Here is a 56639-nt window from a genome sequence, read left to right as displayed (position 1 = left end):
CACCATCACGAGCACCATGATCGCCATCATCAGCAGGATCTTGTTGTCCATGAAGGGCTGCAGCAGGCCCACCACCTTCGAGGGCAGGTCCGCCACCGTGATCAGCCAGGCGCTCACCATCGCCGCGGCGATCAGGAACATCACGATCGCACTGGTCTTCGCCGCGCTCACGAAGATGCCGTACAGGTCCTTCCAGGTGAGCTCGCGGTAGATCACGGTCGAGACGAACAGCGCATACACCGCCGCCACCACTGCCGCCTCGGTCGGCGTGAAGACGCCCATGCGCAGGCCCACCAGGATGATCAGCGGCAGCAGCAGTGCCCACAGCGCCTTGCGGAACGCGGTGAAGATCTCAGCGCCCGACTTGCGCGGCGGCGGCACGATCTTCTCCTTGCGCACCAGCCAGGCCCAGGTCAGCCACAGCGCAGCGCCGATCAGGATGCCCGGCACGATCGCCGCCAGGAACAGCTTGGAGATCGACACGTTGGCCGCAACGCCGAAGATCACCAGCCCGATGCTGGGCGGGATCACCGGGCCGATCACGCCCGTGGCCGCGATCAGGCCGCCCGCGCGTGCCTTGTCGTGGCCGGCCTTGACCATCATCGGCAGCAGGAGCGCGGTGAGCGCCGCCGCATCGGCCACCGCCGAGCCCGACAGCGCCGACAGCAGGCAGCCCGCCAGGATGGTCACGTAGCCCAGGCCGCCCTTCACGTGGCCGACCAGCGCGAGCGCGAAGTCGACGATGCGCTTGGACAGCCCGCCGACGTTCATGATCTCGCCGGCCAGCATGAAGAAGGGCACGGCCAGCAGCGGGAAGCTGTCGGCGCCGCCGATCACGTTCTGCGCCAGGATCTGGGCGTCGAACAGATCGAGGTGCCACATCAGGGCCACGCCGCTCGCCAGCAGCGAGAAGGCAATGGGAATGCCCATCGCCATGGCGAGCAGCAGGGAACCCACGAAGACAAGGATCGTCATGGCCTGGCTCCTCGTGCGCCGGCATTGGCGGCAACGGGATCGGTGTCGTTGGCGGTGCCCAGGATCTGCTGCAGCGCCACGGCTTCCTCGGACTCCTGGACCATCACCAGTTCAGCGTCGCTGAGCTGGCCGCTCAGCAGCCGCCAGAGGTCGAGCGCCAGGATGAAGAAGGCCATCACCGAGAACACGATGCCCGAGGCATACACCACCGCCATCGAGGCGCCGGTGACCGGCGCGGTCACGTCCCAGTTGATCTTGGCCTGCGCCACGCTGCCCTGGAACAGCAGCCACACGATGTAGATCATGACCACGTGGCCGAGCGCCAGGCAGATTTTCTTGCCGGCGGGCGGCAGCTTCTGCACCACCATGTCCACGCCCAGGTGGCCGTGCTCCTTGAGCGCCACGACGGCCCCCAGGAAGGTCACCCAGATGAAGAGCCACCGCGACACCTCCTCCGACACCGTGATGCCGGAGTTGAAGCCGTAGCGCAGCACCACGTTGCCGAATACCAGCACCACCATCACCGCCAGCGCCCCGGCAATGAGCATCTCGATGCCCTTGCAGCATCTGTCGAGCCATCGATTCATGTTGTTTGTCTCTTTGTCCGAAGGCCGGAAGATACGTCCATTTCGTGTCGCCGTGGGGCGAAATCAGGCCGCCGCGGCGGCTTCGCGCTGCAGTTCGACCAGCGCGCGCAGCGCCGCCAGGTACGACTGCGGGCCCAGGCCCTGGATCGTGCCGCGGACGGCGGGCGAGATGATCGAATGCGCGCGCCATGCCTCGCGCGCCGCAATGTTGGACATGTGGACTTCCAGCGTCGGGAAGGGCATGGCCTTGATCGCGTCGTGCAGCGGCACCCCATGCTGCGTGAGCCCGGCCGGATTCACGAGCGCGCCCTGCGCCTCGTCGATGTTCGCGTGCAGGAAGTCGATCAGCGCGCCTTCGTGGTTCGACTGCATCACGGCGAGCGTCACGCCGAGCTCGGCGGCGAGCGCCTCGAGCCTGGCGTTGATCTCGGCCAGCGTGGTCCTGCCGTAGATGTGGGGCTCGCGGCGGCCGAACAGGTTCAGGTTCGGTCCGTGCAGGACGAGGATCTTCATGTGGCTTCTCCCTGGTTCACCGTCATCACTTGCGGATGCGTGCGAGCTCGTCGTTGTAGAGCTTGACGATCGCGGGGTCGTAGCTGGCCGAGAACTTGTCGACGACCGGCTTGGCGATCTGGCGCATGCGGGCCTGTTCGGCCGGCGACACCTCGTTGAACTGCATTCCCTTGGCCTGCAGGTCGCCGACCGACTTCTGGGCCGCGGCGCGGCTCACCTGGCGCTGGTAGCCGCGGGCCTCGTTGGCGGCCTCGTTCATCCACTTCTGCTCGGTGGGGGTCAGCGAGTCCCAGAACTTCTTGCTCACCAGCACGATGTTGGCGGCATAGACGTGGTTGGTCGCGCTCAGATACTTCTGCACTTCGAAGAACTTGTTCGACAGGATCACCGAGAACGGGTTCTCCTGGCCGTCCACGGCCTTGGCTTCGAGCGCGCCGTAGAGCTCGGCGAAGGGCATCGGCACCGGGTTGGCCTTGAAGGCCTTGAAGGTCTCGAGGAACACCGGGTTCGGAATCACGCGGATCTTGAGGCCGTCGAAGTCTTCCGGCTTGGCGATCGGGCGCTTGCTGTTGGTGACGTTGCGAAAGCCCAGGTCCCAGTAGCCGAGCGCGACCAGGCCCTTCTCGGGCAGCTTGGCGATCAGCGCCTGGCCCAGCGGGCCGTCGAGCAGCGCATCGGCCTGCGCGAAGTTGGCGACCGCGAACGGGAAGTCGACCAGGCCGAATTCCTTCACGATGCCAGCCAGCGAGGTCGTGGCCGGCGCCGACATCTGCTGCACGCCACCCTGCAGCGCGGACTGCTGCTGCATCTCGTTGCCGAGCTGCGAGGCGGGGAATTCCTGCACCTTCATCTTGCCGCCGCTCTTGGCCGCCAGCAGTTCGGAGAAGCGCTTGACGCCGAAACTCACCGGGTGGTCGGCGTTGTTCAGGTGGCCGAAGCGGATGACGCGTTCCTGGTCCTGGGCGAGGGCAGGCGCTGCGAGGGCGAAGGCAAGGCCGGCGAGAGCCAGCGTGCGGGTGAGGCGGTTCAGAAGTCTCAAGACGGTCTCCATGAGGATGGACAAACAGGCGCCGGCCGGGGTGGCAGGCGGATCGGGGGCGATCATAGGTTTCAAGTGGAAAGTCTTTCCATTCGTGAAAACCCTTTACAGCTTCCTGCTCTAATGGCGCCAAGCTCTGCATCTCGCCCAGGTCGTCGCAGTTGCATACTTGGCCCTCCCCCGCCCCCCGAACCCCATGACTTCGATCATCGAACGCAGCTTCAAAGTGATAGAGCACCTGGCGGAGCATCCCGACGGCACCGCGCTGTCGGCGCTCGCCACCGAGATGCAGATGCCGCTGAGCGCCACCCACCGCATGCTCGCGGAGCTGGTGCGCAACGGCTACGTGCGCCAGGACCAGCGCCACGGCGACTACATGCTGACCATGAAGGTGGTCTCGCTCGGCCTCAGCTTCCTGAGCAACAGCGGGGTGGTCGACGTCGCGCAGCCGCTGCTCGACCGGCTGGCGGCCGAGTCCGGCGAACTGGTGCGGCTGGCCGTGGTCGACGGCGACGAGCTGACCTTCGTCGCCAAGGCCCAGGGCGCGACCCGCGGGCTGCGCTACGACCCCGACATGGGCCTGTCGGTGAACCTGTCGTGCAGTTCGGCCGGCCATGCCTGGCTGTCGACCATGACCGACGAGCAGGCGCTCGAGCTGGTCGCCAAGCAGGGCTTCGGCAAACCCGAAGACTTCGGCCCCAAGGCGCCGACCACGGTCAAGGCGCTGCTGGCCTACCTTCGTGCGGCGCGAAAGCGCGGCTTCGCGGTCATCAACGAGGTGTTCGCGCCCGCCATGGCCGCCATGGCCGCGCCGGTGCGCAGCGGCAACGGGGCGGCGATCGGCGTGGTCACCATCGCGGGGCCGTCGGTGCGCCTGACCGAGGAGCGCATGCTGGCGCTGGGCCCGGTGCTGCTGGCCGCGGCCGAGGACGTGGCGCTCGCCAGCGGCGGCTCGGCGATGTTCAAGCGGCGGGCTTGACGGCCTGCGGATCTTCATCCGCCACTTCGGCGCTCTCGGGGGCCAGCCACTCGCGCGCGTGATGGCGCAGTGCATCGATCTGCAGCCAGGCCAGGTTGACCTCGGTGCGCAGCAGGCGCAGCGAGGCGTCGTCGCCATCGGCGGACTCGGCCATCGCGTCCTCCGCGACTTCCTGCGGCGGGCCGCCGAGCTCGATGCGCACCAGCGCCTCCTGGGCCAGGCGCGTGGAGCTGACCTCGAGCTCGCCCTTGTCGAGCCCCATCGCGAGCCCGTCGAGCGCAGTGGCAGCGCTCTCGGCGGCCGCCATCACGCCGAGGGCGCGCACCGGATCGGGTAGCGCGACGCGATGCGACCCGAGCGCCGAGAGGTAGCTCAGCAGCGTGTGGGAGCGGATCAGCAGGCGCAGCGCGATGCCCGCGCGCGGGCGCACGAAGCCGGGCTCGCGGAACATGTCGGCGACCGCGGTCGACAGCGCCGCATCGGCGTTGTGGTCGTTGCGCCGCGCCAGCCGATATTCGAGATGGTCGACCGCGCCCGAGCGGTACTGCTTGACGATCTGGCGCAGGTAGCCCGCATGGCTGCGCATCGCGGTCGCCGCGATCTCGCTGAAGCGGCGCGCCTGCCAGTTCGGCAGCACCAGCAGCACCGCGAGGCCCGCGATCGCACTGCCGATCGCCGTGTCGACCAGCCGCGGCACGATCAGCGCGTCGCTGTCGGCGACCTGGTTGAAGCACATCAGGACCAGCACCGTCATCGCCGCGGTGGCGAGCAGGTAGCGGCTGGCGCGGGTGGCGAAGAACAGCACGCCGGCCGCCACCGCCAGCACAGACTGCAGCACCGGTTGCGGAAACAGCTGCAGCAGCGCCCAGCCCACGATCACGCCGAGCACCGTGCCCGCCACGCGCTGGCCCATGCGGGAGATGGTCTCGCCGTAGGTCTGCTGGCAGACGAACAGGGTGGTCAGCAGGATCCAGTAGCCCTGGGCGGGATGAATGACCAGCATCACGCCATAGCCCGCGGCCAGTGCCACCGACAGCCGCAGCGCATGGCGGAACAGCGCCGAGCGAGGCGTCAGCTGGCGCCGTACGCGTTCGGCGGCGTCGTGCCAGGAGCGCGGCGAGCGGTCGAAGAGCTTCATCTCCGTGCGGCCCGCGCGCGCCGAGGGCTGGCTGGCGCCGGCCAGCTGGGCATCGAGCCGGACCAGGTTTCGCGCCAGCGCCTCCACCGCTTCGAGCAGCTTGCGCCGCTGCGGTGCATCGGCGCGTGCCCGCGCGTGGTCGAGGGCTGCCCGCAGCTCGCCCAGCGCCTGCGCCGTCTGGCTGCCGAAGACGAAAGGCTCGCGCCGTGCGATCGAGCCCGCGAGCCGCTCGCAGGCCACGCCCTGCAGGTCGAGCACACGCTGGCAGCGATACAGGAGGTCGCTGTGGAAGAAGGCGTCGGCCATCGCGTTGTAGTCCTCGTGCGAGGAGCTCGCGCGCTCGTGCACGTCCTGCGCGATCAGGTAGAGACCGCGGTAGCGCGAGAGGCGCCCGCTCGGTGCGCGCGCGCCGATGCGCCTGAAGATGCTTTCCTTGGCCGCGTTGAGCGCACCGACCACCTCGGCATTGAGCAGCGCCAGCGACAGCCGCTTGCTCTCGATGTCGACATCGCGCAGCGGCTCGAACAGCGAGGCCTTGTAGCGCACGTAGGCACCGAGCACCGTGTAGAGCTTGACCAGCCGCGATTGCACCTCCTGGGCCGGAAAGGCCGCATACCAGAGCACCGACAGCAAGCCGTACCAGGTGGCTCCGGCCAGCAGCAGCACGGGCTCGCGCAGCGACGCGGCGCCGCGATGGGCCTGGTTGTCCATGCCGAGCGTGGTGTACATCGCGAGCACCAGCGTGGCGTAGCCGATCGACTTGTAGCGGGCCTCGACGGCGCCGAGCATCGTGAGCCAGAAGGCCGCGAGAGCAAGTCCGGCGATGAAGAACGGCGGCCGCGCGAAGGTCGCCTCCACCGAGAAGGAGACCATCGCGAACGCGATGAGCGTGACCACCAGCGCGCGCATGCGGCCGCGCCAGCTGTCGTCGGTCTCGGCCAGCGCGCTCGCGATCGCGCCGAGGAAGAGCGGAATCACGGCATCGGTGCGGCCGGCGAGCGCGCACAGCGCCATCAGGCTGCCGAGCGCCAGCAGCACCTGGATCGCCTGGGCCCGGGCCTGGAAGGCGATCGCCTGCACACGCGGGCGCAGCGTGTCGAGGAAACGGGCGGCCATGGCGGCATCTTGCACGATGCATGCCATCGGCGCGACACCCGATGCAGGAACCTGGCAGGCGTGCCGGGTTTCCAGGCCAGCGTGACCGGGAACTCGCGCACCGCGGCTCGCCGCTGAAGGCCGCGCCCCTGGACCGCCGCTTCGCGCTGCGGCATGCTTCGGTTCTCGATCGATCGCCTTCCGAGGAAACCATGGCCAACCGACGCAGCTTCGTCAGCGCCGCGACCCTGCTCGCTTCGGCACCCGCGCTCGCGCCCCGCCTGGTGCAGGGCGCGGACGCGCCGGCCCCCTCCTTCGCCGACTTCCTCTTCGTGCAGACGGCCGACAGCGTCAGCTACGACAAGACCACCGGCAAGCTGGCGCTGAGGGACGTGAGCCCTGTCACTCTGTTCTTTTCCGATCGGCCCGAACGCATCGCCGGCAACATGAGCACCTCGGCTTTTGCGCCTTTCTGGACGCAGGGGGCGCAGAGCTTCCTGGCCGACGCGCCGAGCGCCGACATCTCGATCGTCGAGGGCCAGAAGCTGCGCCAGGTGGTGGCGCTGCTGCGCAGCCCGGTGCTCACCGGCTCCACGCTGACCTACACGGCACGCATCATCAAGGGCACGATGCCGGCCAAGGGTACGGACGTGTCGCTGTTCATCGACATCGTCGGCATGCCGCTCGCTGCGCTGTGGTATGCCGCCGTGGCGCGGCGCAACTACCGGCGCGCCTCGATCATTCGCTAGCGCCGCTGCAGCAGCGCATCGAGCACGCCGAGGTCGACCGGCTTGACCACGTGGTGGTCGAAGCCGGCGTCGCGCGTCTTCTCGCGGTCGCGCTCGCCGCCCCAGCCGGTCTGGGCGATCAGCACGACCTCGCCGCCCCAGGGCAAGGCGCGGATGCGCCGGCACAGCTCGTAGCCGTCGATGCCGGGCATGCCGAGGTCGAGCAGCATCGCGTCGGGCCGAAGCACTTCGGCGCGTGCCAATCCGGCCTCGCCGCCATAGGCAACCTCGACGCTGTGGCCGAGAGCCTCCACCGCGAGCGCGAGCGTGTCGGCGCTGTCGCGGCTGTCGTCGACCACCAGCACGCGCCAGGCGGTCTCCGCCCCGGCATCGGCGTGCGGGTCCGCCACTGGCATCGCCGCCGCGGATGGCTCGACCGCCAGCGGCAACCGCACTTCGAACCGGCTGCCGCGGGCCAGGCCCTCGCTGAGCGCGGCGATCGTTCCGCCGTGCATCTCGACCAGCGCCTTGGCAAGCGCGAGGCCGATGCCCTGGCCGCCTTCGGAGCGATTCAGCGACGACTCCACCTGGCCGAACATCTCGAAGATCTGGTCGAGGTGCCGGGCATCCAGGCCGATGCCGTTGTCCGCGATGCACACCAGCGCGCCGGCGCCATGGCGCTCGACGGACAGCTCGATCGCACCGCCACGCGGGGTATACTTCGCGGCATTGATCAGGATGTTGGAGAAGACCTGGGCCAGCCGCGTGAGGTCGCCGTCGAGGATCAGGGGCTCGGGCGCAAGCCGCAGCGAGAACGTGTGGCCCGCGGCATCGATCGCAGGCCGCGCGATCTCGACCGCGCGGTCGATCGCGGTCGCCAGCGCCAGGCGCTCGAGCCGCAGCCGCAGCTGGCCCTGGCTCAGGCGCGAGGCGTCCAGCAGGTCGTCGAGCAGATGCGCCATCTGGCCGACCTGCCGCTCGATGACGTCGTGGCACCAGCTCGCCATGGCGGCGTCGGCACCGCCGGTCTTGCGCAGCACGCCCACCGCGTTGCGGATGGGTGCCAGAGGGTTGCGCAGCTCGTGCGCGAGCATCGCGATGAAGCGGTCCTTCTGGCGATCCGCGTCATGCAGCGCCTGCTCGGCCTGCTTGCGCTCGGTGATGTCCATCGTGATCCCGAAGCTGCGCACCGGCACGCCATCGGCGCCGTATTCGGCGTGTCCGCGATGGCCGAGCCAGGCCTCGGATCCGTCGGGCCGAAGGATGCGGAACTCGTGGACGAACGGCCGCCGTTGCGCGAAGGACTCGGCGCGCCCCCGCGAGAAAGCTTCGCGGTCGTCGGGATGCAACAGCGCGAGCACCTTGTCGGGCGCCGGCACGAAGCTCTGCTCGCTGACGCCAAAGAGGCGATAGGTCTGGGCCGACCACCACAGGACGCCGTCCGGAAGCTGCATGTCGTAGGCGCCCATGCGGCCGGCGCCGAGCGCGAGCTCGAGGCGCTCGTGCTCGACCTGCAAGCGCTGTTCGGCCAGCTTGCGCTCGGTGGTGTCGGCCATGATGCTGACCAGCCGGTGAGCGCGACCGTTCGCGCTGCGCGAGAGCACCATGCCGCGGCCCGAGAGCCACAGCCGGGTGCCGTCCGGCCGCCTGATCCAGTACTCGGCCGCGAAGGAGTCCTGCCTGTCCGCGAGCTCGCGAAAGCCGGCCGCCAGGTGGCGGTAGTCGGGATGAAGCGCACTCGCGTATTCATCGTCGGGACCGCCGACCTGGCCACGGCCGTCGGGCAGGTCGATGCCGAACAGCGCCATGCCCTCGGGTGTCCAGGTCCGCGTGCCGGTCTCGTAGTCGGTCTCCCAGGCGCCCATGCGGCCCGCATTCAGCGCCGAGCGGAAGCGGGACTCGCTCTCGCGCAGCGCGTTCTCCGCCATGGCGCGGTCGGTGATGTCGGCCCCTTGCACGAAGATGCCGCTCACGCTGCCGTCGGCCGCGCGGATCGGCTGGTAGACGAAGTCGACCAACCGCCTGGACACGCGTCCGCCCGGCGAAGGCGCCGCAGCAAACACGGCCCCGGTGGCCGAGTAGGCCTCGCCGCTTGCGTACACGCGATCGAGCAGCGCGACGTAGCCCTGGCCGACTGCCTCCGGCAGCGCCTCGGCGACCGTCAGGCCGAGCAGCGGTCGCTGGCCCACCACCTGCAGATAGGCCGGGTTGGCGATCTCGAAGCGATGCTCGGGGCCGTCGAGCAGCGCCATGAAGGTCGGGGCCTGCGCGAACATCGAGGCCCAGCGATCGCGTTCGGCGATGAGCTGGCGCGTGGCCTGCACCTGCCGCGTGGTCTCGGTGCACACCACCAGCACGCCGCCGACGCCGCCAGGCGCCGCGTCCTCGTCGATCGGGCTGTAGCTGTAGGTCCAGTAGACGTCTTCGCGCCGACCGTGGCGCGTGATGGGCACGAGGTGATCGACGTTCCAGGTGGCGCCGCCGCCGTTCATGACCTGCTCGATCTGCGGCGAGATCAGGTCCCAGATCTCGGCCCAGACCTCGCGCGCCGGACGGCCCAGCGAATCCGGGTGGCGCTCTGGGCCGATCGACTCGCGGTAGGCATCGTTGTAGAGGCAGATCAGCTCGGGGCCCCACCAGACGTACATCGGGTGACCGGTGTTGAGCATCAGCCGGACCACGGTCCGAAGCGATTGCGGCCAGTGCGCGGGCTCTCCGAGCGGCGAGGCAGCCCAGTCGTTCCCGCGCATCAGGGTCGCCATCTCGCCGCTGCCGGCCAGAAAGGCCGGCCCGTCGAGCGCAGGCGTGTGGGCGTCGGGCAGCTTGGGCATGGGTCGGGCGTTCAAGAACTTGCGGGAAGCGAAGGCTTCGCAACCCTTCAAAGTCTAGAGCAACGCGCGACGCGGCGGCCGGTGGGTCGACCCGAAGGTACGCGCCTACCTGCCATGCGCACCACGCCAACTCGGAGCCGCACAGGCTGCCTTTGCATGCCAGGCCGTCGCGCCGGCCTTCCTGCGTACCGCACGGCGACGGGCCATCTCGCAGCCTACGACCGCATGACCTTGTCGGGCGTCATCGGGGTGCTTCGCACCCGGCGGCCGGTGGCGTGGAAGATCGCGTTCGCGATCGCGGCGGACACGCCGACGATTCCGATCTCGCCGACGCCCTTGGCGCCCAGCCGACTGACCACGCGATCGTCTTCCTCGACGAAGATGACGTCGATGTCATGAATGTCGGCATTCACGGCGACGTGATACTCCGAGAGATCGTGGTTCATGAACCGGCCGAATCGATGGTCGGCATGCGTCTCTTCGTGCAGCGCCTGGCTGATGCCCCAGACGACGCCGCCGACGACCTGGCTGTGCGCGGTCTTCGCGCTGATGATGCGACCCGCCGCGATCGCACTGACCACGCGGGTGACGCGAACGGTGCCAAGGTCCTCGTCCACACGCACCTCGCAGAAGACCGCGGAGTGCGTGGCGCGAAGGTACTTCTTCTGGTTCAGCACATTGGGCAGCATCAGGTGCTTGGCCTCGATCCTTCCCTTGCCGGCGGCAGCCAGCAGGTCGACGAGGGCCACGCCTACATCGCTCGCGCCGCGCAGTTGCATGGCACCGCCGGCAAAGCACACCTGATCGAAACGCGCGGCGCGGAACGGCGAGGCCGGCAGTGCGCGCGCCAGCCGGAAGAGCCGTCGCTGCAGCTTCTCGCACACGCCCTGCACCGCGGAACCGACGGTCGTGACATGCGAGGAGCCCCCTTCGATCGGTGCGAACGGCAGCGCCGAATCGCCGAGCCGGAAGCTCACGCGCTCCAGGGGCAATCCCATCGCCTCGGCGGCGATCATGGCCATGACGGTGTAGGTGCCGGTGCCGATGTCGCTCGCGGCGCTGCTCACGACCAGCGTGCCGTCCGCATGCAGCACCGCACCGGCACGGGCCGTCATCTGCATGGCGTCCCAGGTGCCCGTGGCCATGCCCCAGCCGATCAGTTCGTGGCCTTCCCGCATCGAGCGCGGCGCCACGGGCCGCCGGTCCCAACCGAAACGCTCGGCCCCCTGCCGATAGCAGGCGAGCAGTTCCTTGGTCGAATACGGAAGGTCGTCCATCGGATTGCGCACCGCGTAATTCTTCTGCCGCAGCGCAAGCGGGTCCATGTCGAGCGCATGCGCCAGCTCGTCCATCGCGACCTCGAGCGCGTGCACCCCGTGCGCGGCACCCGGCGCGCGCATGTCGATCGGGCTGTAGTGATCGAGCGCGACCAGCACGTAGCCCATCCGGATGTTGTCGCAGGCATAGAGCTGCCCGGACCAGTTGACGACCACCTCGACATAGTCCTCGAAGCGCGAGGTCTCGGCGACGGCCTCGTGGACGATGGCGCGCAGCGTGCCGTCACGCTCGGCCGCGAGCTGCATGCGCTGCACGGTCTCGGGCCGATGGCCGAAGGTGAACATTTGGGGCCGCGTCAGCACCACGCGCGCCGAACGCTTGAGCATCAGCGACGCCATCACCGCGAGCGTCAGCTGGTACTGGGGCCGCAGGCCGGAGCCGAAGGCGCCACCGACGTAGGGATTGCGCACCGTGATCTTGCGCTGCGCGATGCCAAACACCTGCGACACGTACCAGCGGCTGTTGAGCGAGCTCTGCGTCTTGTCGTAGATCGTCAGGTGGCCATCGTCGCCGCGGATCACGGTCGAGGCGAACAGCTCCATCGGGTTGTGGTGCTCGACGCCGCTGTAGTAGGCGGCCTCGATCTTCACGGGCGCATCGGCGAACGCGGCCGCGGCGTTGCCCTTCTCGGCCGGCGGCGGCGAGTAGCCCGCCTTCAGGCGGCTCGGCACGTGGGCGCGGTTCATGTGCGCGAGCAGGTTCGTCTCGTGCGGCTCTGCCGCATAGCTCACCTGCACCAGCGCGGCTGCATGGCGCGCGAGCTCGAAGGTCTCGGCGACGACAAGCGCCACCGGCTGCCCGCTGCAGACGATCCTGTCGTCGTACAGCGGCCGGAACGGTGCGCCCGCGGGCGCCGTCATGTCCTTGTAGAAGATGCCGAACGATCGCATCTTCGGGCGGTTCTCGTGCGTGATGACGAGCAGCACACCCGGGATCGCCATCGCCTCGCGCACATCGATGCCGGTGATTCGGCCCTTGGCGATCGTGCTGTTGACGACGACGCCGTGGCACAGGTCTGCGGCCGGGTACTCGGCCGCATAGCGCGCTTCGCCCGTCACCTTGGCCCGCCCGTCGACCCGCGAGACTGACATCCCGGCATGGACGGCGCCGGTGCCCGCCTCAGCCATCGGTCCTTGGGATGCGGCGGAAGAACGCGTCATGGGTAGTCCTCGGGAGATGCCGAGGCCGCGACCTGCCCCGTGTTGCTGGGCGTGCCCTCGAGCGCCATGGTGAGCGCGCGAACGATGGCGCGATGCGCCAGGGTGATCTTGAAGTCGTTGCCGCCCTGCCCTTCGGCCTCGGCGAGAAGCGCGTCGGCGAGCTCGCCAAAGGCCTCCTGTGTCGGCGCCCGCCCGGCCAGCCGGGCTTCGGCCTCAGGCCTGCGCCAGGGCTTGTGCGCGACGCCGCCCAGGGCCAAGCGGACCTCGCGCACGGATCCGTCTTCGCCGAGGTCCAGCGCGGCGGCCACGGACACCAGCGCGAATGCATACGAGGCACGGTCCCGCACCTTGAGATAGCTCGAGTGCGCGACGAAGCGGTCCGCCTCGGGCAGCTCGATGTGGGTGATGAGCTCGCCTTCCGCCAGGGTCGTGTCCTGTTCCGGATGTTCCCCCGGAAGCCGGTGGAAATCTGCGAACGCGATCACACGCAGCCCGTCGCGAGAGCGCACGTGCACCCGGGCTTCGAGCGCGGCGAGCGCGATGCAGAGGTCCGACGGGTGCGTGGCGATGCAGTGCGCGCTCGCCCCGAGGATGGCATGCTGCCGCGTGAGGCCGCCGATCGCCGAGCACCCGCTGCCGGGTGCCCGCTTGTTGCACGGCGTCGCGGTGTCGTAGAAATAGACGCAGCGCGTGCGCTGCAGGAGATTGCCTCCGTTGGAGGCCATGTTGCGGATCTGCGGCGAGGCACCGGCCAGGATTGCGGCCGTGATCAACGGATAGTGCTTGCGCACCACCGGGTCGTAGGCGGTGTCGGCATTGCGCGCCAGCGCGCCCAGCATCAGCCCGCCCGACTCGCTCCGGACAATCTGCGTGAGCGGGAGTCCGTTGATGTCGGCCAGCCCGCTCGCGCCCACGACCCGTGCCTTCATCAAGTCCAGCAGGTTGGTGCCGCCGGCGATCCAGCGCACCGGCAGAGGCTTGCCGGCCTCGCGCCCGATGGCCGCCAGGGCGTCGTCGATGTCAACGCTCGCATGAAAGTCGATCGGGTTCACGCCGCATCCTTCGCAGACCCGGCGCGCAGCACGGTGCCAACCGCGCGCACGATCTGAGGATAGGCGCCGCAGCGACAGAGGTTCCCGCTCATGAGTTCGCGGATCTCGGCGTCGCTGTGTGCTTCGCCCTCGCGCACCAGGCCTACGGCCGAGCAGATCTGACCCGGCGTGCAATAGCCGCACTGGAGTGCGTCCGCCTCGACGAAGGCCCGTTGCATCTCGTGCAGCGTGCCGTCTTGCGCGAGGCCCTCGATCGTGACGACGTCGCTGCCGCTGCGCATGACGGCGAGCGTCAGGCAGGCGTTGATCCTGCGCCCGTCGACCAGGACCGTGCAGGCGCCGCACTGCCCATGGTCGCACCCCTTTTTCGTGCCCGTGAGATCGAGTCGGTCACGCAGCAGATCCAGCAGCGTGACCCATGCGGGCACATTCAGGTCGTGGGCCTCGCCATTGATGCGCAGGCTCACCGGGTACAACGGCGGGCCCGTGGGCCCGCCGGATGATTCGTGGTTCATGGCAGGTCTCCTGGCGCGCCGAACAATGCCGCAGCTTTTTTTGAGCTCAAGGCGCCGGCGGATCATTCTCGCGACCGAAGTGCCGCGTGGCCATCGCCTCGATGAAGTCGGCCACCGCCTGATCGGCATCCGCGGCGTCGGCCAGGATCAACCCCGGATCGGTCGAGCCGTCAGGCAGCGTGAGCGGAACCTGGGCCTCGTCGAGCAGAGCCTGCGAGGCACCGAAGGCCAGGATCGTCTTGCAGTGCCAATACTGGGCGCGGATGAATTCCAGCGTATGGGCATCCTCGTCCAGCGTCGCCAACGCATCCACGCCGTCCGGCAGGACCAGGGCATCGAACAGGAACCCCGGCGAGTTCTCCATCGTCGCGTCGGCCGCGAACTTCTCGCCGCCCGCGCCCACGTAGGTTCCCAGGCGTGCACCCACGAGCCGCGGCACCGCGCCGGCCGCCACCAGCGCAGACACCACCTTGCCGAGCGAGGCGCCTTCCACGCCGTGCGCCACCAGCACGGCGACCTTGCGCGTGCGGATACCGCCGTCGCCCGGCCGTGCCAGCAGCGACAGCGCAGGCGAGCTCTCGACCTCAGGGGCGGCGGGGTTTTCCAGCGCCTTGGGCATCGCATCGGGCAATTCCATGCCGAGATCCTGTGCGAGGCGTGCCGCCAGGTCGGGCGCGGCGTTGCGCAGCATCGACACCACGCGCTCGCGGATCGCGGGCACCGTGACCTTCGACAGCTCGAAGCGGAAGGCATTGCCGATGTGCGCCTGCTCCACCTGCGACTGGCTTTCGAAGAAGAGACGCGCCTGCGTGTAGTGGTCGGCAAACTTCTCGGGCTTGATGCGCACCTTGTCGGCGCTCTCCTTGGCATCCGCGCGGCGCGCGACGCTCACGAAGCCCTGCGCCGCCCCCGCCTGGAACGGACAGCCGCCCGCGAGCGAGTTGGGTTCGTACGCCACGCGGCCGCGGTGGATGGCCTGCCGGTGCATGCCGTCGCGCTGGTTGTTGTGCACCTGCGCGATCGGCGCGTTGATCGGCAGCTCGTGGAAGTTGGGGCCGCCGAGCCGGCTGATCTGCGTGTCGACATACGAATGGATGCGGCCCGCGAGCAGCGGGTCGTTCGTGAAGTCGAGGCCCGGAACGATGTGGGCCGTGCAGAACGCGACCTGCTCGGTCTCGGCGAAGAAGTTGTCCGGGTTGCGGTTGAGCACCATGCGCCCGACCAATTGCACCGGCACCAGCTCCTCGGGCACCAGCTTGGTCGCGTCCAGGATGTCGAAGCTGAACTGCTCGGCCTGCTCCTCGGTGAAGATCTGCAGGCCCAGTTCCCACTCGGGATAGTCGCCGGCCTCGATCGCTTCCCACAGGTCGCGGCGGTGGAAGTCCGGATCGGCGCCCGAGATCTTCACGGCCTCCTCCCACACCAGCGAATGGGTGCCGAGCTTGGGTTGCCAATGGAACTTCACGAACACCGATTCACCCGCGTCGTTGACGAGCCGGAAGGTGTGGACCCCGAAGCCCTGCATCATCCGGTAGCTGCGCGGGATCGCGCGGTCGGACATCTGCCACATCAGCATGTGGGTCGACTCGGGCATCAGCGAGACGAAGTCCCAGAAGGTGTCGTGCGCGCTCGCGGCCTGCGGCATCTGATGATGAGGCTCGGGCTTCACTGCATGCACGAGATCCGGGAACTTCATCGCGTCCTGGATGAAGAAGACGGGCATGTTGTTGCCGACCAGGTCCCAGTTGCCTTCGTCGGTATAGAACTTGACCGCGAAACCGCGCACGTCGCGCGCGGTGTCCTTGGAGCCGCGTTCGCCTGCCACGGTCGAAAAGCGGACGAAGACCGGCGTGATCTTCCCGGCCTCGTTGAAAGGCGCCGCCTTCGTGTGCTTCGTCAGCGGCTCATAGCACTCGAAGAAGCCATGAGCGCCCGATCCGCGCGCATGCACGATGCGCTCGGGAATGCGCTCGTGATCGAAGTGCGTGAGCTTCTCGCGCAGGATGAAGTCCTCGAGCAGCACCGGCCCGCGCGGGCCGGCCTTCAGCGAATTCTGGTTGTCCGCGATCGCGACGCCCTGGTTGGTGGTCAGCACCTGGCCGCTGGCGTCGACCCGCACGCGGTCGAGCGTGTCGATGGTGGCATTGACGCCATCCCGGGCGCTTGTGCCGGTCTTGCCCGACACGTTCGCCTCAGACAGCGTGCTGGCGCCGGGCAGCCGGGAAGGCGGGCGCACGCTGGCGCCGACCGGTGTCGATCGTGCGTTGGCCTCGCCATGCTCGAGCGGCTTGTTCGCATTGAAGGGCATGGCAGCGGCCGTGGCGCCGGTATCGATCGCCTTCTGCGTGGGCGCATCGCCCTTGCCGGCGTCAGCCGGTGGCGGCGTGGCAGGTGCGCTGTCCGTGTTGCGGGCAGCGGCGCGGGCGGCATCGATTGTTGATGCGGGTGGGGTGGGGAGCTTTTTGGTGGCCATGGTGGACTTCGTGAGGGTGGTCTTCGTGAGGAGGACCGGGAGGCTAGGCGCCGACCCTTCCGGGCCGTGTAGGAGACCGACGCGTAGATCCGTGGTGCCTCCCTCGCCCGACCAACGGTGGTTCGTGGCGATTGCGCCATGTGCGTCGACGCGTGGTCATGGAGGCGGCGCCTTCCTACACCGCTCGGCATGCGCCCGGATGACTGTCTCGTACGAGTCCGCGGCTCATCGTCCTTTTGCCGTGCCCCGCATCCACAGGAGTCAGCATGCAAGAAGATCCCAACGAAGCGCCGGTGTCTTCCGACGCGTTGCCCATCGAGGCGCAGCTGCGCGCCACCGACGAGGAGTTCGAGGCCGCACCGCCCGACGAATCGGCCGAGGAAGATCGCCTGACGAGGATCAGGGCGGCTGCCTACGCGGCCTTCCTGCGCCGCGGCGAAGCACCCGGTGACGAGGTACAGGACTGGCTCGATGCCGAGCGCGAAGTGGGCGCCGGAGGCCAGGAGCGCAGAGCCCCGGACTGACGGATGGCGCTGCGCATCGCGCGCCGAGGGCAAGAGGGCCGAGAATCGGTCTTCCTGCAGCAAGGCGATCAAGATGAACAGCGCACTGTCCCAATTCCTCGACCCCCGCAGCCATGGCTTCGTCCGCGTGGCCGTGGCGGTGCCACGCAACCGCGTGGCGGATCCCGTCTTCAACGGCGCCGAGACGATCGCGCTCTATCGCGAGGCGTCCGAGCGCGGCGCGGCGGTGGTGGCCTTTCCCGAACTCGGGCTCTCGGCCTATACCTGCGACGACCTGTTCCACCAGGCGGCCCTGCTCGAGGCCTGCGAGCAAGCGCTCGCCGGCGTCGTCGCCGCCTCCACGCAGTTGCTGGCCGTGGCGATCGTCGGCCTGCCGCTGCGGGTCGATCACCGGCTCTACAACTGCGCGGTTGCCGTGGCTGGCGGCAAGCTGCTCGGTGTCTGGCCCAAGACCTACCTGCCCAACTACGGCGAGTTCTACGAGGCGCGCCAGTTCAGCGCAGCCGACAGTGCGCTCGCCACCGAGATCGACCTGTGCGGCCAGCGGGTGCCCTTCGGCACCGACCTGCTGCTGCAATGCCGGCAGCAGCCGCTGCTGAAACTACACGTCGAGATCTGCGAGGACGTCTGGGTGCCGATTCCGCCGTCGAGCTATGCCGCCCTGGCGGGCGCGACGGTGCTGGTCAACCTGTCTGCGTCCAACATCACGATCGGCAAGTCGGAGTACCGCCATCGGCTCGTGAGCCTGCATTCGGCACGCTGCCTGTCGGCCTACCTGTATTCGTCGGCCGGCATCGGCGAGTCGACCACCGACCTCGCATGGGACGGCCAGGCGCTGATCTACGAAAGCGGCGAGATGCTCGCCGAAAGCGAGCGCTTCAGCAACCGTTCCCACACCATCATGGCCGACGTCGACCTCGAGCGGCTCTCGCGCGAGCGCATGCGGCAGAACTCCTTCGGCGTCTCGGCCGAGCGCCACAAGCAGGTGCTGGCCGGCTGGCGCACGGTCCTGTTCGACGCGCCCGAGACGCAGCCCCTGGCCGAGCCTGCATTGATGCGCAGCGTGGAGCGCTTTCCCTACGTGCCGGCGGATGCACGCCATCGCGACGAGCGCTGCATGGAGGTCTTCAACATCCAGGTCCAGTCGCTGGTGCAACGGCTCGAGGCGGCGCATATCGCCAAGCTGGTGGTCGGGGTCTCGGGCGGGCTCGACTCGACCCATGCGCTGCTGGTCTGCGCGCAGGCCATGGACCGGCTCGGACGCCCGCGCACCGACATCCTCGGCTACACCATGCCCGGCTTCGCTACCAGCGGCCGCACGCGCGACCAGGCGCTGCAGCTCATGCAGGCCATCGGCTGCACGGCACGCGAGATCGACATCCGGCCGAGCTGCCGCCAGATGCTGGCCGATCTCGGCCATCCCTTTGCCGACGGCGTGCCGCAGTACGACATCACCTTCGAGAACGTGCAGGCCGGGGAACGCACCAGCCACCTGTTCCGGCTGGCCAACTTCCACGGTGCGATCGTGGTCGGCACGGGCGACCTCAGCGAACTCGCGCTGGGCTGGTGCACCTACGGCGTCGGTGACCACATGTCGCACTACAACGTGAACGCCAGCGTGCCGAAGACGCTGATCAAGCATCTCGTGGGCTGGGTCGCCGACCACGGCGAGGTCGGCGAAGGCGGCAGCGCGGTGCTGCGGGCGATTCTCGCGACCGAGGTCAGCCCGGAGCTCGTGCCCGCGGACGACATCGAAGGCGCCGAGCAGCCCGGACAGCGGACCGAGGACTTCGTCGGACCCTACGAGCTGCAGGACTTCCACCTCTACTACACGCTGCGCTACGGCTTCAAGCCGAGCAAGGTGGCATTCCTGGCCTGGACGGCCTGGCACGATGCGAAGCTCGGGCGCTGGCCGGACGAACCGCATGCCGAACGCCATGCCTACCCGCTCGCGCAGATCCGCAAGCACCTCGGCACCTTCGTCTACCGCTTCTTCCAGACCAGCCAGTTCAAGCGCTCCTGCGTGCCGAACGCGCCCAAGGTCGGATCGGGCGGCTCGCTTTCGCCGCGAGGGGACTGGCGCGCGCCCAGCGACGGCGAAGCCGCGGTGTGGCTCGCCGACCTGGAGCGCATTCCGGAATCCGACGCCTGAGGCTTCGCGAGCTCAGGCCTCCCCGCTTTCCCAGTCGGACTCGAAGGGAAAGCGCGCCGCCCAGTGATCGAGCAGGCGGGGCTCGGCATCGACCCGCCGCACCACTTCGGCCATGCGCGGCGCCCGCCGGTAGAAACGCATCCGTCCCGGCCGCCAGCGCGACACCACGGTGACATAGAGGTCGAGCATGCCGAGGCGATCGCCGAGCAGGTAGCGGCATCCGCGCGGCAACTGCGCATCCATGTCGCGCCAGCATTGCGCGATGCGCTCGGCCGTGCGGTCGAGGACCGTGGCCTTCGCATCGGCCGTGAGGGCCAGCCGCGACGGGTCGTCACGAATCCAGTACAGCGAGTAGATCGCCGCCGAGACGAAACTCATCCAGCGCAGGTACTGGACCCGGGCAGATTCGTTGGCGAGCGGTGCCAGCCCGGCCGCCGGATAGCGGTCGCCCAGCCAGATCAGCATCGCGGCGCTCTCGGTCATGACTTCGCCGGAGGGCAGCACCAGGACCGGCACCTGCTGCATGGGATTGATCGCGACGACCTTCTGCCGCTCGACCTCACCCTGCCAGGGCGCCACGTCGATGGCCTTGACCGGCGCACCGATCAGCTTCAGCGCCGCATGGACCGGCGTGGCGCCGGAGCCCGGTGCACCATAGAGGACGAAGGGAGTCGCAACCATGATCTTCCCTCCTAGGTCTGGTGAATGTGCGCATCAAGCTACCGCGCGCGCCCGGATCTGTCTGTAGGAACAGCACCGCCGAGACAGTTTCCGCGCCTCCGGGCCTCGACTACCATCGGGCGTTCCGGCCCACCGCCCCGCAAGCGCACCTCGAGCGCTGCGTGTCACCGAAGGATCTGCATCATGCGAACAGTTCACGACGTCCTGAGCTTGCGATTCATGAAACTGGTGGCGATGGGCATGGTGGTCCTCGTGACCGGCTGCGCCTCGGTGCAGCCCGATCCCCTGCCCTCCTGGAACGAAGGCGCCACCAAGCAGTCCATCGTCGCCTTCGTGGCCAAGGTGACTACACCGGGCTCGCCCGACTTCGTCCCGGTGCCCGAGCGCATTGCCACCTTCGACAACGACGGCACGCTGTGGGCCGAGCAGCCGATGTACTCGCAGCTCTTCTTCGTGCTCGATCGCATCAAGACCCTGGCGCCTCAGCATCCCGAATGGCGCACCACGGAGCCGTTTGCATCGGTGCTCAGGGGCGACGTCAAGGGCGCCCTGGCCCAGGGCGACAAGGCGATGCTTCAGCTCGTCGCCGCCACCAGCACGGGCATGACCACCGCCGAGTTCGACGCCTTGGTGACCGACTGGCTCGCGAAGGCCCGGCACCCGAGATTTGACCAGCCCTACACGTCGATGGTCTACCAGCCTATGGTCGAGCTCCTGGCGTACCTGCGCGCCAACGGGTTCAAGATCTTCATCGTCTCGGGCGGCGGCATCGAGTTCATGCGGCCGTGGACCGAAAAGGCCTACGGCGTGCCGCCGGAGCAGGTCGTGGGCAGCAGCGGCAAGACCCGGTTCGAGATGCGCGATGGCAAGCCCGTGCTGATGGCCCTTCCCGCGCTCGACTTCATCGATGACGGCCCGGGAAAGCCGGTCGGAATCAACCTGCATATCGGACGGCGCCCGATCCTCGCCTTCGGCAATTCCGACGGTGACCTGCAGATGCTCCAGTGGACCGCGGCGGGCAACGGCGCGCGCTACATGGCCTTCGTGCACCACACCGACGCGCAGCGTGAATGGGCCTACGACCGCGACTCGAGCATCGGCAAGCTCGACCGTGGCCTGGACGAGGCCAAGGCACGCGGCTGGACCTTGGTCGACATGAAGAAGGACTGGGCCGTCGTCTTTCCGTTCGATCGCAAGAGATAGGCGCCCGGGGGGCCGGCCGCCGATCGCCAAGGCAGGCGGCCGCCTGCCATGCCTCGGTACCGGCACGGCGCTGTCAATTGCCGCAGCGCGGCACCCCTTTGACACGGCATTCCGCTGGAGCTGGCATGCCGCTGCGCCCAGGGTGACCTCCCACGCGAAATGTTCCACGACATTTTGATGCAACTTAATTACTTGTTGTACGACAACGAGTTAGCGCGATTTTCTCGATCTCTGGCGGAAATTGTTTCACGAAATGCGCATGGTTGAGAGGCCACATGAGGAGTTCGACCCAAGTGAGGCGCATAATTCAGTCACTCGGTAACTATTGTTGATCATGACGACGGAAAATTCACTCCGTATCTCGCTTCTGTCCGCTGAGGGCGATGGGTCGCCCAGGCTTGCCGCCGCAGCCTCATCAGCGGATGCCGCAGGTGCAGGTTGGCCGCCCGTCTGTACATTGGCTGAATTGGGACGGATTCTGACCATGGTCCACGGGGTCAAGGCGCCAACCGACTCGACGCTCAAGAAGTGGAGCGCAGCAGGTGAGTTCCGGGGATGCCTCGCATCAACCGAGGCCGATTCCCGGCTGCCAACGCCCTCCCCGCATGTCAGTGCTGCATTGAACCGACCAAGCCGAGGGGGGCGGCCTGGACTGCGTTTGCGCACCTCTGCGGCCATTGGTCGGGTTTACGAGCTCTGGCCGTTCCTGGCCGACTCTGACCCACAAGCCATTCTCGAGCTCGCCGTGGCAAGGACGGCGGATCAGTTCCGGTCAGCGCTGGGGCCGGGGTTTTCGGCCGCTGCAGGCCCTTCGCCGAGTTCAATCGCCACATCTCTGAAGGACGACAACGCGGATGCCGCATTGCGAAGTGTCCAGGAACAAATCGCCCTGCTGAGCCAGGAGATGGCTGCAGTGCGACGTGAGCTCGCGCAGTTTTCGGCGCTGCGCAACAACCTGATCACCCGGCTCGACGACGTCGTCGCTCGCGCCAGGGAGGCCGTCGCAGGCAATGGCGCCACAGTGGCACCAAGCCTCGATCCCTTGGCCGAGGCTCGCCGTGATCGGGATATGGGGGTGATGAAGTCGACCCTGTCGGAGATTCTGGCTGCATTGGAGCGGATCGAGGGCGGCCGCTCTGTTCGCGCTTGATGGTCAGCATTGCCTGCTTCACGGGGGGTGGTTTCAAACCACCCCCCAGCGAAACACAAAAAAGGGGGGTGGTTTGAAACCACCCCCCTTTTTGCCTGACGAACCGCTGAGATCAGATCGAATCGACAAAACCCTGCATGGCCTTGAGCAGGTTTGCCTGCTGCTGCGCCGACAGCTTGATCGACAAGCGAACAGACGGCCGACCGATGGCATCGAAGCGCACCGAACCCACCTTCTGGCCCCCAACCTTCAGCGCATGAGCTGCCTGGATCGGGAGCGGGGCCGCCTCCGGTACGACTGACGGCGGAGCGACGAGCCGCGCGAAAACACTCTTCGCCGACAAACCACCGCCCTCTGCGACCAAGGCCTTGGCGCGGGAGAGCAATCCGGCTTCGTCTTCATTCATGGCCTTACCGAGGTCGGTGGCCCAAGCCAGCTGGATCGATTGCGGTGCAGGGAACGCAGCCACGACTTCAGACGGCAAGCGCGCCAGCGAAATCGCCTTCCCCAGGTTGCTGACGTCTACACCCAACGCAGCTGCCATCTGGCGATTGGACGGATAGACGCCCTTCTCCAGCGCACGCACATAAGTCATCCCCTGCTCCCAAGGAGACGGATCGGCCCTGCCACGGTTCTCGCGATCCATCTCCTCGATCAGCGCTCGATCGTCCAGGTTCTCGACCACGGCCCAGACCGGCAATCCGATCTGCCGGCATGCCTCGTAGCGGCGATGGCCGAACACCAATTCGTAGCGCGGACCATCGCCCGGCTTGGCGATGGCGCGCACCTTGATCGGCTGAGAGTTCCGGCCCGCCTCCTGGATCTCGCGCTTGAAGTCCTCAAACTGCCTGCCCTCGAAGGCCGAAACGTGCCGATTCGCGAACTCGCTGCGAGCGATCTCGGCCGTGTCGATCAGCCGCGCAGGCAGCGCGCCATCCCAGCCCCGCAGTTCTTCGCTGACTTCGCTGAGGCGCCCTTCCAGTTCGTCCACCTGTGCGGCCCGCGCACGCAGCTCGTCGTTCTCGCGCAAAAGATCAGAACGCTGGTCGTTCGCGAAAGCCATCATTGCGCCGGGCGCCGTCTTGGGCTTTGCCAGGTCGGGATTGGGCTGGGCGCCCGGCATGATCGAGGCGAAGTCGATCTTGGAAGCCTTGTCTTTCAATGACATGTCAAACCGCCGTTTCGAGTACTTGCCGTTCCGCAACCTGACGTGCCCAGACCGCTTCGATCTGCTGCTCGATCAGTTCGCACATCCGGTCGTAAGCCACGCGTGCCCGCGAGAAAGTCTTTGAGTTCACCGAGCCGCGCGGCAGATCGTAGACCGTGCCGAACTCGGCGCTGGCCGTGGCTGCGACCGCGGTCTTGGGAATCTCGATCGGCAACACCTTGTCACCGTAGCCCTCGAGCACCCACTGGCGAACCACCGAGCTGGCCGTGTCCGAAGCCTCGACCCTCGACAACAGCACGTCGATGAACTCGAAGCTCTTGTCCTTGCCTCGGCTGCGCACGAGCTGATTGCACAGGTCGGAGAACAGGTCCCAGAACTGGGCAGAGCTCGCGAAGTCCAGGGCCGACGGCGGCAACGGCATGATCACTCCGTCCGCGGCCATCAGCGCATTGATCGTGACGTAGCTGAGGGATGGCGGCGTGTCGATCACGATCACGTCGTACTCCTCGCGGGGGATGTCCAGTCCGCGATCGAGCACCCGCCAGAACTCGAAGCCCGGGTCGCGCGCCTGCCGTGCCGGCAGGTGGAATTCGGCGCCGTAGAGCAGGGGGGCCGCGCAGATCAGGTCGATGTTTGGCCAGTAGGTGGGGCGCACTGCGTACTTGAGGTTGTCCTGGTCTCCGGTGAACAGCGACATGGCCGTGTGCTCGGTCTCGACTTCGGCATCCGGCAGCACGCCGAACAGCGTCGTGGCCGAACCTTGAGGATCGAGATCCACCAGCAAGACGCGATGGCCGCGCATCGAGAGACCCTGGGCCAGTGTCACGGCGGAGGTGGTCTTGGCAACGCCGCCCTTGAAATTCGCAACCGTGATCGTGATGCCGGCGGCGCCTTCGGGACGCAGGTGCTCTGCGCGCAGTTCCCGTGCCCAGGTCTGTGCCTCGGCCATGGTCCATTCACGGCTGTTGCCGTGGATCTCGCCCGCAGGCAGGTCGCCGCGCGTCAGTCGATAGGAAATCTTCGATTTGTCGACGCCGCAAAGATCTGCCAGTTGCACTGCCTTCAGGCTCGGCGCAGACTTGACCGCCGTCGGAGCGAGCATGGCCGAGCGGATTCGGTCCATCATGCCGGCGATCTTGTGCGCCTGCTGCTCGATGTCCTCGAGATTCTGTCGTCGAATGGTTTGCTTGATGTCCACGGAATCTGCCTCGAAAGTTGGGGTGTCCTGCGATTATGCAGGGCACCTCACAAAAAACGAAGAATCATCGAACGACGCGCGTGCAGAACCCCTGCTTCCCGGCCCCGTATCCCTATCTTCAGCCTCTCATGGGGAGTTAAGAAGGAATCTTGAATAAATTCAAGAGATTAACGGCGGGAAGAAATCGATTTTCTTCAATTAAATCAATGAGTTAGGGGTGCTTGGGCGGTCCAAGCGTCCAGACTTTAATCGCATTCGTCCAGGCTGGCATCGGTCACGTCCAGGCTTTGCTCACCTTTCGTCCCGATCCTGATCGCCGCACCACTCTGGCTTATCCACAGCGTCAAAACGGCAGTTTCGCCCCGCAAAAGAGCGAATGTCCAGGTTTTACGCGCAGATTCGCGTGCCCTCGGCCGGACTGCGTGCACGCGATCACGGCGAGAGTCCGGGTTTTAATCGCCCGGAATGGGGCTGACGTGGTAGCGGGCCAGCTCCAATGTCCAGCTTCTAATCGCAGTCGTCCTTGCCCCTCGCGATGCAATCGTCCGGAAACTCATCGCGCATGCGGCGCCCGGGTGCGAACCGGTTGTGTCCAAAGTCGCTTGGACATATGATCCTGTCCAACAATGACCCATCCGAGCACCGGAAATCCCGCTGACAAGGTCCTGAGCCACGCCGTCGACGACGTGCTGGAACTCCGGAAGCCGCACGAGATGATCGTGATGATGCCGCGCTCCGCGCGCGTGACGCTCACGGGTCGCCGCATCTACAGCGCGCTCTTGCAGGTGGCCCAGACGCGCCTCGTCGCCATGCCGGGCATGCCCGCGGCCGACTTCATGTTCGAGGCTCCGCTCGCCGCCATCCTGCGCACCACGGGCTCGAGCGGCAGCGAACGCACCGCGGCCAAGAAATACTTGATCGAGATGCGCAGCCTGGAGGTCGACTGGGAGTCGACCGCGCCGGGCGACGGCGTCAAGTGGCGCGGCTTCTCGATGCTGTCCGAAGTGGCGCTCGAGCAGCGCAGGGGCGAGAACTGGGTGAGCTGGTCCTATCCACCGACCATCATGGCGGCCCTGCGCGATCCGCAGCGCTGGGCCCGCATCGACCTCGACGTGCTGGCCAAGCTGGGCTCCTACACGGCAGTCGCCCTCTACGAGATCTGCGCCCGCTACCGCGAGAACCCCAGCGGCGTGACCAGCCGCAAACCGGTCACCTGGTGGGTCGACGCCCTGAGCAACGGCCCCGGCCCCGAGCGGCGAGAGTGGCGCAAGTTCAAGAACGAGCGCGTGAAGGATGCCGTCGCCGAGATCAACGCCGAAACCGATCTCGACATCGACCTGATCGAGCACAAGCAGGGCAGGGTGATCACCGAAGTCCAGTTTGCGGTGCGCAAGAAGCGCCAGGCCGCCGCCCTGCGGCCTATCGCCGGTGAGCCGGTCGATGCCACGCTGGTGCTGCGCGCCGAAACCCTGGGCATCCGCGAGATCAAGCTCGAGGGACTGCTCAAGGAGTTCGGTGACGACCGCGTGCGCGCGCAGATCGAGGTGCTCGAGCGCCGGGCCGCCAACACGTCGCTGCGCGGCATCGAGAATGCTTTCTCGTACCTGCGATCCCTGCTTCGCAACGAGCCTGCGGATGGCGTTTCCGCAGAAGCCGGCACTCACATCCAGGCGACACTCCAGACGCCGGCACCGCCCGCCGTTCCAGCGGCCGCACCGGCGGCGGAACCTGCGGGGGCCAACTGGCTGCGCGAGCAGATCGAGGCCATGAAGAAGGAAGTCGCCGCGCTGGAGCCCGCGCACCTCAAGCGCTGGGTCGATCAGGCGCTGCACGATCTCGCCCGCAAGGGTGCATTGAATGCCGTCATCAGCCGGCGCGCGGCCCAGGGCGACGTGCTGCACGGACTGCTCGGCTCGGCGGTCGTCTACGCCTACGCCGACGCCACCTACGGCCCCGACTGGAAGGTCGAGCGGCAGCTGTTCGATATCGTCGAATAGCCTCCAGCCCCCGGGCAGGGGAGAGAACGGGGGTCCACCCTTTCCTTATGCCTCCTGCGCATAAGCAGCCTGCTATTGCTTCGTTCCCTGCCAGCCACCAACTGGTGACAATCGCATACTTTTCCCGCGCCACATGCTTCGGTTCCTGCCCGCCAGGGGCTCCGATGAGCGCACCAGAGCTGTTTCCATGACTTCCATCCCCGCGGCCGACTCCGAGCGCCGGCCCCCGCTGATCCGACTCGATTCGGTCCAGAAATCCTTCAAGCTTCCCGACGGCACGGTCTTCGATGCCGTGCGTTCGTTGTCGCTCGACATTCATGAGGGCGACGTCTTCGGCCTGATCGGCAAGAGCGGCGCCGGCAAGTCGACGCTGCTGCGCCTGATCAATCTGCTCGAGCGTCCCGATGCCGGAAGGGTTCTGGTCGGCGGACGCGACCTGACGACCCTGTCGCGCGGCGAACTGCGCGACACGCGGCAGAACATCGGCATGATCTTCCAGCAGTTCAACCTGATCCAGAACGCGAGCGTGTTCGACAACGTCGCCTTCCCGCTCAAGATCCACGGGCGCCACACGCGCGAGCAGATCCGGGCCCGCGTGCGCGAATGCCTCGAACTGGTCGGCCTGGGCGAGAAGATCGACAGCTATCCGGCGCAGCTCTCGGGCGGCCAGAAGCAGCGCGTGGCGATCGCCCGCGCGCTGGCGCCGCGGCCGCAAGTGCTGCTGTGCGACGAACCGACCTCGGCGCTGGACAGCGAGACCACGCGATCCCTGCTCGAGACGCTGCGCGACATCAACCAGAAGCTGGGCGTGACCATCGTCATCGTCACGCACGAGCTGTCGGTGGTCGAGGTGCTGTGCCGTCAGGTCGCGATCCTCGAACAGGGCCGGCTGGTGGAACAGTTCGAGGTCGATGCTGCACCCGCGGCCGAACGCGCCACCGCGCTGGGCCGCGAGATCGATGCCCTGGTGCGCCGGCGCGAGCGCGATGCGCGCGAAGCCCGCGAGGCGCTGACCGCTTCGCCGGTCGTCTTCCTCGAATCCGCTTCCGAGGAGTCGGTCCATGCCTGAGAACATCGTCGCCATCCTGCCCGAGCTCGGCCTCGCGATCGCCCAGACCTTCATGATGCTGGCGATCGGCCTCTCGGCCGCGCTCGTCATCGGCGGCCCGCTCGGCGTGCTGCTCTTCCTGCTCGGCCCGGGCCAGTCGCTCGAGCACAAGCCCACCTTCCTGATCCTCAACTGGATCGTGAACACGGTGCGCTCCTTCCCCTTCATCATCCTGCTGGTCGCGCTGGTGCCCTTCACGCGCGTGATCGCGGGCACCTCGATCGGGCCGCTCGCTGCGGCGGTGCCACTGTCGGTGGCAGCCATCCCCTACCTCGCACGTCTGGTCGACCAGTGCCTGCGCGAAGTGCCGCGCGGCGTGATCGAGGCCGCGCATGCGATGGGCGCCTCGGAGCTGCAGATCATCTGGCGCGTGCTGATCGTCGAGGCCCGTTCGGGCCTGGTGCTGGCCTTCACGGTGCTGGCCGTGAGCTTCCTGTCGTACTCGGCGATTGCCGGCGTCGTGGGCGGCGGCGGCATCGGCGACCTGGCGATCCGCTACGGCTACTACCGCTTCCAGACCGACGTGATGGTGCTCACCGTGGCGCTGCTGGTGGTGCTGGTGCAGATCATCCAGTTCGTCGGCAACACGGCAGCGCGCCGGCTCGACAAGCGCTAGCAGCCGGGCCCGATCGGCGCCGATCGTTCCAGGCATTCAAGCATTCAACTTTTCAAACTGCAGATCGTCCAAATGAAAAACACCATTGCCCGTCGTTCCGTCCTCGCCTTGTCGGTGCTCGCCCTGTCGTTCGGCGGCCTCTCGCTCCAGGCCCAGGCCCAGCCCGCCACCAAGAAGGAACTCGTGATCGGCGGCACCGCCGGCTCCAACATCGACCAGCTCAAGGCCGGCATCGTTCCGATCCTCGAGAAGAAGGGCTACAAGGTGAAGCTGGTCGAGTTCAACGACTACGTGCAGCCGAACCAGGCGCTGGCCCAGGGTTCGCTCGATGCCAACTTCTTCCAGCACCGCGTGTACCTGCAGAAGTTCGCGGCCGACCAGAAGCTCGACATCGTCGAACTGGTGCAGGGCCCGATCGCGCCGCTCGGCGTCTACTCGACCAAGCGCAAGACGCTGGCCGAAGCCAAGGAAGGCGACCGCTTCACGCTGCCGAACGATCCGAGCAACCTTGCGCGCGCGCTGGTGCTGCTCGAGCAGAACAAGCTGATCGTTCTCAAGCCCGGCATCGACGCGCTGCGTGCGAGCGAGAAGGACATCGCCGAGAACCCGCGCAAGTTCAAGTTCATCCCGCTCGAGGCCGCCCAGCTGCCGCGCTCGCTCGGCGACACCGAGTACGCGATCATCAACGGCAACTTCGCGATCTCGTCGGGCCTGAAGCTCACCGAAGCCGTGGCCCTCGAGAAGACGCCCGACCACTATCTCAATGTGGTCGCCGTGAAGCGCGCCGACAAGGACACGCCGTGGGCCAAGGACATCGCGGATGCCTACCAGTCGAACGACTTCCGTGCCGTGGTCGACACCAAGTTCCAGGGCTACGCGAAGCCGACCTTCCTGCAGTAGCCAACGCGCCTGCAGCAGCAGCTCGATGAAACGGGTCGACCTTGGTCGGCCCGTTTTTCATTGTCGACATGGCCGCCGACGGCTCGAGCGCAATTCGATTCAGGATCGCCAGCCCTGCAACGCTTCAGGGCGCCGCCGCCACCGGCCGGGACTGGCGCCTCGACGAAGCGCGTGTCTTCGGCTTCGGCGCCGATTCGTCCTGGTGCTGGCGCCAGTCGGCCGGCGTCTTGCCGGTCCAGCGCTTGAACGAGCGGAAAAAGGAATTCGGATCCACGAAACCCAGCAGGTAGGCGATCTCGGTCAGGCTCGCGCGGCCGGCGGCCAGATAGCGCCGCGCCATCTCGAGCCTGACCTCGTCGAGCAAGGCGCTGAACTGCAGGCCTTCGCGCGCCAGGCGGCGCTGCAGCGTGCGCTCGCTCACGCACAGCGCGCCGGCCACCTGCTCGATGCTCGGCAGGTCGCCATGCAGGAGCTGACGCAGCGCGTCTCGCACGGCATGGGCGGTGTCGTGTCGCATGTGGTGGGTCACGAGGTCGCGCTCTGCGGCGTCCTCGAACAGGGCCGAGACCGCGGGGTTGGCGCTGACCAGCGGCAGCGCGAGATCGCTCCGGCGGAACACGATTGCGTCGTGGGCCTGGTCGAACAGCGCGGGGCAGCCGAACATCTCGGCATAGCGCGCGTGATAGGGCGGGGCGTCGCCCTTGAGGCTCAGGCGCAGCGGCACGATCTGCTGCTCGGTGAATAGCCGGCCGAAGTTCAGCAGCGTGCCCATCTGGATGTCCATCCGGCACCGGCTGTAGGGCCGGTCGGGGCCGTCGTAGCGAACCCGCACCGCGGCCTCGTCGGCCGTCAGTACGATGTCGAGCTCGCAGGCCGACACCAGCGCGTTGTAACGCGCGATGCGCGCCAGCGCGGCGCCGAAGTTGCCGCTGGTCATGGCCGAGAAGCCCACCACGCCGAACAGCTCGGGCCGCATGGGCTGCAGCCCCAGCGCGAGGCCGATCGACGGATCGGCGGCCTGCTCGTAGGCAACGACGAAGAAGCGGTCGGCCTGCTCCGCGCTCAGCGGCGTGCGCAGGTCGTTGAGCGACAGCCCCGCCTTGCGCGCCAGCACGGCCAGGTCGATGCCCGACTTCCGGATTCCGTCCAGCATGTTGAAAGGCAGCGCGGAGGTGGTCGTCACGGTGGCGATCCTTCGGTTGATTTCGAGCACGTCGGACCCCCTCGACCGCCTGGTGGCCGCCGTTGGCGTCTTTGGCAAGTGAAATTGGCGGGAGCGGTGAGTTTGCTGACCGTGCCGCAGCTTAATCTGCAAACCAAAGAAAACACAATTATTACTTTCTGTATGGTTTTCGCAGCTTACGCTGTCGAAGGGGGTTCTGCCGTGCGCAAAACCCACCCGATCGTCGAACTGGACTACCGCGTCCGGTTGCCCGTGTGCCTGCTCGTCCTGGCGCTGTGGGGCACGCTGCTCGGCCGTCACGAGGAGCCGGCGTGGGTCTGGGCACTCGCGATCTTCCATGGCGTGCTGTGGCCGCACCTGGCCTATCTGCACGCGAGTCGGGCCGCGAATTCCAAGCAGGCCGAACTGCGCAACCTGCTGGGCGATTCCTTCCTCTGCATGCTGATGGTGGCGCTGTGCCGCTTCAGCCTGTGGCCTGCGGCCGCGGTGTTCATCACGCTGAATGCCGCCAACCTCAGTGTCGGCGGCGGCCTGTTCGCGCTGCGCGGCCTGTTCGCGTTCGCCGCCGGAGCGCTGCTGGGCGGCGCGATCACCGGCTTCAAGGTGAACCTGGAATCGAGCCTGAGCATCTCGCTGCTGAGCATTGCCGGCGTGACGCTGTTCACCGCCATCTTCGGCGTCCATTCGTATGCCCAGACCCGGCGCGTGCTGCGGCACCGGCAGAAGCTCGAGGCGCAGAACCTGCTCATCGCCGAGCAGAACCGCCACATCGAGATCGCGCGTGCCCAGGCCGAGGAACAGCGCGCGGCGGCCGAGCAGGCGCGCGAGGCGGCCGAGTCGGCCAATCGCGCCAAGAGTGCCTTCCTGGCCAACATGAGCCACGAGCTGCGCACGCCGCTCAACGCCATCATCGGCTACAGCGAGCTGCTGGTGGAGGAGGTGGCCGAGCTCGGCCAGTCGCAGCTCGAGCCCGACCTGCACAAGATCCGCTCGGCCGGCCAGCAGCTGCTGGAGCTGATCAACAACGTGCTGGACCTTTCCAAGATCGAGGCCGGCAAGCTCGAGCTCACGATCGAGGACGTCGACCTGCAGGGCCTGATCGGCGATGTGCTGGACATTGCGCGCCCGCTGATCGTGCGCAATGCCAATCTGCTCGAGGTCAGCGTCGAGCCGGGGCTGGGCGCGGTTCGCGCCGACGCCATGAAGCTGCGCCAGGTGCTGCTGAACCTGCTGTCGAACGCCGGCAAGTTCACCAAGGACGGCCTGCTGTCGCTCGAGGTGCGTTCGGCCGCGAGGGACGACGGGCTGCGCTGGCTCGAGATCGCGGTCAGCGATTCTGGCATCGGCATGACGCCGGCCCAGATCGAGCGGCTGTTCCTGCCGTTCTCGCAGGCCGACAGCACCACCACGCGGCGCTTCGGAGGAACCGGCCTTGGCCTCGCGATCAGCCGCCGGCTGTGCGAGCTGATGGGCGGCGACATCCGCGTCTCGAGCGAGGAGGGCAAGGGCTCGCGCTTCACCGTGATGCTGCCGGTGCTGGGCATCGGCCTGGCGGCCGAAACCGTCGCGGCATGACGGGCGAAGCATGAACGCCGAGACGATGACGCCAGTCGATACCGACGACCTCGACACCGTGCCGCAAGGCACCGCCTCGGCTGCCGCACCGCGGCGCATCCACCCGATAGTGGCACTCGACTACGGCGTGCGTCGCTGGGCCAACCTGCTGGTGCTGGTGGTGCTGGTGTCGTGCTTTCTGGAGCGGCCCGCCACGCCGTGGTGGGTGTGGACCTTCCTGGTGCTGCACGGTCTGGCCTGGGCGCCGCTGGCGCGCTGGATCGCGCAGCGTGCGGTCGACAGCCGCGAGGCCGAGCATCGCAACCTGCTGATCGACGCCGCCTGCTTCGGCGCCCTGAGCGGGCTGGTGTCGTTCGCGCTCTGGCCCAGCGCGATGATGCTGGGCTGCGGCATGCTGTCGATCCTGAGCCTGGGCGGCGCGCCGCTGGCCCGGCGCGGCCTCGCGGCCTGGGGCGCGGGCGCGCTGCTGGGCGCTGCCGTCAACGGCTTCGGGGTGCAGTTCGAGACCTCGCTGCGCACCTCGCTGTTCGCGGTGGCGTGCTTCGTGCCGTATCTGCTGATGTTCGGCATCCATTCGCATGCGCAGGCGCAGCGCGCGCTGGCGGCCCGGCGCGAGGTGATCCAGCGCAACGAGCAGATCACGCTCAAGAACCGGCAGCTCGAGCTGGCGCGCATGCTGGCCGATTCGGCCAACCGCACCAAGAGCGCCTTTCTCGCCAACATGAGCCACGAGCTGCGCACGCCGCTCAACGCCATCATCGGCTACAGCGAACTGCTCGAATCCGAGTTCATGGACATCGGCGAGGCCGACCACGTGGGCGACGTGCAGAAGATCCGCAGCGCCGGCGTGACCCTGCTCGCGATGGTCGAGGGCGTGCTCAACCTCTCGAAGATGGAGGCCGGCGAGGCCCAGGTCTTCAACTCGGCCTTCCTGCCCGATGACCTGGTGGCGTCCGTGGCCGAGGAGATGCGCGAGGAGATCGAGCGCAACGGCAACAGCTTCACCGTCACCTCCGACGTGCCGCACATGCGGCTCCTGGGCGATCACGAGAAGATCCGCGAGATCCTCGCGCATCTCTTGTCCAATGCCGGGAAGTTCACCCGCGACGGGCAGGTCGCCCTGAACGTGCGCCACGAGGCCGACACCCAGATGCTCGTGATCCAGGTCGACGACAGCGGCATCGGCATCGCGGCGGCGCAGCGCGATGCACTGTTCCGGCCCTTTGCGCAGGCCGACAGCTCGACCACGCGGCGCTTCGGCGGCAGCGGCCTGGGCCTGGCGATCACGCGCCACTACTGCGAGCTCATGGGCGGCAGCATCGAGGTGAACAGCCAGGTCGGCGCCGGGGCGCATTTCACGGTGCGCGTGCCGGCGCCGGTGGCGGCACGCAGGGACCTGGCCCATGCCTAGGATCCTGATCGTCGAGGACAACGAGATGAACCTGGACATGCTGTCGCGGCGACTGTCGCGCCAAGGCTTCGAGATCTCGGCCGCGGTCGACGGCGCGCAGGCGGTGGCCTCGGCGCGCAGCCAGCCGCCGGACCTGATCCTGATGGACATGAGCCTGCCCGTGATGGACGGCTGGGAAGCCACGCGCGCGCTCAAGGCCGATGCCACCACGCGGGCGATTCCCGTGATCGCGCTCACCGCGCATGCGATGGCCGGCGACCGCGAGCGCGCGCTCGCGGCCGGCTGCAACGACTTCGACACCAAGCCGGTCGACCTGGCGCGGCTGACGGACAAGATCGCGCGGGCCCTGGGCCTGTACGGCAGCCCTCGATGAACAAAGGCGAAGCATGAACAAGCAGCTCAGCATCACCCGCACCGCCACGTTCGAGAACCTGCCCGACCTGCTCGCGGCGGCCGACCTGGCCTGCGAGAGCGCGGGCGCCAGCCCCGAGGTGCGCGACGCGGTGCGGCTCGCGGTCGAGGAGGTCAGCGTCAACGTGATCACGCACGGCTATGCGAACGAGCCGCCGGGTCCGATCACGCTCGCGCTCGACTGGGAGCACTGCCCGATGACGATCGAGATCGCCGATCGCGCGCCGGCCTTCAATCCGGATTCGGTGCCGCCTCCGGCGCTCGACGGCACGCTCGAGACGCGCCCGATCGGCGGCCTCGGCTGGCACCTGGTGCGCCAGATGGTCGACGAGGTGCGCTACCGGCCCGACCCCGAGCGCGGCAACCACCTGACGCTGGTCAAGCAGATCCACCCCTAATTCTTCCCATTCAAGGAGTTGCCATGCAGATCGACATCACACCCGGAGACGTCACGGTCGCCGCCATCAGCGGCAGCGTCGACAGCCTCACGGCCGAGCAGCTCATGGTGGCTCTGGGCCAGGCCGTGAGCGGCAACCGCGTGCGGCTGGTGGCGGACTTCTCGCAGGTGGTCTACACCAGCAGCGCCGGACTGCGCGCGCTGCTCGCGACGCTCAAGGACGCTCGGCGACAGGGTGGCGACTTCCGGCTCGCGGGCGTGCAGCCGGCCGTGCTGCGGGTGCTCGAGCTGTCGGGCTTCACGAGCATCCTCAAGCTCTACGGCGACGTCGACTCGGCGGTCGCGAGCTTCTCCACCGAACTGCAATGAGCCGCACGGCCGCTCCGAAGGCGAACGCCGAGGCGCTGCTGCGCGGAGGTGTCCGATGAGCGCCGACCCGGCGGAGGCCGTGCCGCCGCGCAAGCGCATCGCGCTCGTCATCGGATCGGGCAGCGTGAAGTGCGCCGCCGCGATCGGCATGCAGAGCGTGCTCAAGCGCGAGGGCTTCGAGCTCGACATGGTGGTCGGCTGCAGCGCCGGCGCGATGTACGCGGCCGTGATGGCGTCCGGCCATGACACCGATACCGCCGCCCGGATGACGAAGGAACTGTGGACCAAGGAGGTGGCCGCACGCCGCAACACCCGCGCGCTGCTGCAGACCCTCGCGCCGCGCTGGATGCGCTTCGACAAGGGCACCTACGGCCTGCGCGACGACCGCCTGATCATGAAGCGGCTGCAGACGGCCTTCGGCGACAGTCTCATCGAGGAGCTGCCGACGCCGCTGCACATCACCGCCACCGACCTGTCGAACGGCGAGCTGGTGGTGCTCTCCTCGGGCCGCGTGGTGGACGCGCTCCGCGCGAGCATCGCGCTGCCCTTCGCGTTCTCGCCGTGGAAGGTCGGCGACAAGCTGCTGATCGACGGCTTCCTGTCGGACCCGCTGCCGATCGGCGTCGCGATCCGCCAGGGCGCCAACGTGATCGTCGCGGCCGGCTTCGAGAGCCCTTACCAGAGCAGCATCCATTCGGCCGGCCGCTTCGCCTTCCAGCTCAGCGCCATCATGTCGAACAACCTGCTGAAGTCGAACTACGCCTTCCACAGCCTGGCGCACCACAGCGAGATCATCCCGATGATCCCGCGCTTCGAGCAGCGCGTGCGCCTGTTCGACACCGAGAAGATCCCCTACATCATCGAGGCCGGAGAGCGTGCCGCCGAGGAGCAGCTGCCCTACCTGCGCGAGCTGATGCGCCAGAGCCCCGAAGCCGTGGCCCACGCATGAGGCAAGGGCATCCTGGTTTGCCGGAGCGCAGGAAACCGAAGGTGGCCGTGGTGATCGGGTCGGGCGGCCTGAAGTGCGCTGCTGCGCTCGGCGTGCTCAAGGTGCTGCGGCGCGAGGGCATCGGCATCGACATGGCGATCGGCTGCAGCGGCGGCAGCTTCTTCGCCACCGCGATCGCACTCGGCGCCGACGACCCCGACGAAATGGCCGAGCGCTTCGCGCGTGGCTGGAGCGGCACCTTCGGGCGCATCGGCTGGCGCACCATGGCACAGGTGCTGTTCCCGCGGATGTTCGGCGCCGGCCACCGCTTCAGCCTGCTCGACGACAGCAAGGTCAACCTCGCGATCGAGGCCTTCACGCAGCAGCTCACCTTTGCCGACACCCGCATACCGCTTCATCTCGCGGCCACCGACTACGTGAGCGGCGAGAAGGTGGTGCTGTCGAGCGGCAAGCTGGCCGACGCCATCCGCGCCAGCATCGCGATCCCTCTGGTGCTGTCGCCCTGGCCGGTGGATTCGCGCCTGCTCTTCGACGGCGGCGCCTCGAACCCGATCCCGGTCGACATCGCGACGCGCGAAGGCTGCGACATCGTGATCGCGATCGGCTTCGAGGACACGGTCGACGGCGAGGTGCGCTCGGCGATGCAGCTCGCGCAGCGCGCGATCTCGATCACGGTCAACCACTTCATCCGCTCGCAGTACGCGCTCTACAGCCTCACGCACCACGCCGAGGTGATCCCGATCCTGCCGGTGTTCGAACGCCGCGTCGGGCTGCGCGATCTCGATGCGCTGCCCTATGTGATGGCGCTCGGCGAGCGCGCGGCCGAGGCCGAGGTGCCGTACCTGCGCCGCCTGCTGGCCGCCGGCGTGACCGCGATGGACGCCGTGGCCGGAGAGCGCCCATGAACGCGACCTCGGTGGTGCCGGCGCGCGCGCTGGTGGTCGACGACAACGAGATGAACCGCGACGTGCTGACGCGCCGCCTGCAGCGCAGCGGCCACGCGGTGGAGGCGGTCGACAGCGGCGAGCGCGCGCTGGCGCGCCTCAGGACCCAGGCCTTCGACCTGATCCTGCTCGACGTCATGATGCCCGGCATCGATGGCTACGAGGTGCTGGCGCGGCTCAAGGAGGACGTGGCGCTGCGCCACATCCCGGTGATCATGATCTCGGCCCTCGGAGAGACCGACAGCGTCGTCAAGTGCCTGGCACTGGGCGCCGACGACTACCTCACCAAGCCCTTCAATCCGCTGATCCTCCAGGCCCGGGTCGATGCCTGCCTGCTCAAGAAGCGCATGCACGACGGCGAGATGCGCCACATCCAGAGCATGGAGCGCGAGTTCGAGATCGGCCGCTCGATCCAGGCCGGCTTCCTGCCCGACGCGCTGCCCGCGCTTGCAGGCTGGGAGATCGCAGCGCGCTTCCGGCCGGCGCGCCAGGTGGCGGGCGACTTCTACGATCTCTTCGAGACCGAGGGCGGCGGGCTCGTCATCGTGGTCGCCGACGTCTGCGACAAGGGCGTGGGCGCGGCGCTCTACATGGCGCTGTTCCGCACCCTGATCCGCGCCACCGCGAGCCAGCCCTTTCCCGAGGGCACGGACGCCGGCGCCATCCTGCTGGCCACCGCCACGCTCACCAACGACTACATCGCGCGCGTGCACGGGCGCGCCAACATGTTCGCCACCGCCTTCCTCGGCATCCTCGACGTCGAGACGGGCATGCTGCAGTACGTCAATGCGGGCCACGATCCGCCGCTGGTGACGGACGAGCAGGGCAGTGTGAGGCGGCGGCTCGGGCTCACCGGGCCGGCGCTGGGGCTCCTGGCCGACCAGCGCTTCAGCGTCGGCAACACGCAGCTGGCCGTCGGCGACCTGCTGCTGGGCTACACCGACGGCGTGGTCGAGGCCGCGGGCGCCGAGGGCGCCTTCGGCGAGGCGCGGCTGCTCGAGGCGCTGGCGCGCACGGGCGGGCCCCCCGATGCGCTGCTGCAGCACATCGAGAACTCGCTCGACGCCTTCGGCGATGGTGCGGAGGCGACCGACGACATCACGATGGTGGCGCTGCGGCGCACCGAGCGCGCCGCAATCCCCGTCGCCTGAAGGATTCGACCTACGGCAACCGACCGGTACGGCTGGCGGGAAGTCGGCCGTGCGCTTCCTAGAATGAGGACTTCATCGCTACCGCAAGAATGGAGCCTCATTGCGCATCGCAGCTCTCGCATTGGCCGCCGCCCTCGGCGCCGCGGCCCCATCGGCCTTCAGTCAGGTCAACATCAACATCAACGTGCCTGGCGTGGTGCAGGTCGCGCCACCGCCGCCACGCTACGAGGCCGTGCCATCGCCGCGTTCCGGCCAGGTGTGGGTGCCGGGTCGCTGGGCGTGGAACGAGCGCGACTACGAATGGCACGGCGGGAGCTGGCAGCGCGCACGCGCCGACTACGACTACGCGCCGGGGCGCTGGGTGCAGTCGAAGGGCGGCTGGCGCTGGGTGGACGACCAGTGGAAGCCGCGCAAGGGCAAGCACAAGTACGACAAGCACGACAAGCATGGCGATCACGACGATCACGATGGCTATCACTGCCCGCCCGGACAGGCCAAGAAGGGGCGCTGCTAGGGCCTCTTGACGGGCCTCGGCCCGGCGCCACGCCGGCGCAGCGTTCGCGACAGTGCACTCACCACCACCAGCGCGACGATCAGCAGCGCCGGTCCGAGCGCCAGCTTGAGCTTGGCCAGCGCGGCCGGCGCCTCCGCCGCCAGCGGCGGGTCCCATGCCTGAGGCACCCAGGCGGCGGGCGCCAGGTCCTGCCACAACTGCCGCAGCGCATCGAAGGATGCGCCCGCGCTCCACCATGCAGCGACCAGCACCAGGCTGCCCATCGCAATCGGTGCGCTCCAGGGTTGCAGGAGCAGGACGACGCCGAGCGCGGCGGCCACGATCTGCCAGAAGAGCAGGGCCTTGATGAGATAGAGGCCCAGGAAGATCAGCGCCACCAGCAACCAGCCCCCGCGGATGTTGCGCAGCAGCGTGACCGCCACCACGCCCGCGAGCATCGCCCAGCCGAGGCCGAGCGCGGCCGAGGGCAGCTTGTCGGTCAGGAGTCCGGCCGCCACCAGCGCCAGGCCGATGCCGAGCACCGCGCCCTCCATCGCGGCGCCCGAGGCACTGGCGCCCGACAGCCGGTTGGCCAGCCAGTACAGGATGCGCACCGGCCACTCGGTGATCCGGAACAGCACATGGATCGCGTTGAGGCCGCTGGTCTTCGCGCCCATCGCGGCGTGCGTGGTCGCGAGCGCCTGGCTGGTGGTGCGCGTGAACAGGTCGGAGCCCGGCTGCAGCGCGAGCGTCTCGGCACCCAGCAGGTCGCTGCGCACCAGCGCGACCGCGTTCTCGGGGCTGGGCACCGCGGGCCGGCCATCGGGCGCGACGCGCGCCAGCAGCGGCACGCCGGCCAGTTCCGAAGGCGGCGCGCCACTCTGGCGCTCGGCGATCAGGCTCAGCGCGATCTCGGGCAACTCCTGGCGCAGGGCCTCGAGCTGCAGGCGGCGCGTCAGCGCGGTGGCGCAGGCCTCGAGCACTGGCGGCGGCAGCGTCGCGGGCTGGTCGAGCCATTGCAGCTCGACGCGGATGCGGGCCTCGTCGCGCTGCCAGTGGTCGGCGAGGATCTCGCGCAGTGCGGGCTCGGCGCTGTCGACCGCGAGTGCCCTCAGGTATTGCAGCACGTAGTCGGAGGAGCGCGGGAACAGCGGCCCGCCGGCGCCGGCGCGCACCTGGCGCAGGCCGAAGCGGCGTTGCAGCGCGTCCGGGTTGAGCGCGATGCGGATCGCGCGGTCGATGCCGTCGAGGCGGCCGAAGGTCCAGTCGTTGGCGCGCCAGGATCGCTTGTAGAAGGCCCCGAAATGCGCGAGCTGCATGCCGTTGAGCTTGCGCGATGGCTCGTCACGGCCGCCCCAGGCCGAGTGCAGCCGGGCACTGATCTGTACCAGTTCGGCCTGCGCATCGGGCGTGCGCTGACGGGTCGCGGCGCTGAGCTCGAACACCTCGAGCGCCAGCATGCGCCAGGCAATGCGGTCGATCTCGAGCGGCGCATCACCGGGTGCGATCTCGAAGAAGTAGCGGTGAAGCGCGGCCAGGTCGGCCACTGCTTCCTCGATGTCGGTCCGCAGCCTGAAGGCCTGGCGCTCGTGGCGCTCCAGAATCTGCTCGATCGGCTCGCGCAGCGCAGCCATCAGGCCGCACAGCTCGCGCGCGACGCGCAGGTTCCTGCCCTCATCGACCGCATCGGTCTGGGCGTTGCTGGTCCGAAGCAGTGCCTCGATCATGCGGATCGCGTCGACCTGGGGCGGTTGCTCGCCGCCGCTCGCGGTCCAGGCTGCGACCAGGGCCCGGAAGTGCTCGCGCCCGGTGTCCTCGACCTCGCGCGTGGCACGCATGCGGCGCGTGCGCAGCGTCTGCACGGTCTTGTAGAGCGCGGTCCACACCGGTTCGAGCTGCCGGTCGCCGATGCGCGATGCGGCGCCGCGCAGCGCCTGCCCGACGGCGCTCGGCCCGGCGTCGCGGCGCTCCCAGCCCGGGTTCGGCGCGGTGCCCGCGGTCACCGGTTGCGCGATCGGCGGCCCGTCCACTTCATCGCCCGGCTGTTGCGACCAGCGCTCGACCAGCCCGTGCAGGCGCTGGGTGCGGCGCAGCACCTCGATGGTCAGCTCGGCCATGAACTCCAGCGGGTACATGCCCCAATCCCAGCGCGCGGCGTCCCCGCTCACCAGCGCCTCGAAGGGCCGGTAGGCGTCGGGAATGCGGCCGGCCCAGACGTGCGGCAGGTCGGCGCTGCGCCAGGTGCAGCGCAGCCACTGGCGCGTGGCACGGCGCATTGCCACCTCGGTGTCGTCGGAGCCGGCTCCGCCGGGCGCGCCGGCCCTGGATGCGGCCAGCCCGGTCTCGGTCTCGGCGATCAGGTAGTCGATGACGCCGTCGATGCGCCGCGTGCGGTAGGCCGGCAGCATCGTGGCCGCGTTGTCCATCAGCCGCCGGGCGCCCACATGGCGCACCGCGCCGACCAGGCGGGCCCAGCGGTTCGAGGCTTCGTCGTTGTGGTCGCGCAGCCGCGCCATGTGGCCCGCGATCGACTGCGAGGCCGGGATGCTGACCAGGCTGCGCCAGGTGACCTGCGCGAGCGTGGGCTTGGGCAGCTTGCCGGTCGCCTTGTCGGGCACGCGGCGCTCGGCCTGCGCAGCCGGATCGGGCACCACGTAGGCCAGCACGCGGCGCGTGTTGCCTTGCGCCGGCAGCCGCGCGATGCCTTCGAGGGCCGCATCGAAGGGTCGGTTGTCGAGGATGCCGCCGTCCAGCAGCAAGGTCTGGGTCTCGATCTTCTGGTCCGGCGACAGGCGCGCGCGCAGCGGCCGGTCGTCACCGAACACCTCGTCGGCGGGATCGAAGTGCGCGGGCTCGAAGGCCACCGGGAACGAGGCCGTGGCGCGGGCTGCAAAGGCCAGCTGGTCGACGATGCGCGGGCGGGCGAACTCGTCCGCGGTGCCCTCCATCCGCTCGAAGCGCCAGAGCGCGCGGTGCACCGTATCCTCGATCACGGCGCCGAAGTCGTCGAGCTGGGTCTGCGACACCCCATCGAACAGCGTCGAGGTCAGGCTCAGCAGCATCGGCACCTGGGCCGGTGCGGCCGGCGTGCTCTTGCACAGCTCCGCGAAGGCGCGCCGGATCTCGGGCAGGAACCAGTCGTCGCCGCGCAGCAGCGAGCTGGGGTCGGGCTCCTCGGGATCGCGCAGCAGGCGGTCGAGCCCGGCGGTCTCGAGCCAGACGTCGCGCAGTCCGTAGAGACTCTGGTCGTGGATCTGGGCCAGCGCCAGCGCGGCACCGTTGATGCCGCCTGCGCTGGTGCCGCTGATGACGTCGATGCGCGCGGCCGTGCCGGTTAGCTCGAGCAGGCCCTTGTAGACGGGATGCGTCTCGCGCACGAGCCGGTTGAGCTCGAAGGAAACGCCGCCCATCCAGACGGCCAGGCTGACGCCGCCGTTGAGCACGAGTGCCAGACGCAGTTCCTCGGTGCGCGGCGTCGATGCGTCGGGATGGGCGCTGGGGTTTGCAGCGGGAGCAGCAGCCATGGCGGGATCCTCCTCATGGTCGCTGCAGGCGCTGCAGCGCGTCGCGGTAGATGCGGTAGACCGGCTCGATGCTGGCGAGCGCGATGCGCTCGTCGGCCGCATGGAGGTTCTCGCCGTGCAGGCCGAAGCCGCACAGGGCCGGCACGCCGAGGCCGTGCAGGTAGTTGCCGATGTTCGAGGGGCCGACCACCGCGCTCGGCAGCGTGCGACCGAGCTCGGCGCGGCCGGCCTCGCGCAGCGCGGCGAGCATCGGATCGTCGTCGGGCACGCGGTAGGGCGGCCACCCCGGCGCCCATTCGATCGCGCTGGCGGGCGCGTCGGGCCGCCGCGCGTCCAGCGCGGCCACTGCCTGCTGCACGAGCGCCCGCGCCTGCACGTCGGTGAAGCTCGGCGTCAGCCGCAGGTCGACCCGCAGTTCGCAGAGATCGGGCACCTGGGTGTATCCGCCGTCGCCGGCCTGGATGCCGGTGAGCGTGAGCTGCGGCGCCAGGCCGAACGAAGGGTCGACCGGCGGCAGCGCGGCGGCGTCCAGCGCCTGCGCCAGCGCGGTGGCGCGGGAGATTGCGTTGAGCCCCCGCTGCCGCGAGGCGCCCGAATGGGCGGCGATGCCGCGCACCGCGATGCGCGCGCGCAGGAAACCGCGCCCGCCCGTGACGATGCGGTCCATCCCCGGGTAGCCGATGATCACGCCGTCGGGCCGAGGCGGCGGGCCGCCCTCGTGTGGATGGTCGAAGAAGGCGCGCGCGCCGCCGAAGCCTCCGGAGTGCTCGTCGAGATCGAACAGCACGCCGAGCCGGCCCGCGAAGCGATCCGGCTGGCGTCCGAACTCGCGCAGCAGGTGGGCGAAGAGGGTGGCCCCGCCCTTGGAATCGGCGCTGCCGCGGCCGTACAGCCAGCCTTCGGCGATGCGCGGCTCGGTCGGAGCCGAATGCCAGGTGGCGGCATCTCCGAAGCCCGCGGTGTCGAGAGTGGCGTCGAGCACGGTCCAGCGGCCGCCGGGTCGTGCGCCTTGCACCTCGGCATACAGGCCGAGCGCTTCACCGCCGGGGCCGCGCAGGCGCCGCGCCGGGAGGCCATGGGCCGCGAGCCAGTCCGCCATGCATTGCTCCACCGGCCCGAGCGGATCGATGCCGGCGCGGCTCGGTGTGCGCACCAGCGCCTCGAGCAGCGCGACGATCGAATCGACGGGGACGTCCGCGGTATCAGGCATGCGGGGCTATTGTGCCGCCGGCGCCAGCAGTTGGCCCAGCATGCGCCGTGCATGCAGCGGCAGCGCCTCGACGTCGCGCACGCAGGCCAGCAGGTGGCGGCGGGCCCACGGCTCGTCGATCGCGATGGCGCGCAGCCGTTCGCGCGCGGCGCTGCGCTCGGCTGCGGCCCTGGGGACGATGCCGACACCGATGCCCTGCTCGACCATGCGGCAGACCGCCTCGAAGCTGCGCACCCGCACGCGGTAGGCAAGCCGCTTGCCGAGGCGCCGCGCATGGAGCGCGACATGGGCCTGCAGCGGACTGTCCTCGGGCAGGCCGACGAAGCGCAGGTCTACCAGTTCGGCGAGCGCCACGCGGCGGCGGCGTGCCAGCGCGTGGCCGCGCGGCACCACCAGCACCAGGTCGTCGCGGCGAAAGGGGAAGCTCTGCAGGCCCTCGACGTCGACCACGTCCGAAACGATGCCGATGTCGCCGAGGCCGCTGCGCAACGCGTCGACGATCTCGGCGCTGGGCTGTTCGTCGAGATCGACGGAGACCTGCGGGTTGCGCACCAGAAACTCCGCGAGCGCCTCCGGCAGGTGCTCGGTCATGGCCGAGGTGTTGCACAGCAGGCGCACGTGGCCGTGCAGGCCGCTGCCGTACTCTCCGAGCTCGCCGCGCAGGCGCTCCATCTGCTGCAGCACGAGGCGCGCGTGGTGCACCAGCGTGCGCCCGGCCTCGGTGGGTTGCACGCCGGTGCGCGAGCGCAGCAGCAGCGGCGTGCCGAGGCCCGATTCCATGCCAAGCACGCGCTGGCTGGCCGATGCCAGCGTCATGTGCGTGAGGGCCGCGCCGGCCGTGATGCTGCCGGCCTCGACGATGTTCTGGAACAGTCGCAGGTCGGTGAGGTCGAAACGCATGGCCGCAAGTTAGCACGGGACGCTCAGCCTGTGCCTGAGGGTGGCTGTGCGGATTCCGCATTTTCATCGCTGACCTTGCTCGCGACACTGGCGGGCATGACGCAATTCGATCCCTGGGTGTGGCTGCTGGTGGCCGCCGTCTTCGTGTTGGCCGGCGTGGTGAAGGGCGTGATCGGCCTCGGGCTGCCGACGCTGTCGATGGCGCTGCTCGCGGTCTGGATGCCGCCGGCCGCGGCCGCAGCGCTGCTGATCGTGCCTTCGCTGGTCACCAACGTCTGGCAGCTGCGGCCGTTCGCGGGGCTCTCGGGGCTGCTGCGGCGCCTGGGCGGCATGCAGCTGGGCATCGTGGCCGGCACGCTGGCCGGTGCCTGGTGCTTCGGCGGGCCGGCCGGATCGGGCGCGGCGCTGGGGCTCGGGCTGGCGCTGGTCGCCTATGCGGCGTGGGGGCTGCGCGGCTGGCAGCTCTCGCTCCCTGCGCGCCACGAGGCCTGGCTGGGGCCGCTGGCGGGTGCGCTCACGGGCGTGGTCACCGCGCTCACGGGCGTCTTCGTGCTGCCGGCCGTGGTCTACCTGCAGGCGCTGCGGCTGCCTCGCGATGCGCTCATCCAGGCCATGGGCCTGTCGTTCACGAGTTCGACGCTGGCGCTGGCGGTTGCGCTCGCGGGGCAGGACCACCATGCCGCCGCCTGGGCCGGCGCCTCGCTGGCGATGCTGCTGCCGGCGCTGGCCGGCATGTCGATCGGACAGTGGCTGCGCGAGCGCCTGCCGCTCGCGGTGTTCCGGCGCTGCTTCTTTGCCGGCCTGGGCCTGCTGGGCGCCTACATGGCGGTGCGCGCGGGCCTGCCCTGAGATTGCCGGGTCCGGGCCAAAACCGGGCGCCTGCAAGCACAATCGTGCCCGGGCCGATCGGGCCCGAAGGAGCGCGTATGTTCATGACCGTCCTGTGGGAGACCGCAGTTGCCAGCTTCATGGCCTCCATCGCCACGCCGGCAGGCATCGTGGCGGTGCTCTCGGCGACGGTGGCAGGGGCGCTGGTGGTGGTCAGCTCCTTCGTCAAGACCATGATCCCGCTGCGTTGCCTGGCGGTCGGGGGCAACCTGGGCTTCCTGCTCTACGGCGCGTTGCATCCCTCCCTGATCATGATGCTGCTGCACGGCGCGCTGCTGCCGATCAACATCTGGCGCACCTCGGAGATGGTCCGGCTGACGCGCCGGGTCACCGCGGCAGCGGCCCAGAACGACCTCTCGGGTGTCTGGCTGCGGCCCTACATGCGCAGCCGCAAGCACCGCGCCTCCTACGTGCTGTTCCGCAAGGGCGATGCGGCGACCCACCTGTACTTCCTGGCCTCGGGGCGGATCGAGTTCGTCGAGATCGGCGAGGTCATGGAGGCCGGCCGCCTGTTCGGCGAGATCGCCTTCTTCGCGCCCGACAAGCGCCGCACGCTGACCGCGCGCTGCCTGACCGACTGCACCGTGCTGCGCATCGACGAGACCACCTTCAAGGAGCTCTATTTCCAGAACCCCGCCTTCGGCTTCCAGGTCGTGACGCTGGTCACCTCGCGCCTGATCGCGGACCGGCAGCGGCTGGAGGCGCAGCAGACCACCACCGGCGAGCCGCGCGTGATCGCGCACGGGGCCTGATCGCGTGGCTGCTAGTTGACCCGCGTGCGGGCGATAGCCCGCACGCACGGCGACTCAGGTCGACCCTCCCACCGAAGCCTCGGCCATCTTCGACAGCGCATCGTCGATCGTGAAGGTGTTGGGCTTCTGCACCGGCGGGAATTCCTTGAAGGTGGCCGCGAACTTGTCGGCGATCGCATAGGCCCCGTACAGGATGTACGCGTGGTACAGGAACCACTCGTAGTACGAGTTCGAGGTGAAGTCCGCGCGCTCGAAGGGGTCTGTGCGAAGGTTGAAGAGCTTCGGCAGGCGCAGCCGCACGAAGGGCTCGGCCCATACGCCCATGGTGCCCACCATCCGCTGCTCCATGAACACCACCTTCCAGTTGTCGTAGCGGATGCCCAGGATGTCGCCGTCGTCGCTGATGTAGACGAAGAGCTTGCGCGGGCTCTCCTTCTCCTTGCCGGTGATGTGGCCCAGCAGGCTGATGCCGTCGATGTGGTTCTTGTAGGTGCGCCCGATGGCCTGCACGCCCTTCTTGCATTTCTCGACGACGTCGGGCTCGCCCGCCATTTCCAGGAAGGTCGGCAGCCAGTCGTGGTGCTGAACGATGCCGTTGGACACGCTGCCGGCGGGGATGCGGCCCGGCCAGCGCACTATCTTCGGAATCCGGAAGGCGCCTTCCCAGTTGGTGTTCTTCTCGCTGCGGAACGGGGTCATCGCGCCGTCGGGCCAGCTGTTCATGTGCGGGCCGTTGTCGGTCGAGTACATCACGAAGGTGTCTTCGGTGATGCCGAGCTCGTCGAGGTAGTCGAGCATCTCGCCCACGTTCTTGTCGTGGTCGATCATCGTGTCGTGGTAGGGCGACTGCCAGCGTCCGGCCTGGCCCAGGCTCTCCTTCTTGGTGTGCGTGAACATGTGCATGTGCGTGAAGTTGAGCCACACGAAGAAGGGCTTGCCGGCCTCGTGCTGCTTGCCGATGAACTTCTTGGCCTCGGCCGCGAAGTCGTCGTCGCAGGTTTCCATGCGCTTGACCGTGAGCGGCCCGGTGTCCTCGATCTTCTGCTTGCCGACGCGGCCCCAGCGCGGCTCCTCGGTCGGGTCGTCGACGTCGGTGGCATACGAATGCACCACGCCGCGCGGGCCGTTCTTCTTCTTGAAGTCGGGAAAGTCCTTGTCCGGGTAGTAGTCGTACATCTCCGGCTCTTCCTCGGCGTTCAGATGGTAGAGGTTGCCGTAGAACTCGTCGAAGCCGTGGTTGGTCGGCAGGTGCTCGTTGCGGTCGCCCAGGTGGTTCTTGCCGAACTGGCCGGTGGCGTAGCCCTGGTTCTTGAGCAGTGCCGCGATCGTGACCAGCTTGGTGTTCATGCCGATCGGCGCGGCCGGGATGCCGACCTTCGACAGGCCCGTGCGATACACGCTCTGGCCCGTGATGAAGGACGACCGGCCGGCCGTGCACGACTGCTCGCCGTAGGAGTCGGTGAACTTCATGCCTTCCTTGGCGATGCGGTCGATGTTGGGCGTCTGGTAGCCCATGAGGCCGTGCGAATAGCAGCTCAGGTTGGCGATCCCGATGTCGTCGCCCCAGATGACGAGGATGTTGGGTTGCTTGCCGGCGGCCTTGGCCTGCGTCGCCTGCTTGGATTTCGATGCCATCGAATGCTCCTGTGTGGTTCGCGGTCCGGGTCGGAAGTCGACCCGAGCCGGAAAGCATGCCTCTCGCGCCCCCGGGTGTCACCTGCACCTTGGTGCAGGCCGGCCTGCACCAAGGTGCAAGGGCGTCGGAGCTGTCGTTCTCGCGCCTGTCGCCCGGCGTCACTGCGCCCGCAGGGTGCGGCCGACGTTAGACTCCCGCCGTGACCGCAGCTCCCGAATCCGCATCCGTCCTCCTGCTCGGCTGCATCGCCGACGACTTCACGGGCGCGACCGACCTCGCCAACAACCTGGTGCGCGCGGGCATGCGCGTCGTGCAGACCATCGGCGTGCCCGACGGGCCGCTCGACGCCGCGGTCGATGCGGTGGTCGTGGCGCTGAAGTCGCGTACCAACCCTGCGGGCGAGGCCGTGGCGCAGTCGCTGGAAGCACTGGCCTGGCTGCAGGCCCAGGGCGCTCGCCAGATCTACTTCAAGTACTGCTCGACCTTCGACAGCACGCCGCAGGGCAATATCGGCCCGGTGACGGATGCGCTGCTGGATGCGCTCGGCAGCGACTTCACCATCGCGACACCGGCCTTCCCCGACAACAAGCGCACCGTTTTCAAGGGCTACCTGTTCGTCGGCGACCAGCTGCTCGACGAGAGCGGCATGCAGAACCATCCGCTCACGCCGATGACCGATCCGAACCTGGTGCGCGTGCTGCAGGCCCAGACCCGGCGCCGCGTCGGGCTGATCGACCACGCGGTCGTGGCGGCTGGCGCCGAGGCGATCCGTGGCCGCATCGCGCAGTTGCGTGGCGAAGGCGTCGGCATCGCGATCGTCGATGCGGTATCGAACGCCGACCTGCTTCGGCTGGGTCCGGCCCTGGCCGACCTGCCGCTGGTGACGGCGGGATCGGGCGTTGCGATCGGGCTGCCGGCGAACTTCGGCATCGCGCCGTCTTCCACGGCGAGTGCGCTGCCCGAGCCGGGCGGCCATCGTGCCGTGGTGTCGGGCAGCTGTTCGCAGGCCACGAACCGGCAGGTCGCCGAGTTCATCGCGGGCGGCGGCCCTGCGTTCGCGGTCGATCCGATGCAACTGGCGGGAGGCGTCGACGCGCTGGTCGCGCAGGCCCTCGAGTGGGCCGCGCCGCTGCTCGGCGCGCGGCCGCTGCTGGTCTATTCGACCGCCGATCCCGCGGCCGTGAAGGCGGTGCAGGAGCGGCTGGGCGTGGAGGCGGCGGGCGCCATGGTCGAGGAGGCGATCGCAGCGATCGCGCGCGGGCTGGTCGAGCGCGGCGTGCGGCAGCTCGTGGTGGCGGGTGGCGAGACCTCGGGCGCCTGCGTGCAGGCATTGGGCATCGCGCAACTGCAGATCGGGGCTCAGATCGATCCCGGCGTTCCGTGGTGCCATGCCGCGAGTGCGACGGCCGGCGGACAGGGTCTTCACATCGCGCTCAAGTCCGGCAATTTCGGCACCGACGATTTCTTCACCAAGGCCTTCGCGGCGCTGGCATGAACGAGCATCGCGCGCGCGACGAGATCTGCCGGGTCGGCCGGAGCCTGTTCGAGCGCGGCTACGTGCATGCCACCGCGGGCAACATCAGCGTGCGGCTCGACGACGGCTTCCTCATCACGCCGACCGACGCATGCCTGGGCCAGCTCGACCCCGCGAAGCTCGCGCGACTCGACGGCAGCCTGCGCCAGACCCACGGCGACCGCGCCAGCAAGACGATGGCGCTGCATGCCCGCATCTATGCCGCGGCGGTGCCCTTCGATCCCGCGACCCGCTGCGTGATCCACACCCACAGCACGCACTGCGTCGCACTGAGCCTCAAGGCGCCGGGACGCGAGCTGCTGCCCGCGCTGACGCCCTACTTCGTGATGAAGGTGGGCCATGTGCCCGTCATCCCCTACCACCGTCCCGGCGCGCCCGAGGCGGTGGCGCTGGTGGCCCGGGCGATCGAGCAGCACGGCGCGGCCGGGACGCCGATCCGGGCCGTGATGCTGCAGCGGCTCGGTCCCAACGTCTGGCACGACTCGCCGGGCGAGGCAATGGCCGTGCTCGAGGAGCTCGAGGAAACGGCGCGCCTGGGCCTCCTCACGCGGGCCGACCCGCCGCATCCCCTCGGCGAGGCCGAGATCAACGAACTGCGGCGGAACTTCGGCGCCCGCTGGTAACTGCAGGGTGAATTGCTGCCACCTTGCGTGAACTTTGTCGAGTTCCGGTCCGCTAACTGAGAGCGCACCGATGGCCGCGAGCGCCGGCTGCTCTTAAAGTGGCTGACGAAAGGCGGCAGCGATGCGGACTTTCCGGGGATGGGCCCCGGAGGTGCGGTCCGCACAGCGCACATGACGTTCAAGAAACTGCGGATCACCGGGCCCGGCGCTGTCCCCTACCAGCTCGGAATGCCCATGCATGTCCATGACGCCAATGTCCTGCTCGGCACGCTGGACCCGGTGCCGGTGAGCAATTCCGGCACGCAGATCCACGTCCAGCACTTCGTGCCCACGCGCGTGGTGCGCGAGGAGCGGCGCCACGTCGGCCGGCTCGTCTTCCTCGAGATCTGCGACTTCATCTCCGAGAACTTCCACCAGGTGCAGGCGATCAGCTTCGCGTTCACGCGCGAGATCAACATTCTCGGCGGCGGTGTCGAACAGGCGGCCTCCCGCCTCGACACGATGGAGCGCATCGGCGCGATCGACGTCCAGATCCATCCCAAGCCCGACGCGCTGCCCGGACATTTCATTGTCTCAGGCGTGTGGGCCTACAGCGAGGCCAGCCTGGCCGCATTGCGCATCGTGCTCGAGGAGCAGCGTGCGCTCTACCGGCAGGCGCCGATCGCGGTCGGCGTGGCCGACAAGCCCGGCGTACGCGCGGCGCTGCGGCGGCTCGTGTCGCGGCGCGGCAAATAGCGGCAAGTAGCGGCTGGTAGGGCGTCGGGCGGCCGGTCTGCGTGCGCCGGTCTCAGTCCTTGCGCATGATCCGGAAGGCCAGCATCGACCAGGCCAGCGCCCAGGCGGTGCCGAGCGCCCAGCCGCCCAGCACGTCGCTGGCCCAGTGCACGCCCAACGCGATGCGGCTCAGCCCGACCAGCAGTGCCGCGAAGGCCGCGATGCCCAGGATGTAGAGCCGTTCGCCAAGGCGGCTGCGCGTGTTGGCGGTCAGCGCGCCGAGGGTCAGGAAGACCGCGGCCGACATGCTCGCGTGGCCGCTCGGAAAGCTCAGGCCCGAGGCCGCGTAGTCGGCCAGCGCGGCATCGGGACGCAGGCGGCCGAAGGCCGGCTTCAGCACGCTGACGACGATCGCCGCGCCGCCGCTCGAGGCCAGCACCAGCAGGGCCGCCGTGCGCGAGGCGGTCATCCGCAGGTAGCCCGCGGTGGCCAGCGTGACGAGGGTCAGCACCGTGGTGCTGCCGAGGCCGCTGAGGTCGCGCATCACGTGGGCGAACACGGGATGGGCATCGCGGAAGTCCTTGGCTGCTCGCAGCAGTCCCATGTCGATCGCGTGGGTGTCGCCCTCGAGCATTTCGCTGGCCACCAGCACGAAGGCCAGCAGCAGCAGGAGCACCGCGAGGCCGCCCGCGAGCGGCTGCCACAGCGTGCGAAGGGCCTTGAGGCGGGCCGGGGCCATGGTCCGGAGACGGGAGCGCAGCGAGGAAGGCGAGGGGGAGGAGGACATGGGCGAGTGATTGTCGCGCGCCGCATCCCCACTTCGGCGTATTGACGCCCGCGCGGCCGCAGGACTACCCTTTGCGGGCCTCCACGAAGGACGTCCATTGACTGCCACCCCGAACCGGAAGCCGTGCCCGCGGCTGCTGCCGTGGCTCTCGCTGCTGCTGTGCGGCAGCCTGCCGCTGCACGGCCTGGCCGGCGAACTGCGCGGCAAGGTGGTGGTGTCGGGCAGCGTTCCCGCACAGGGCAAGGTGCCGGTCACGATCGACCAGTACCTGTGCGGCCACGAGAAGCCGGTCGACGACCTCGTGGTCTCGGCCAACCGGGAACTGCGCAACGCGGTGGTCTGGATCGAGACGCCCCCGCCGGGCGCGCCCCTGGCGCCGCGCACCGAGAAGGTCGAGCTCGACCAGAAGGGCTGCACCTTCCTGCCGCGCATCGTGATCGTGCCGGCCGGCGGAACGGTCGAGTTCCTCAACAGCGACCGCCTGCTCCACAACATCCACGCCACGCCCAAGCGCAACGTCTCGTTCAATCGCACGCAGCCGATGGGGCGGACGATCCCGGTCACCTTCGCCGAGCCCGAGATCGTGCGCATCAATTGCGACCTGCATGCATGGATGACCGCCTGGGTGGTCGTCGCAGCGCATCCCTGGTACGCCGTGACGGGCGCCGACGGACGCTTCGCCTTCGACAAGCTGCCGCCGGGTTCGTACAAGCTGCAGATCTGGCACGAGCGGCTGGGCACCGTGCCGGCGAGCGCCACCGTGAGCGACCAGCAGGCCGCACAGCTCACGGTCGAGATGAAGGCGAGGTAGCGAGGCGCGTCGCGCTCAGGGCTGCACCGTGATCTTCTTTGTGGCCTCCCAGGCCGAGGAGTGGGTCGGCTCCGCCACCGCGCGCAGCGCGCCGCCCTCGTCGAGCGCCACCGTGAAGGTCACGGTGGGTTGCGAATACACGGGATGCAGGTAGGCGCGCGCGATCTCGACCGTGTCCTTGTAGAGGGCGATGTAGCGCACGAAGTGCTCCTGCAGCGAAGGATGCAGGGAGCCCGTGCCCACGCTCACCGTGACGTTGAACCAGGCGCCGCGCCTGACGCTGTCGGGCGCCGTGATCTTCGGCGTGTGCTTGGGATCGATGCCCGTGTGGACCTGGCGGAACTCGGGCGTGAACTGCTGGGCCTGGTCTTCCTCGGCCCAGGCAGGCAGCGCGGTGCAGCACATCAGCGCGATCGCGCCGAAGCGGGCGAAGCCCTGGTGGAAGGTGTTCGACATCGCGGACCTCCTCGTGCGTGGAACCTCAGAGACCGGGCAGGAACTGCTTCACCATCGCGAGCAGCTCGCTCGGGCTGTAGGGCTTGGCCAGGTAGCTCGCGGCGCCGGCCTGCAGCGCCTTCTCGCGATCGCCGCTCAGCGCATACGAGGTGATCACGATGATCGGGATGTGCCGGGTCGCCTCGTCGGTCGTGAGGCGCCGCGTGGCATCGAGCCCCGACATCTTCGGCAGCTGCACGTCCATCAGGATCAGGTCCGGCAGCTCCTGCTGCGCCAGCGCCACGCCGGTCTCGCCGTCGCCGGCCTCGATCAGGCGGCAGGCCGAGCGGCTCAGCAGCTGGCGCACGATCTTGCGGTTGTATTCGTTGTCCTCCACGTAGAGGATCTTGCGTTCGCTCATGAGAGACCTTCCCCCGCGCGCAGCGGCACTGAAAACATGAAGCGCGAACCGCGGCCCGGTTCGCTCTCGACCCAGATGCGCCCGCCCAGGCGCTCGACGAACTTCTTCGAGATGCTGAGCCCGAGGCCGGTGCCGCCGAACTCGCGCGTGATGGTGGTGTCGACCTGGCGGAACTCGGTGAAGATGTTGTCGAGCTCCTCGGCCGCGATGCCGATGCCGGTGTCGGCGACGCAATACACCAGCTGGTCGCCTGCCAGTTCGACCGCAATGTCGACGCTGCCCTGGCGCGTGAACTTGAGTGCGTTGCCCGCGAGGTTGGTCAGGCACTGGGTGAGCCGGCCGCTGTCGCCGCGCGCGACCGGCAGGTCTTCCGGCACGTGGGCGGTGAAGGCGAGCCCCTTCTCGGCCGCGATCGAGCGCAGCGAGCTGCGCACCGTCTGCACGACGTCGCTGACCGAATAGTCCTCGAGCGCGAGCTCCATGCGGCCGGCCTCGATCTTCGAGAGGTCGAGCACGTCGTTGATCAGGCGCAGCAGGTTGCGGCCGTTCACCTGGATGTCGGTGAGCGGTTCCTCGAGCGCCTGCGGCACCTCGCCGTAGATGCCGTCGATCATCATCTCGCTGAAGCCCAGGATCGCGTTCATCGGCGTGCGCAGCTCGTGGCTCATGTTGGCCAGGAACTCGCTCTTGGCCTGGCTGGCGCGCGACAGCTGCTCGTTGAGATCGCCGAGCGCGGCGGCGGCCTGGCGCTGGCCTTCGGCGAGGCGTTGCAGTTGCATGCTCATGTGGTTCATCCGGTCGGCGAGCGTTCCGAATTCATCACGGTTGGGGACCGAGATTCTGCGCCCGAAGTTGCCCGCCGCGACATCGCCGAGGAACACGTGGGCCTCGCGCACCGGCAGGATGAACGACCACGAGATCACGAAGCCGCACAGCCAGGCCAGCAGCATCGCGCTGACAGCGAACACGCCCGTGAGGATCAGCGACCGGCGGTTGGCCGCGTTCACGCTCTCGCGCAGCCGCGTCATGCGGTCTTGCTCCGCGGCCACCAGCTGGCCCATGCGCAGCGCGATCTGCTCGTCGAGCCGTTCCTCGCGCCGCAGAAGCTCGGCCGTGGTGTCGCTGAGCTTGTTGTCGCGAATCGCGTTCGCGATGTCGGCCACCACGCCCATGGCGTCGTCCTGCTGGGCCCGGATCTGGTCGATCAGCCCCTTCTGGCCTGCGGCGGTGGCGGTGTCGAGCTTGGCCAGCGTCTCGTTGAAGCGGTTGTTCTCGCGCAGGATCCGCTCGATCGCCGCCTCGTCGCGCGACAGCAGCGCCAGCGCCGTGTAGTGCATCTGGCGCGCGAGCGCGTACTGGCTCTGCTGCGACCAGGCCACGCGCTCGTGCGCCTCGTCGAGCAGCCTGCTCTGCTCGGTGGTGCTTGCGAGCAGCAGCAGGCTCGCGAGCGCCATCGCGATGAAGAGCGCCGTGATGATCAGGAACGCGACCAGCAGCTTGGTGTGGACCGAGGCCCGCACATGCGCGACCCGGAGCACCAGCCAGGCGAAAGGTGACCGATTGAGCACGCGCGTAACAAGCTGTTCGAGTTTGATGGCCTGGACTCCATCGAGGGGCCGAGGAAGCCGCCTGCAGCCTTGTGGAGTCGACACGAAGCCGCTAAAGTTTTTGGCTTGGGAGACCCGACGGTGAGAAACCCCCCGCGCATCCTCATCGTCGACGACAACGCGACCAACGTCAAGATTCTGGAAGCGCGCCTGCGCAGCGAAGGCTACGAGGCGGTCTCCGCCGCCGACGGCGAGGAAGGCCTCGCGGCGGCGCGCGAACTCACGCCCGACCTGATCCTGCTCGACCTCATGATGCCGCGTCTCGACGGCTTCGAGGTCTGCCGGCGCCTGCGCGCCGATCCGTCCTTTCCGTTCACGCCGATCATCATCGTCACCGCCATGGCCGATCTCAAGGACGTGGTGGCCGGGCTCGAGGCCGGGGGCGACGAATACCTCACCAAGCCGGTCGATCACGCGGCGCTGGCTGCGCGCGTGCGCTCGATGCTGCGCATCAAGGGGCTGCACGACCGGGTCGAGGAACTGGTCGCGCAGACGCAGGACTGGAACGCCACGCTCGAACGGCGCGTCGCCATCCAGGTCGCGGAGCTCGAACGCATCGGCCGCCTGCGGCGCTTCTTCTCGCCGCAGCTCGCCGATGCGATCCTGAGCGGCGGCGCCGAAGACCCGCTGCAGAGCCACCGGCGCGAGATCACCGTGGTCTTCCTGGACCTGCGCGGCTTCACGGCCTTCGCCGAAGTGGCCGAGCCCGAGGAAGTGATGGGCGTGCTGCGCCAATACCATGCGGCCACGGGCGAGCTGATCCTTGCACACGAAGGCACGCTCGAGCACTTCACGGGCGACGGCATGATGATCTTCTTCAACGATCCGGTGCTGCAGCCCGATGCGGCCGAGCGCGCGGTGCGGATGTCGCTCGCGATCCGCGAGCGCATCGGCTCGCTGGCCGAATCTTGGCTGCGTCGCGGCTATGCGCTGGGCCTGGGCATCGGCATCGCGCAGGGCTTCGCGACGATCGGCGCGATCGGCTTCGAGGGCCGCTGGGACTACGGCGCGATCGGCACCGTGACCAACCTCGCGGCGCGCCTGTGCGGCGAGGCGGCGAGCAACCAGATCCTGATCTCGCGCAAGGTCCACGCACAGCTCGAACCGCTGCTCGAGGTCGAGCCGCCGCTGGCGCTCGTGCTCAAGGGCTTCCAGCGGCCGGTCGATTGCTTCGACGTGCGCGGCATCGTGCCGGCCGCCTGATCTGGCGCTAAAGTCGGTCCCCGTCGATCCGCCGCGGGCGGGTGCCCGAAACACGAGGACTTACATGGGCTTCACGGAGGACAGCGACGGCAACCGGCTGCCGCAGGCGCTGCTGGACGCCATCTCTCCGCACGGCCTGGTGCGATCCTTCCCCACCCACGCGGTGCTCATCGACGAGGGCGAGCTCGGCGATTCGCTCTACATCCTGCTGAGCGGCCGCGTGAAGGTCTACGCGAGCTCGGACGACGGCCGCGAGCTGGTGCTGAGCGAATACGGGCCTGGCGGCTACTTCGGCGAACTGTCGCTCGACGGCGAGCGGCGCTCGGCGTCGATCAAGGCGGTCGAGCCCTGCGAATGCCGCATCGTGCAGGGCTCGGAGCTGCGCCAGTTCCTCGCCGCCCATCCGGACTTCGCGCTGCACCTCACGCACAAGCTGATCCGCATGGTGCGCCGGCTCACCGAGCAGGTGCGCAGCATCGCGCTGCAGGACGTCTACGGGCGCATGGTGCGCGTGCTGACAGAGCTGTCGGAGCCGGTGGGCGACGAGCGTCTGGTGCGCGCCAGGCTCACGCAGCAGGACATTGCCGATCGCATCGGCGCCTCGCGCGAGATGGTCAACCGTGTCATGCGCGAGCTGCAGGCCGGCGGCTATGTGGGCCAGCGTGACGGACGGATGGTGATCCTGCGCAAGCTGCCCGTGGCCTGGTGAGGGCCGGGTCAGTAGCTCGGCACCGCGCCATGGGCGCCGCCCGCGCGGATGCGCCGCACCTGGAAGATGCAGCCGACGATCAGCAGCGCGAAACAGACGCCCACGGCCTTCTGCAGCGCGGGATCCTCGGGGCTGCTGAAAAGCGGTGCCCCGGCCGGAAAGCGCGTGAAGGTTTCGGTCAGGCCGGGGATCATGTGGAAGAACAGCGTGGTCGAATAGGCGATGGTCTCGACGTAGCGCGAGGCCCGGCCGAAGAGCTGCGTGCGCCCGGCCACCGCGGCGACGGCGAGCACCACCAGCGTCAGGATGCCGAGCACGTGCGGCGCACCGAAGCCGCCCCGCTGGAAGATGCCGAAGCCGGTGAGGCAAGTGAGGACCGTGGCCCAGACGTAGGTCTGGCCCAGCGTTGTCCGTCCGGCGATCTCGCGGTAGCGCAGGATCGATGCCAGTCCGGCAGCCAGCGCGACGAGACTGATGGCGGTGTGGATGACGCCGAGCGTTGTCAATCCGAACATCGGTTGCTCCTTTCGGTGGATGGATCGCGTCGCGCCGGATCAGCGCTTGATGAACGCCAGCAGGTCGGCGTTGATGATCTCGGGGTGCGTCGCGCACATGCCGTGCGGCAGCCCTGGGTAGACCTTGAGCTCGGCGCCCTTCACGAGCTTGGCCGACATCCGGCCCGAGGCGTCGATCGGCACGATCTGGTCGTCGTCGCCGTGCATCACGAGGGTGGGAACATCGATCTTCTTCAGGTCCTCGGTGAAGTCGGTTTCCGAGAAGGCCTTGATGCAGTCGTGGTGCGCCTTGATGCCGCCCATCATTCCCTGCAGCCACCAGTGCTGGCGGATGCCTTCCGAGATCTTGGCGCCCTCGCGGTTGTAG

The 56639-nt window shown here is 68.5% G+C and carries 51 protein-coding genes (1 of these 51 running past the window's edge); 27 read left to right on the top strand and 24 right to left on the bottom strand.

The features are described from left to right. The 4 genes from QTH87_RS18500 to QTH87_RS18485 form a co-directional block, all read right to left on the bottom strand. Positions 1-975, bottom strand: partial view of a TRAP transporter large permease gene (locus tag QTH87_RS18500; RefSeq protein WP_286611313.1) — the 5' portion only. It extends 306 nt beyond the left edge of the window; only the first 975 of its 1281 coding nucleotides appear in the window; the start codon lies at positions 973-975; its stop codon lies beyond the left edge, outside the window. Next, a complete protein-coding gene (locus QTH87_RS18495; protein WP_286611311.1) occupies positions 972-1562 on the bottom strand; it encodes a TRAP transporter small permease in 591 nt (196 codons plus the stop codon). The genes QTH87_RS18500 and QTH87_RS18495 overlap by 4 nt, the downstream gene beginning before the upstream one ends. A gap of 63 nt (positions 1563-1625) precedes the next feature. Further along, on the bottom strand, positions 1626-2075 hold the full coding sequence (locus QTH87_RS18490) for a type II 3-dehydroquinate dehydratase (RefSeq protein WP_286611309.1): 450 nt from the start codon (positions 2073-2075) through the stop codon (positions 1626-1628). Between the two features lie 25 nt (positions 2076-2100). Beyond that, positions 2101-3114 carry a TRAP transporter substrate-binding protein gene (locus tag QTH87_RS18485; protein ID WP_444812811.1) on the bottom strand — a complete coding sequence of 338 codons (1014 nt, stop codon included), beginning with the start codon at positions 3112-3114 and terminating at the stop codon, positions 2101-2103. A gap of 196 nt (positions 3115-3310) precedes the next feature. On the opposite strand from QTH87_RS18485, the gene QTH87_RS18480 reads away from it, so the two are divergent. Then, complete coding sequence (locus QTH87_RS18480; protein WP_286611306.1) at positions 3311-4093, top strand: IclR family transcriptional regulator; 783 nt, start codon at positions 3311-3313, stop codon at positions 4091-4093. On the opposite strand, the gene yccS is transcribed toward QTH87_RS18480, so the two are convergent. Next, entirely contained in the window at positions 4077-6347 is a 2271-nt protein-coding gene (gene yccS, locus QTH87_RS18475; RefSeq protein WP_286611304.1) for a YccS family putative transporter, read from the bottom strand. The two genes, QTH87_RS18480 and yccS, sit on opposite strands and share 17 nt — an antisense overlap. 191 nt (positions 6348-6538) lie before the next feature. Between yccS and QTH87_RS18470 the strand changes: the two genes are divergently transcribed. After that, positions 6539-7075 carry a hypothetical protein gene (locus QTH87_RS18470; RefSeq protein ID WP_286611303.1) on the top strand — a complete coding sequence of 179 codons (537 nt, stop codon included), beginning with the start codon at positions 6539-6541 and terminating at the stop codon, positions 7073-7075. Here the strand turns inward: QTH87_RS18470 and QTH87_RS18465 are convergent. The 5 genes from QTH87_RS18465 to QTH87_RS18445 all read right to left on the bottom strand — a co-directional run bounded on the left by QTH87_RS18465 (position 7072) and on the right by QTH87_RS18445 (position 16423). After that, entirely contained in the window at positions 7072-9885 is a 2814-nt protein-coding gene (locus tag QTH87_RS18465; RefSeq protein WP_286611301.1) for a hybrid sensor histidine kinase/response regulator, read from the bottom strand. The genes QTH87_RS18470 and QTH87_RS18465 overlap by 4 nt on opposite strands. Positions 9886-10100: 215 nt before the next feature. Beyond that, positions 10101-12383, bottom strand: a complete 2283-nt coding sequence (locus QTH87_RS18460) for a xanthine dehydrogenase family protein molybdopterin-binding subunit (RefSeq protein ID WP_286611300.1) — start codon at positions 12381-12383, stop codon at positions 10101-10103. Then, positions 12380-13435, bottom strand: coding sequence for an FAD binding domain-containing protein (locus tag QTH87_RS18455; protein WP_286611298.1), 1056 nt, complete (start codon positions 13433-13435; stop codon positions 12380-12382). The genes QTH87_RS18460 and QTH87_RS18455 overlap by 4 nt, the downstream gene beginning before the upstream one ends. Then, positions 13432-13950 carry a (2Fe-2S)-binding protein gene (locus tag QTH87_RS18450; RefSeq protein WP_286611296.1) on the bottom strand — a complete coding sequence of 173 codons (519 nt, stop codon included), beginning with the start codon at positions 13948-13950 and terminating at the stop codon, positions 13432-13434. Before QTH87_RS18450 ends, QTH87_RS18455 begins: the two co-directional genes overlap by 4 nt. Before the next feature lie 46 nt (positions 13951-13996). Beyond that, positions 13997-16423 (bottom strand): catalase, encoded by a 2427-nt coding sequence (locus QTH87_RS18445; RefSeq protein ID WP_286611294.1) that lies wholly within the window; start codon positions 16421-16423, stop codon positions 13997-13999. 266 nt (positions 16424-16689) lie between these two features. Between QTH87_RS18445 and QTH87_RS18440 the strand changes: the two genes are divergently transcribed. After that, positions 16690-16947 carry a DUF2934 domain-containing protein gene (locus QTH87_RS18440; protein WP_286611292.1) on the top strand — a complete coding sequence of 86 codons (258 nt, stop codon included), beginning with the start codon at positions 16690-16692 and terminating at the stop codon, positions 16945-16947. A 73-nt stretch (positions 16948-17020) separates the two neighbouring features. Beyond that, positions 17021-19099, top strand: a complete 2079-nt coding sequence (locus QTH87_RS18435) for an NAD(+) synthase (RefSeq protein WP_286611290.1) — start codon at positions 17021-17023, stop codon at positions 19097-19099. Positions 19100-19111: 12 nt separating this feature from the next. Here the strand turns inward: QTH87_RS18435 and QTH87_RS18430 are convergent, their stop codons facing one another. Further along, positions 19112-19780 carry a glutathione S-transferase family protein gene (locus QTH87_RS18430; protein ID WP_286611288.1) on the bottom strand — a complete coding sequence of 223 codons (669 nt, stop codon included), beginning with the start codon at positions 19778-19780 and terminating at the stop codon, positions 19112-19114. 183 nt (positions 19781-19963) lie between these two features. On the opposite strand from QTH87_RS18430, the gene QTH87_RS18425 reads away from it, so the two are divergent. Together QTH87_RS18425 and QTH87_RS18420 are read left to right on the top strand one after the other, a co-directional pair. After that, entirely contained in the window at positions 19964-20983 is a 1020-nt protein-coding gene (locus QTH87_RS18425) for an HAD family hydrolase (RefSeq protein WP_286611287.1), read from the top strand. 658 nt (positions 20984-21641) lie between these two features. Next, complete coding sequence (locus QTH87_RS18420) at positions 21642-22133, top strand: hypothetical protein (RefSeq protein WP_286611285.1); 492 nt, start codon at positions 21642-21644, stop codon at positions 22131-22133. A 112-nt stretch (positions 22134-22245) separates the two neighbouring features. Here the strand turns inward: QTH87_RS18420 and QTH87_RS18415 are convergent, their stop codons facing one another. After that, the gene (locus QTH87_RS18415) at positions 22246-23301 is read right to left on the bottom strand and encodes a ParB/RepB/Spo0J family partition protein (protein ID WP_286611283.1); all 1056 of its coding nucleotides are present in this window, start codon (positions 23299-23301) and stop codon (positions 22246-22248) included. 1 nt (position 23302) lies between these two features. Then, a complete protein-coding gene (locus QTH87_RS18410) occupies positions 23303-24499 on the bottom strand; it encodes a ParA family protein (RefSeq protein ID WP_286611282.1) in 1197 nt (398 codons plus the stop codon). A 626-nt stretch (positions 24500-25125) separates the two neighbouring features. Here QTH87_RS18410 and QTH87_RS18405 point away from each other — a divergent pair. The 4 genes from QTH87_RS18405 (at position 25126) to QTH87_RS18390 (ending at position 29120) form a co-directional block, all read left to right on the top strand. After that, positions 25126-26496: a replication initiation protein gene (locus QTH87_RS18405; RefSeq protein ID WP_286611281.1), complete on the top strand. Its 1371-nt coding sequence runs from the start codon at positions 25126-25128 to the stop codon at positions 26494-26496. A gap of 187 nt (positions 26497-26683) precedes the next feature. Next, the gene (locus tag QTH87_RS18400) at positions 26684-27565 is read left to right on the top strand and encodes a methionine ABC transporter ATP-binding protein (RefSeq protein ID WP_286611280.1); all 882 of its coding nucleotides are present in this window, start codon (positions 26684-26686) and stop codon (positions 27563-27565) included. Continuing rightward, the gene (locus QTH87_RS18395; RefSeq protein ID WP_286611278.1) at positions 27558-28220 is read left to right on the top strand and encodes a methionine ABC transporter permease; all 663 of its coding nucleotides are present in this window, start codon (positions 27558-27560) and stop codon (positions 28218-28220) included. Before QTH87_RS18400 ends, QTH87_RS18395 begins: the two co-directional genes overlap by 8 nt. A gap of 72 nt (positions 28221-28292) precedes the next feature. Next, positions 28293-29120 carry a MetQ/NlpA family ABC transporter substrate-binding protein gene (locus QTH87_RS18390; protein WP_286611275.1) on the top strand — a complete coding sequence of 276 codons (828 nt, stop codon included), beginning with the start codon at positions 28293-28295 and terminating at the stop codon, positions 29118-29120. 124 nt (positions 29121-29244) lie between these two features. Here the strand turns inward: QTH87_RS18390 and QTH87_RS18385 are convergent, their stop codons facing one another. Further along, positions 29245-30303 carry an AraC family transcriptional regulator gene (locus tag QTH87_RS18385; protein ID WP_286611274.1) on the bottom strand — a complete coding sequence of 353 codons (1059 nt, stop codon included), beginning with the start codon at positions 30301-30303 and terminating at the stop codon, positions 29245-29247. Between the two features lie 201 nt (positions 30304-30504). Here QTH87_RS18385 and QTH87_RS18380 point away from each other — a divergent pair, with 201 nt between their 5' ends. From QTH87_RS18380 to QTH87_RS18340, 9 genes are all read left to right on the top strand, one after another. Next, positions 30505-31878, top strand: a complete 1374-nt coding sequence (locus QTH87_RS18380) for an ATP-binding protein (RefSeq protein WP_286611273.1) — start codon at positions 30505-30507, stop codon at positions 31876-31878. A 25-nt stretch (positions 31879-31903) separates the two neighbouring features. Further along, positions 31904-33289 carry an ATP-binding protein gene (locus QTH87_RS18375; RefSeq protein ID WP_286611272.1) on the top strand — a complete coding sequence of 462 codons (1386 nt, stop codon included), beginning with the start codon at positions 31904-31906 and terminating at the stop codon, positions 33287-33289. Beyond that, entirely contained in the window at positions 33282-33662 is a 381-nt protein-coding gene (locus tag QTH87_RS18370; protein WP_286611271.1) for a response regulator, read from the top strand. Before QTH87_RS18375 ends, QTH87_RS18370 begins: the two co-directional genes overlap by 8 nt. A 13-nt stretch (positions 33663-33675) precedes the next feature. Beyond that, positions 33676-34098, top strand: a complete 423-nt coding sequence (locus QTH87_RS18365) for an ATP-binding protein (RefSeq protein WP_286611270.1) — start codon at positions 33676-33678, stop codon at positions 34096-34098. Positions 34099-34121: 23 nt separating this feature from the next. After that, a complete protein-coding gene (locus QTH87_RS18360) occupies positions 34122-34466 on the top strand; it encodes an STAS domain-containing protein (RefSeq protein WP_286611267.1) in 345 nt (114 codons plus the stop codon). A gap of 55 nt (positions 34467-34521) precedes the next feature. Next, positions 34522-35415, top strand: coding sequence for a patatin-like phospholipase family protein (locus QTH87_RS18355; RefSeq protein ID WP_286611265.1), 894 nt, complete (start codon positions 34522-34524; stop codon positions 35413-35415). Positions 35416-35456: 41 nt separating this feature from the next. Beyond that, positions 35457-36320 (top strand): patatin-like phospholipase family protein, encoded by an 864-nt coding sequence (locus QTH87_RS18350; protein WP_286611264.1) that lies wholly within the window; start codon positions 35457-35459, stop codon positions 36318-36320. After that, a complete protein-coding gene (locus tag QTH87_RS18345) occupies positions 36317-37510 on the top strand; it encodes a PP2C family protein-serine/threonine phosphatase (protein WP_286611262.1) in 1194 nt (397 codons plus the stop codon). Before QTH87_RS18350 ends, QTH87_RS18345 begins: the two co-directional genes overlap by 4 nt. A 100-nt stretch (positions 37511-37610) precedes the next feature. Beyond that, entirely contained in the window at positions 37611-38024 is a 414-nt protein-coding gene (locus QTH87_RS18340) for a hypothetical protein (protein WP_286611260.1), read from the top strand. Here the strand turns inward: QTH87_RS18340 and QTH87_RS18335 are convergent. Genes QTH87_RS18335 through QTH87_RS18325 form a run of 3 tightly spaced genes read right to left on the bottom strand, consistent with a single transcriptional unit; the run spans position 38021 to position 43637 of the window. Next, complete coding sequence (locus QTH87_RS18335; protein ID WP_286611257.1) at positions 38021-41527, bottom strand: patatin-like protein; 3507 nt, start codon at positions 41525-41527, stop codon at positions 38021-38023. The two genes, QTH87_RS18340 and QTH87_RS18335, sit on opposite strands and share 4 nt — an antisense overlap. A 13-nt stretch (positions 41528-41540) precedes the next feature. Further along, positions 41541-42737, bottom strand: coding sequence for a M20 family metallopeptidase (locus QTH87_RS18330; RefSeq protein WP_286611255.1), 1197 nt, complete (start codon positions 42735-42737; stop codon positions 41541-41543). A gap of 6 nt (positions 42738-42743) precedes the next feature. Continuing rightward, complete coding sequence (locus QTH87_RS18325; RefSeq protein WP_286611253.1) at positions 42744-43637, bottom strand: LysR family transcriptional regulator; 894 nt, start codon at positions 43635-43637, stop codon at positions 42744-42746. Positions 43638-43733: 96 nt separating this feature from the next. Between QTH87_RS18325 and QTH87_RS18320 the strand changes: the two genes are divergently transcribed. Together QTH87_RS18320 and QTH87_RS18315 are read left to right on the top strand one after the other, a co-directional pair. Continuing rightward, positions 43734-44486, top strand: a complete 753-nt coding sequence (locus QTH87_RS18320; protein WP_286611250.1) for a sulfite exporter TauE/SafE family protein — start codon at positions 43734-43736, stop codon at positions 44484-44486. Positions 44487-44563: 77 nt separating this feature from the next. Further along, positions 44564-45277 (top strand): Crp/Fnr family transcriptional regulator, encoded by a 714-nt coding sequence (locus tag QTH87_RS18315; protein ID WP_286611248.1) that lies wholly within the window; start codon positions 44564-44566, stop codon positions 45275-45277. Positions 45278-45331: 54 nt separating this feature from the next. Here QTH87_RS18315 and QTH87_RS18310 read toward each other — a convergent pair whose 3' ends face one another. Then, positions 45332-46912: an arylsulfatase gene (locus tag QTH87_RS18310; protein WP_286611246.1), complete on the bottom strand. Its 1581-nt coding sequence runs from the start codon at positions 46910-46912 to the stop codon at positions 45332-45334. Between the two features lie 200 nt (positions 46913-47112). Between QTH87_RS18310 and otnK the strand changes: the two genes are divergently transcribed. The 3 genes from otnK (at position 47113) to QTH87_RS18295 (ending at position 49805) form a co-directional block, all read left to right on the top strand. Further along, positions 47113-48408, top strand: coding sequence for a 3-oxo-tetronate kinase (gene otnK / locus QTH87_RS18305; protein ID WP_286611244.1), 1296 nt, complete (start codon positions 47113-47115; stop codon positions 48406-48408). After that, positions 48405-49070, top strand: a complete 666-nt coding sequence (locus QTH87_RS18300) for a class II aldolase/adducin family protein (RefSeq protein WP_286611242.1) — start codon at positions 48405-48407, stop codon at positions 49068-49070. Before otnK ends, QTH87_RS18300 begins: the two co-directional genes overlap by 4 nt. Positions 49071-49241: 171 nt before the next feature. After that, positions 49242-49805, top strand: a complete 564-nt coding sequence (locus tag QTH87_RS18295; protein ID WP_286611241.1) for a hypothetical protein — start codon at positions 49242-49244, stop codon at positions 49803-49805. 52 nt (positions 49806-49857) lie between these two features. Here QTH87_RS18295 and QTH87_RS18290 read toward each other — a convergent pair whose 3' ends face one another. Continuing rightward, complete coding sequence (locus QTH87_RS18290) at positions 49858-50571, bottom strand: phosphatase PAP2 family protein (RefSeq protein ID WP_286611240.1); 714 nt, start codon at positions 50569-50571, stop codon at positions 49858-49860. A 97-nt stretch (positions 50572-50668) separates the two neighbouring features. Here QTH87_RS18290 and QTH87_RS18285 point away from each other — a divergent pair, with 97 nt between their 5' ends. Then, positions 50669-51382 (top strand): carboxypeptidase regulatory-like domain-containing protein, encoded by a 714-nt coding sequence (locus QTH87_RS18285; RefSeq protein ID WP_286611239.1) that lies wholly within the window; start codon positions 50669-50671, stop codon positions 51380-51382. Positions 51383-51397: 15 nt separating this feature from the next. Here QTH87_RS18285 and QTH87_RS18280 read toward each other — a convergent pair whose 3' ends face one another. From QTH87_RS18280 to QTH87_RS18270, 3 genes are read right to left on the bottom strand one after another with little or no spacing between them, the layout of a single operon-like run. Continuing rightward, entirely contained in the window at positions 51398-51838 is a 441-nt protein-coding gene (locus QTH87_RS18280) for a desulfoferrodoxin family protein (protein WP_286611237.1), read from the bottom strand. A 25-nt stretch (positions 51839-51863) separates the two neighbouring features. After that, on the bottom strand, positions 51864-52238 hold the full coding sequence (locus QTH87_RS18275) for a response regulator (protein ID WP_286611235.1): 375 nt from the start codon (positions 52236-52238) through the stop codon (positions 51864-51866). Further along, entirely contained in the window at positions 52235-53806 is a 1572-nt protein-coding gene (locus QTH87_RS18270; protein ID WP_286611234.1) for a sensor histidine kinase, read from the bottom strand. The genes QTH87_RS18275 and QTH87_RS18270 overlap by 4 nt, the downstream gene beginning before the upstream one ends. A gap of 120 nt (positions 53807-53926) precedes the next feature. On the opposite strand from QTH87_RS18270, the gene QTH87_RS18265 reads away from it, so the two are divergent. Together QTH87_RS18265 and QTH87_RS18260 are read left to right on the top strand one after the other, a co-directional pair. Further along, positions 53927-55048, top strand: coding sequence for an adenylate/guanylate cyclase domain-containing protein (locus QTH87_RS18265; protein WP_286611232.1), 1122 nt, complete (start codon positions 53927-53929; stop codon positions 55046-55048). Positions 55049-55112: 64 nt separating this feature from the next. Continuing rightward, on the top strand, positions 55113-55757 hold the full coding sequence (locus QTH87_RS18260) for a Crp/Fnr family transcriptional regulator (RefSeq protein WP_286611231.1): 645 nt from the start codon (positions 55113-55115) through the stop codon (positions 55755-55757). A gap of 8 nt (positions 55758-55765) precedes the next feature. Here the strand turns inward: QTH87_RS18260 and QTH87_RS18255 are convergent, their stop codons facing one another. After that, positions 55766-56272, bottom strand: coding sequence for a hypothetical protein (locus QTH87_RS18255; protein WP_286611229.1), 507 nt, complete (start codon positions 56270-56272; stop codon positions 55766-55768). Positions 56273-56311: 39 nt separating this feature from the next. Continuing rightward, a partial coding sequence (locus QTH87_RS18250; protein WP_286611227.1) for an alpha/beta fold hydrolase occupies positions 56312-56639 on the bottom strand: 328 nt, incomplete at its 5' end.

The organism is Variovorax jilinensis (assembly GCF_030316885.1).
GTDB classification, from domain to species: Bacteria; Pseudomonadota; Gammaproteobacteria; order Burkholderiales; family Burkholderiaceae_C; genus Variovorax; species Variovorax jilinensis.
The sequence above is the reverse complement of the archived record's forward strand: the minus strand, read 5'-3'. Positions and strand labels throughout refer to the sequence as shown.

Bases quoted from the DNA above. Each gene is read 5' to 3' on its own strand.
- QTH87_RS18310 (WP_286611246.1), bottom strand. From the start codon at position 46,912: ATGGCATCGAAATCCAAGCAGGCGACGCAGGCCAAGGCCGCCGGCAAG.
- QTH87_RS18465 (WP_286611301.1), bottom strand. From the start codon at position 9,885: ATGCCCAAGCTGCCCGACGCCCACACGCCTGCGCTCGACGGGCCGGCC.
- QTH87_RS18360 (WP_286611267.1), top strand. From the start codon at position 34,122: ATGCAGATCGACATCACACCCGGAGACGTCACGGTCGCCGCCATCAGC.
- QTH87_RS18330 (WP_286611255.1), bottom strand. From the start codon at position 42,737: ATGCCTGATACCGCGGACGTCCCCGTCGATTCGATCGTCGCGCTGCTC.
- QTH87_RS18430 (WP_286611288.1), bottom strand. From the start codon at position 19,780: ATGGTTGCGACTCCCTTCGTCCTCTATGGTGCACCGGGCTCCGGCGCC.
- QTH87_RS18375 (WP_286611272.1), top strand. From the start codon at position 31,904: ATGACGCCAGTCGATACCGACGACCTCGACACCGTGCCGCAAGGCACC.
- QTH87_RS18315 (WP_286611248.1), top strand. From the start codon at position 44,564: ATGTTCATGACCGTCCTGTGGGAGACCGCAGTTGCCAGCTTCATGGCC.
- QTH87_RS18490 (WP_286611309.1), bottom strand. From the start codon at position 2,075: ATGAAGATCCTCGTCCTGCACGGACCGAACCTGAACCTGTTCGGCCGC.
- QTH87_RS18470 (WP_286611303.1), top strand. From the start codon at position 6,539: ATGGCCAACCGACGCAGCTTCGTCAGCGCCGCGACCCTGCTCGCTTCG.
- QTH87_RS18390 (WP_286611275.1), top strand. From the start codon at position 28,293: ATGAAAAACACCATTGCCCGTCGTTCCGTCCTCGCCTTGTCGGTGCTC.
- QTH87_RS18300 (WP_286611242.1), top strand. From the start codon at position 48,405: ATGAACGAGCATCGCGCGCGCGACGAGATCTGCCGGGTCGGCCGGAGC.
- QTH87_RS18290 (WP_286611240.1), bottom strand. From the start codon at position 50,571: ATGTCCTCCTCCCCCTCGCCTTCCTCGCTGCGCTCCCGTCTCCGGACC.
- QTH87_RS18365 (WP_286611270.1), top strand. From the start codon at position 33,676: ATGAACAAGCAGCTCAGCATCACCCGCACCGCCACGTTCGAGAACCTG.
- QTH87_RS18355 (WP_286611265.1), top strand. From the start codon at position 34,522: ATGAGCGCCGACCCGGCGGAGGCCGTGCCGCCGCGCAAGCGCATCGCG.
- QTH87_RS18260 (WP_286611231.1), top strand. From the start codon at position 55,113: ATGGGCTTCACGGAGGACAGCGACGGCAACCGGCTGCCGCAGGCGCTG.
- QTH87_RS18295 (WP_286611241.1), top strand. From the start codon at position 49,242: ATGACGTTCAAGAAACTGCGGATCACCGGGCCCGGCGCTGTCCCCTAC.
- QTH87_RS18275 (WP_286611235.1), bottom strand. From the start codon at position 52,238: ATGAGCGAACGCAAGATCCTCTACGTGGAGGACAACGAATACAACCGC.
- QTH87_RS18450 (WP_286611296.1), bottom strand. From the start codon at position 13,950: ATGAACCACGAATCATCCGGCGGGCCCACGGGCCCGCCGTTGTACCCG.
- QTH87_RS18480 (WP_286611306.1), top strand. From the start codon at position 3,311: ATGACTTCGATCATCGAACGCAGCTTCAAAGTGATAGAGCACCTGGCG.
- QTH87_RS18460 (WP_286611300.1), bottom strand. From the start codon at position 12,383: ATGACGCGTTCTTCCGCCGCATCCCAAGGACCGATGGCTGAGGCGGGC.
- QTH87_RS18320 (WP_286611250.1), top strand. From the start codon at position 43,734: ATGACGCAATTCGATCCCTGGGTGTGGCTGCTGGTGGCCGCCGTCTTC.
- QTH87_RS18425 (WP_286611287.1), top strand. From the start codon at position 19,964: ATGCGAACAGTTCACGACGTCCTGAGCTTGCGATTCATGAAACTGGTG.
- QTH87_RS18335 (WP_286611257.1), bottom strand. From the start codon at position 41,527: ATGGCTGCTGCTCCCGCTGCAAACCCCAGCGCCCATCCCGACGCATCG.
- QTH87_RS18400 (WP_286611280.1), top strand. From the start codon at position 26,684: ATGACTTCCATCCCCGCGGCCGACTCCGAGCGCCGGCCCCCGCTGATC.
- QTH87_RS18255 (WP_286611229.1), bottom strand. From the start codon at position 56,272: ATGTTCGGATTGACAACGCTCGGCGTCATCCACACCGCCATCAGTCTC.
- QTH87_RS18445 (WP_286611294.1), bottom strand. From the start codon at position 16,423: ATGGCCACCAAAAAGCTCCCCACCCCACCCGCATCAACAATCGATGCC.
- QTH87_RS18440 (WP_286611292.1), top strand. From the start codon at position 16,690: ATGCAAGAAGATCCCAACGAAGCGCCGGTGTCTTCCGACGCGTTGCCC.
- QTH87_RS18415 (WP_286611283.1), bottom strand. From the start codon at position 23,301: ATGTCATTGAAAGACAAGGCTTCCAAGATCGACTTCGCCTCGATCATG.
- QTH87_RS18405 (WP_286611281.1), top strand. From the start codon at position 25,126: ATGACCCATCCGAGCACCGGAAATCCCGCTGACAAGGTCCTGAGCCAC.
- QTH87_RS18435 (WP_286611290.1), top strand. From the start codon at position 17,021: ATGAACAGCGCACTGTCCCAATTCCTCGACCCCCGCAGCCATGGCTTC.
- yccS (WP_286611304.1), bottom strand. From the start codon at position 6,347: ATGGCCGCCCGTTTCCTCGACACGCTGCGCCCGCGTGTGCAGGCGATC.
- QTH87_RS18370 (WP_286611271.1), top strand. From the start codon at position 33,282: ATGCCTAGGATCCTGATCGTCGAGGACAACGAGATGAACCTGGACATG.
- QTH87_RS18280 (WP_286611237.1), bottom strand. From the start codon at position 51,838: ATGTCGAACACCTTCCACCAGGGCTTCGCCCGCTTCGGCGCGATCGCG.
- QTH87_RS18395 (WP_286611278.1), top strand. From the start codon at position 27,558: ATGCCTGAGAACATCGTCGCCATCCTGCCCGAGCTCGGCCTCGCGATC.
- QTH87_RS18345 (WP_286611262.1), top strand. From the start codon at position 36,317: ATGAACGCGACCTCGGTGGTGCCGGCGCGCGCGCTGGTGGTCGACGAC.
- QTH87_RS18495 (WP_286611311.1), bottom strand. From the start codon at position 1,562: ATGAATCGATGGCTCGACAGATGCTGCAAGGGCATCGAGATGCTCATT.
- QTH87_RS18325 (WP_286611253.1), bottom strand. From the start codon at position 43,637: ATGCGTTTCGACCTCACCGACCTGCGACTGTTCCAGAACATCGTCGAG.